Source organism: Brevundimonas sp. (assembly GCF_035935935.1).
GTDB lineage: Bacteria > Pseudomonadota > Alphaproteobacteria > Caulobacterales > Caulobacteraceae > Brevundimonas.
Map to the genome: position 1 here is coordinate 223937 of NZ_DASYWO010000005.1, position 54091 is coordinate 278027.

Below are 54091 nucleotides of genomic sequence, written 5' to 3' on the forward strand. Positions count from 1 at the left end.
ACCCGCACGGCGTCATGGCTGGCCGCGGGCGCGCTGGTCGTCGGCCTGATCCCCATCGTCATCGCGGTGGCCGCGGGGATCGCCGCCTTCGATCCCAATCTGTTCGAAGCCTCCTGGAACCCGGGCGGCGAGCCCCTCAAGACCACCGTCCCCGCCTCTCTGGCCGTGATCTTCTGGGCCTATCTGGGTCTTGAGAGCGCCGCGGCCCTGTCCGGCCGGGTGCGCGACCCGGCCCGCGACGTCGGCCGCGCCTCGATCGCCGGCGTGGCGCTGGCCACCCTCGTCTACGTCGCCGCCACCGTGGCGGTGTTCGGCGTCATCCCGCTGGATCAGCTGGCCCAGTCCACCAGCCCGTACGCCGATCTGGCCGCACGGGTGTTCGGCGCGTCGCTGGCCGGCTTCGTCGCGGTCTGCGCCGTGGCCAAGACCTTCGGCACCATCGGCGGCTGGACCCTGATGGGCGGAGAGACCGCGCGCGCGGCCGCCCAGTCCGGCTATCTGCCGAAGGGGTTCGGCGGCGCCGAGAAGGCTCCGCTGGTGGTCCCGCTGACCGGGGCCGCGATCATGAGCATCGTGACCCTGATCTCCAGTCAGGAGGGGCTGGCGAACCAGTTCGGTCTGCTGGTCGGCGTGACCTCGGTGCTGACCCTGACGATCTACGGCGTCTGTTCCGCCGCCCTCGTCCGCATGGCCAAGGGGACGGGGGGCCATGTCCTGGGGGCGTTCGGCCTGATGTTCGCGGGCGCGGCCGTGATCGCGGCGGCGGCCGGCTACGTCGTGCCGACCCTGGTCGTGGTGGGTCTGACGACCCTGGCCTGGTTCACCTTGCTGCGAGGCGGCAAGCCCGCGGTTGACCCGGAGGGCGATGCGGCCTAACCCCCGCGCCGTTTGTCCGCCCGGGAGATAGCCGCCATGACCGACCTCCTGCCCGGCGTGACCGGCGTGCTGGCCCTGGCCGACGGCACCGTTCTTCAAGGGATCGGCGTCGGCGCCGAGGGCGAGGCGCTGGGCGAGGTGGTCTTCAACACCGCCATGACGGGCTATCAGGAGATCCTGACCGACCCGTCCTACATGAGCCAGATCCTGGCCTTCACCTTCCCGCATGTCGGCAACGTCGGCGTCAACGTGGAGGACGTCGAGCAGATGGGCGGCGGTTCCGACACCTCGGCCGTCGGCGCGGTGTTTCGCGATCTGCCGACCGACCCCGCCAACTGGCGCAGCGAGGGCTCGCTGGACTCTTGGATGAAGCGTCGCGGCGTGGTGGGCCTGTCGGGCGTCGACACCCGCGCGCTCACCGCACGAATCCGTGGCGCCGGCGCGCCCCATGCCGTGATCGCCCACAGCCCCACGGGCCAGTTCGACCTGCCCGCGCTGATCCGGCGCGCCGGCGAGTGGTCCGGTCTCGTCGGCCTCGATCTGGCGAAGCCCGCCTCGACCCTGCAGGCCTTCGAATGGAATGAGGGGCTGTGGGACTGGCCGGAAGGTCACCCCCGGGTGCAGGCCGGCGACCGGTCGGTGGTGGTCGTCGACTACGGCGTGAAAAGGAACATCCTGCGGGCCCTGGCCTCGACCGGCGCGAAGATCACCGTGGTGCCCGCCACGACCCCGGCGGAAGCCATCCTGGCGCGCAACCCCGACGGCGTCGTCCTGTCGAACGGTCCGGGCGATCCCGCCGCAACCGGCGAGTATGCGGTGCCCGAAATCCGCAAGCTGGTGGCGTCAGGCAAGCCCGTCTTCGGCATCTGTCTGGGACACCAGATGCTGGCCATCGCCCTCGGCGCGCGGACGGTGAAGATGGACCAGGGCCATCACGGGGCGAACCATCCGGTGAAGGACCTGACGACCGGCAAGGTCGAGATCGTGTCGATGAACCACGGCTTCACCGTCGACCGCGACAGCCTGCCCGATCATGTGCAGGAGACGCACGTCAGCCTGTTCGACGGCACGAACTGCGGCATCGCCCTCAAGGATCGGCCGGTGTTCAGCGTCCAGCACCATCCGGAGGCCTCGCCCGGGCCGACCGACAGCCTGTACCTGTTCCAACGCTTCGCCGACGCGATGAAGGCCTAGGGCAGGGCTGGCAGGCCGCCGTTCCGAAGGTCGCAAGCCTTGCGCACGGCCTGGGGCGCGGCGCCCAGCCAGTAGTCGGCGTCGTCCGGCCGGCCGCAGGCACGGCGCTGCAGCCCGCGAAGGCGGCGCTGGGCGGCATTTTCCAGCAGGCGGGCGTGAAGTGCGCGGGGCTGAAGCTCGCGGATCATGGGAGAGTAGGGGGTGGCCACGGCATCGGGATCTTGGGGCTCGACCGCGGGACGCTGAATGCTGATGAACATGGGCTTGAACCTCGGCCCCGCCGCGGCCTGCTGCCGCTTGGAGAGCCCTTGGGCCGACGTCCGCCGGCCGGAAAGTCCACAGGGGCTGTGGGTTAAATTTCGTTAGCCATGAAATCCGTCCGGAATCAGAATGTTCCGCGGCGCTACCCGCCTTTTTGGTTAATGAATTCCTAACGATGACCGACCGGCGGCAGCTATTCGCCCACCGTGGGCTCACGCCCACGCTTGTTCCGTCGCCAATTCCCCTTGCCCGCCGCCGGGTTCTGTTCGACGGATCAGGGCGTGCGCTTCGACGACCGATACATCGAGGAACTGAAGGCCCGGCTGCGGCCCTCCGACGTCATCGGTCGGACGGTCAAGCTTAAGCGGCAGGGGCGGGAATTCGTGGGTCTGTCGCCCTTCTCGAAGGAGAAGTCTCCCAGCTTTTTCGTGAATGACGACAAGGGCTTCTTTCACGACTTCAGCTCCGGCAAGCATGGAGACGTCATCTCCTTCCTGCAGGAGACCGAGCGGCTGTCCTTCGTCGAGGCGGTGCAGCGCCTCGCGGCGGAGGCGGGCATGGCCCTGCCGGCCGAGGACCCGCAGTCGCGGGAGCGGGAACAGAAGCGACAGGGTCTGTCCGACTGGATGGACCTCGCCCAGAAGTGGTTCGCCGCCAACCTGCGCCGTTCGGCCGGCAAGGCGGCGCGTGAGTATCTGGAACGGCGCGGCCTGCCGGAGGATCAGTGGGACCGCTTCGGGCTCGGCTATGCGCCCAACGACCGCGAGGGGCTGAAGAACGCCCTGGTCCAGCGCGGGGCCCGTCCCGGTGATCTGGTCGAGGCCGGCCTCCTGATCTCGCCCGAGGGCGGTGGCCAGCCCTATGACCGGTTCCGCGACCGGCTGATCTTCCCCATCCTCGACGCCCGCAATCGCGTGGTCAGCTTCGGCGGTCGGGCCATGAACCCGGACGACCGCGCCAAGTATCTGAACGGGCCGGAAAGCCCGCTCTTCCACAAGGGCGCGACCCTGTACGGCCTGCCTGAGGCGCGGCGCATCCTCGGCGCGGAGTCGAAGTCGGAACAGGCGATCGTGGTGGTCGAGGGCTACATGGACGTCATCGCCTGCCAGCGCGCGGGCGTCCCGGCCGTCGCGCCGATGGGCACGGCCCTGACCGAGGACCAGATGGGTCTGCTCTGGCGCGTAAGCCCGGAGCCGATCCTGTGCTTCGACGGCGACGGGGCCGGCCGGCGCGCCGCTTTCCGCGCCGTCGAGCGGGCCCTGCCCCTGATCAAGTCGGACCGCACCCTTCGATTCGTCACCCTGCCGGACGGCCTCGATCCAGACGACATGCTGCGTGAGCGCGGCGCCCCGGCGCTGCGCGAGGCGCTGGGGCACGTCGTGCCGTTCTCGCGGATGCTGTTCGACCGGGAGCGCGAGGCCGTGGGACCGCTGGACGGGCCGGAGAAGGAAGCGCAGCTGATCGCGCGCCTGCGCAAGGCCGCGGCCACCGTCGCAGACCCCGATCTGGCCCGCACCTACAAGGACCATCTGCTGGGCGCAGTTTACCAGTTGACCAGACCGTCGGAGGCGGAGCGGAAGCAGGCCGGCCGCGTGATCTATCGGGACCGGCGTGCGAAAAGGGCGGTGGTTCTGGAGGGGGCGACGCCGGCAAACCAAGCTTCCACCGCTGAGCTCCGGCGCGCGCCTCGCCAGTATGTGGCGGCCATAGTTGCGGGTCTGATCGACCACCCCGAGGTGCTCCAAGAGAAAGCCGAGCTGCTGGCCAGTCAGGGGTTGGGCGATCCGAACCTGGACCGGCTGATCGCCGATCTGGTGCGTCTGACCTGGGACCTCGCCGATTTCGGCGACGGCCTGCTGCGGGCGCGGCTGACCGCCTTGGGCCACGAGGAGGTTCTGAAGGCGGTCGATCGGACCGCGCGGGTTTCTCACGCACCCTTCCTCGACGGCGCCCGACCCTTGGATCAGGCGCGAGCGGATCTGATCCGCGCCATCGACGCCCTGCTGAACGAGCTGGCGCTGAGCCGCGCCATGGACGAGCTGAAGTCCGAGCCGGAGTTCGACGCCCAGCCTTTCGCCCGCCTCAAGGCTGAGCGCGACGCCCAAGCCCGGCTGCTGGCCAGCGGCGCCCTGTGGGACACGTCGGAGACGCTGCACTGATCCGTCCCGTCTTGACACGGACGGGTTCGCTCGCCATCTGCGCCCCTGATCGAAACGCCCGCGCGCGCGAGGTCGAGAAGGCGGGGCTTCGAGCCGCCCGCGCTTCCGGGCCGAAACGTCGCCCCCCGCCCCGGGTTCGATCGCACGGTCGTCAGGATCGGCAGCCGCCGCGCCTTCGCCGGGCCTTGCCCGCCGCACGACCGGACATGATCGGAATTCGATGCGGCCCGGGATCGACGATCCTTTTCGCCGCGCGTTGCACATTTGCCGCAGGCCTCGCCTCGCCCGCCGGAGACTGGACTGAATGACCGCACAGACCGACACGCCCGAGACCGAGACCTCTTCGGACGGTCCGCTGCTCGACCTGACGGACGCCGGCGTCAAGAAGTTCATCAAGCAAGCCAAGACGCGCGGCTATGTGACGATGGAGGAGCTGAACAAGGTCCTGCCGTCCGAGGAGGTGACCCCCGACCAGATCGAGGACACCCTGGCGATGCTGTCCGAAATGGGCGTCAACGTCGTGGAGGCCGAGGAGGACGCCGAGCAGAAGGACGGCGAAGGCGGCGAGATCGCCGAACGCGCCGACACCTCGGTCGCCGAAACGCCCGCCAAGGCCGCATATGACCGCACCGACGACCCCGTGCGCATGTACCTGCGCGAGATGGGCTCGGTCGAACTGCTGAGCCGCGAGGGCGAGATCGCCATCGCCAAGCGCATCGAGGCGGGCCGCGACGCCATGATCTCGGGCCTGTGCGAAAGCGCCCTGACCTTCGAGGCCATCATGGTGTGGCGCGACGAACTGGCGGCGAACCGGATTCTGCTGCGCGAGGTCATCGATCTGGACGCGACCTACGCCGTCCTGAACCCCGCCGCCGCGCCCGGGGCCGCCGAGACGGCCACCGACGATGCGGACGCCGAGCCCGCGGAAGAGAAGCCCGAGGGCTCGGACGACGAGGACGACGACGACTTCGACGACGGCGGCGGCCTGTCGATCTCGGCCCTCGAGGCGGAGCTGCGCGACGGGGTCATGGAGGTTCTGGACGCCGTCGCCGGCGAGTTCGGCGGCTTCCGCAAGCTTCAGGACAAGCTGGTCGAGGCCCGGCTGAAGGGCGAGACCCTGTCGAGCAAGGACCAGAAGGCCTACGACGCGTTGACCGCGTCGATTTCCGGGCGTCTGAAGACGCTGAAGCTCAACAACGCCCGCATCGAGGCGCTGGTCGAACAGCTGTATGCCATCAACAAGCGGCTCATGGGCCTCGAAGGCCGACTGCTGCGTCTGGCCGACAGCTACGGCATCTCGCGTCCCGAGTTCCTGAAGTCGTATTTCGGCTCGGAACTGGATCCCGCCTGGACCACCTCGGTCAAGGACATGGGCGTGCGCTGGACCAAGTTCAGCGACAACGAGGCGACCCAGATCGCCCAGATCCGCGGCGACGTGGCCGCGGTCGCCACCGAGGCCGGGCTTCCGATCGACGATTATCGCCGCATCGTCCAGAAGGTGCAGAAGGGCGAGCGCGAGGCGCGTCAGGCGAAGAAGGAAATGGTCGAGGCCAACCTGCGCCTCGTGATCTCTATCGCCAAGAAATACACCAACCGCGGCCTGCAGTTCCTGGACCTGATCCAGGAGGGCAACATCGGCCTGATGAAGGCGGTCGACAAGTTCGAGTACCGCCGCGGCTACAAGTTCTCGACCTACGCCACCTGGTGGATCCGTCAGGCGATCACCCGCTCGATCGCCGACCAGGCGCGGACCATCCGCATCCCGGTGCACATGATCGAGACGATCAACAAGATCGTCCGCACCAGCCGCCAGATGCTGCACGAGATCGGCCGCGAGCCGACCCCGGAGGAACTGGCCGAAAAGCTGGCCATGCCGCTGGAGAAGGTGCGCAAGGTCCTGAAGATCGCCAAGGAGCCGATCTCGCTGGAGACCCCGATCGGCGACGAGGAAGACAGCCACCTCGGTGACTTCATCGAGGACAAGAACGCCGTCCTGCCGATCGACGCGGCCATCCAGTCGAACCTGCGCGAGACCACCACCCGCGTGCTGGCGTCCCTGACGCCGCGCGAGGAGCGCGTCCTGCGCATGCGCTTCGGCATCGGCATGAACACGGACCACACCCTGGAAGAGGTCGGCCAGCAGTTCTCGGTCACCCGCGAACGCATCCGCCAGATCGAGGCCAAGGCCCTGCGCAAGCTGAAGCACCCTTCGCGGTCGCGAAAGCTGCGCTCGTTCCTCGACTCCTGAGCGGCCGGTTTACGCCGTCCGCCGATCCGATCATGGTGAACGCCGGTCTTTCGGGGGTGGCGGCATGGTCGGCATCGGGCATCTGAAGCGGCGGTTCGGTCACTACGCGGGCCTGTGGGTCGGCGCGTTCCTGCTGTCGGGCGCGGCGATCCTAGGGCTGATGGCCATGGGCGCCGACCTGATGGACGCCGCGGACATGGCGCTGCCGGTCCTGCTGGCGCTGACCGGCCTCGTGCTGGGCGCAGGGGTGGTGATGAGCTTCTTTTCCGGCGAGACGCCGATGACCAAGATCGTCGTGCTGATCCTGGCCCTGCTCCTGCTCCTGCCGCTGTTGTGGGCGCCCGTCGCGGCGGCGGTGGCCATCGCCTTCTTCGCCGACCGCCCGATCGAATATTCCCAGACCTACGTGGCCTTCCGGCTGGGCGTGTCCGACGTGCTGTGGGCCGCGTCGCAGGCGGTCGGATACGGCGGCTTCCTTGACGCCCTGTGGAGCGCGTTCCAGTGGGCCGCCAGCATCGTCGGCTTCATCTCCGCGTGGGTGAACGCTTGGCCGGTCATCAAGCGCATGCTGGGGCAGGAGCCGAGCACGGCCTGATCCTCCTCAGTGCTCGGCGATCACGTCGAAGCCGGCGTAGATCATGCGCTTGCCGTCCCAAGGGGGCGTGGCGTCATGCATGCGCGCGTCGTTCATCAACGCGTCCCAGCCCGCGTCGCGCACCGCCTTGTCCGGCCAGGTGATCCAGCCGACGGCGACCGTCTCGCCGTCCTGCAACGCCACGGCCTTGTTGAAGTCGGTCAGCGTGCCGTCCGGCACGTCGGCGCCCCAACACTCGGTCACGGCGATCGCGCCGTGTTCCTTGAACAGCGGCGACTGCTTCGCCGAATGCGCCAGATAGGCTTCCTTGTCCCCGGTCTTCACAGGGATCACGGTGATGTCGACGAAGGGCATGAAGATCTCCGGATGAAAATGCGGCCGGGGGATTCGCCCGGCCGCAGGTCATGTCGTGGCTGAGGCGCTCAGGCGCCTTCTTCGAAGATGGGCGCGAACCCGCCCCACATCATGCGCTTGCCGTCGAAGGGCATGTCCATCTCTTTCCAGGCCGGGTCGGTGTCCATCGTGGCGTAGCAGGCGTCGGCCGTGCTTTTGTCCGGCCACTTGATCCACGAGAGCACGACGACCTCGTCGTCCTGCTTCTTCACCGCCATGGGGAAGCTGGTGGTCTCGCCGTCGGGGACGTCGTCGCCCCAGGTCTCGACCTGCTGCAATGCGCCGTACTTCTGGAACACCGGCCAGGACTTGGCGGCGGACGCGATGTAGCGATCCTTGTCGGCGGACTTCACCGGGGTCAGGAAGCCGGAATAGTAGGTCATCTTCGTTTCCTCTCTTTGTTGGCCCCGACGCTCCGCCTGAAGGCTTCGCACGTCAGGGCTGGGTGGTACGCGAACCGGATCAGGCGTCGGCGGCCTCGAAGACCGCGCGCTGGGCGTTGAACGCCCGGCGGAAGGCGGGGCGGGCCTCGCCGCGCGCCAGATAGGCGGCGACGTTGGGCCACGGGTCCAACAGCCCCGTATCCTTGAGGCGCATCAGAACCGTCACCATCAGCAGGTCGCCGGCGCTGAACTCGCCGTCCAGCCAGTCGGCGTCGCCCAGATGAGCCGACAGCTGGCCCAGCCGGGCCGTGATCCGCTCGTCGAGTGTGGCCAGACGCTCCTCGAACCACGGTCGGTCCTTCTCCAGCACGCCGACCAGACTGCGATCGAACACCGGGGGCTCGACGGTGTTCAGCGCCGCGAACATCCACATGATCGCCCGACTGCGCGCGCCCGCGTCCTTCGGCAGGAGGCCGTCGTGGCGCTCCGCCAGATGCAGGACGATCGCCCCGCTCTCGAACAGGGTCAGGTCGCCGTCCTCGTATGTCGGGATCTGGCCGAACGGATTGCGCGCCAGATGCTCCGGCCGCTTCAGTTCGGCAAAGGACTGGAGCCGCACCTCGTAGGGCACGTCCAGCTCTTCCAGCGCCCAGCGCACGCGCATGTCGCGCGCCAGGCCCCGGCCCCGGTCGGGAGAGCGCTCGAAAGCGGTGAGGGTCGGCATCGGCGCGCTCCGGTCGAGGCTCAGCCGGCGGCGTCGGCCGCGGCCTGAATGGTGGCGATGTCGATCTTCTTCATCTTCATCATGGCGTCGAATCCGGCCTCGGCGCGTGCGGGGTTCGGATCCCGATGAAGGTCCATCAGCGCCTTCGGCGTGATCTGCCAGTTCACGCCCCATTTGTCCTTGCACCAGCCGCACTGGCTCTCCTCGCCCCCATTTCCGACGATGGCGTTCCACAGACGGTCGGTCTCGGCCTGATCATCGGTATAGATCTGGAACGAGACGGCCTCAGTCTGGGGGAACATGGGCCCGCCATTCAGTCCGACGAACGTCTGGCCGGCCAGGGTGAACTCCACCACCAGCACCTCTCCCGCCTTGGTCGACGGATTGTCGTTGGGCGATCGGGCGACGGTGTCGACGTGGCTGTCGGGCAACCCCAGCGATACGTAGAAGTTCGCGGCGTCCTCGGCCTGGTTCAGGTCGTACCAGATGCAGGGCGTGATCTTGTCGGGCATCGGAAGTCTCCTTGGTGGCCTGTGCGCGGCCGGGGCTCGCGGCGTCGTGGTCAGGCCGTGGGTCGGGAAGAGCGTCGCAGCACGCCGCCCGCGACGGCCATCGCCGCCACGTACAGCCAGAACAACAGATGATCGGCCGACGGGGTTGCCGCCCGGCCTTCCGCGATCGCCAGGCCGCTCAGGGCCAAGGCGAGAATCGCGGGGCCCCACAGTCTCAGACGACGCGTGACGGTCAGCAGCGCGCCGGCCACAAGGGCGCCGCCGAACAAGGGCTCCGCGGCTTCCAGCGAGGCGGCGCCGGGGACCAGGGAGTGGGTCACCGCCAACCGAGAAATCCCGTCGGCCGCGGCGAAGACGCCGGCCACGGCGGCCAGCGCACGGCCGGTCCACGCCAGCGGAGAAGGCAGGACGGTCCGGCGGGCGGGTCTGACGTCGATGGCGGTCACGGCGTCCTTCCCGTCCGGGGCTGCGATGTTGCCACTCCTGCGCCCTTGGATTACATTAGTCAACCATGAAGTTAGAAAAAATAACCAGCAAGTCCGCAAAGGTGTCTCGCTGGTACGACGACGCCTGCGGGACTGCCCACGCGCTGGAGCTGGTGGGCGAGCGCTGGTCGCTGCTCATCGTGCGCGAGCTGTTGCTGGGACCGCGCCGGTTCGGCGATCTGAAGGCGTCGCTGAAAGGCATCAGCGCCAACGTCCTGACCCAGCGGCTGGAGGGGCTGGAGGCCGCTGGCGTCGCCGCCCGCCGCAAGCTGCCGCCGCCCGCCTCGGTGCAGGTCTACGAGCTGACGCCCTGGGGCATGGAGGCCGAGGACGCGATCAAGAGTTTGGGCCGCTGGGCCGCGCGCTCGCCGGACCATGACCCGACCCTGCCGCTAAGCGCAGTGTCTTTCGTGCTGTCGATGCGCACCATGTTCGCCGACGATCGTGCGGAGGGGGCCGACCTGTCGATCCGCTTCGTCACCGGCGAGGAGGCGTTCCGCGCCCGGGTCAAGGACGGCCGACTGATCGTCGAGCGCGGAGAGGCCGAGGCGCCGGACGCGACGGTCACGGCGTCGCCCGAGGAGCTGGCGGGTTTCCTCTACGTCGGCGCGCCCTTGCCGCCGGGCGCCGTGACGGGCGACGCCGACGCGCTGGATCGATACGCCGCCCTGTTCGGCCTGCCTGACAAGGCCTGCGTCGCGTGACCGATTGCCAAGGTTCCGCGCCGAGGGCAGGGTTCGCCCCATGAGCCCGCAGCCCGCATCCGGCGACCGTTTCGCCTCGTTCGAAGAGTTCTATCCCTTCTACATCCACGAACACTCCGACCGGACCTGCCGGCGCATTCATGTGGTGGGGTCGGGACTTGTGCTGCTGGCGCTGGCGACGGCGATCGTCACGCGGAACGCCTGGTGGCTGCTGGCCATGCCAGTGATCGGCTACGGCTTCGCCTGGATCGGCCACTTCTTCTTCGAGAAGAACCGTCCGGCCACGTTCAAATACCCGCTGTGGAGCCTGATGGGCGACTGGCGGATGTTCTTCGAGACCATCAGCGGCAGGCGCCGCTTTTAGGCGCCGCCTGTGATCAGCCCCAGGCCGGCGGGCAGCCGTCGAAGCGACCGGCTTCCACGACCGTCAGCGTCGACATGTTCAGCGGCATCGCCGGGCGCATCGAGCCGCGGCCGTTGCCGGTGTAGAGGTCGATCTTGTTGCCCTTGATCGCGCCGCCGGTGTCCGAGGCGTACCAGTACCCGTCGTGGATCGTGCCGTCGGCCATCTCCATGCCGACCGTTTCCTTGATGAACAGCCGTGTGCGGCGCGGAACCACGCGGGGATCGATGGCGACCGTGCGCATGGCGATCGGCCGGCAGCCCAGACTGTCGTTGCCCGTCGCGCCGCCGCCGCCCGCATGATAAAGCCGCGCCGACAGTCGCCAGTCGGCGTCCTCGGCCATGAGGTCGGCCTGCTCTGCGCTGAGAGCCCCCGTCGCCGCCGTCGAAACCGCCGCCGCCGCCGCTTCCGCCGCGATCAACTGGTCGTAGGGGACCGGATCGGCGGGGGCGTTCGAGGGGAAGGTCATGGCCCAGACGAGGGCCAGCACGGCGGCTGCGGTGGACATCCGGCGACTCGCGGAAACACCGGACCCGACCGCCGGCGGGGGGCTTTTCCGGGCGAATTGGGGCGGAAACCGGGCAGCGGCGCCGTGCGGCCGGCCGGTGGGCCGGCAGGTCCTCCCTTCGTTCACCGTGAAAGTCGCGACTTTTCGCAGCCTTGGGAGGGTTCACGCCTCGGGGTGCGACCGGTCGTCGCTTGGGGATAAGTCGGCCGTCCTCTCCCCCTTTCTCGCATGCCCGCCTATGAGGACGCGAAGTCTTTCGGAGACCCCGCATGAAACGCCTGCTCCTCGCCGCCGCCGCCGTCGTGGCGCTCGCCGCCCCCGCGGCCGACGTGTCCGCCTGGGGCGCGACCGGCCATCGGCTCGTCGGCATGGCCGCCATGCGGGCGTTGCCGGACGAGCTGCCGGCCTTCCTGCGCGACCCGGCCGCCGCCGCCGAGGTGGGGGAGCTGTCGCGCGAGCCGGACCGCAGCAAGGGCGCAGGCCAGCCGCACGATCGCGAGCGGGACACCGCCCACTTCGTGGACATGACCGAGAGCGGTCGCGTCATGACCGAGCAGGGCCTTTCGATCGACGACCTGCCGCGGCTGAAGTCCGAGTATGACGCCGCGCTTCTGGCGGCGGGCATCAAGGTGGACGACGCCGGCTACCTGCCCTTCGCGCTGATGGACGCGCATCAGCAGCTGGTGCTGGATCTGGCCTACTGGCGCATCCTCAACGCCGCCGAGGCGCGGGAGACGGATCTGGCGAAGCGCGCCTGGTACCGCGAGGACCGGATCCGCCGCGAGGGACTGATCCTGCGGACGATCGGCGAGCTGAGCCATTACGTCGGCGACGGCTCGCAGCCGCATCACGTGACCATCCATTACAACGGCTGGTCCTCCAGCGTGCCGAACCCCGAGGGCTTCACGACCTCGCGGCGTACGCACGGGATGTTCGAAGGCGACTTCGTGCGGGATCACGTGCGCTTCCAGGAGGTCGAGGCGGCCATGCCCGCGCCGCGGCTGGACGGGTTCGAGCTGCGGCCGCGGATCGCCGGCTATCTGCGGACCACGCTGGGCGAGGTGACGCCGTTCTACCGGCTGGAGAAGGCCGGCGGGTTCGCCGAGGGCGACGCGCGCGGCGTGAGCTTCGCCACCGCCCGGCTGGCCGCCGGCGCGGCCGAGCTGCGGGACCTGATCACCATCGCCTGGCGCCTGTCGGCCACCTCCGAGATCGGCTGGCCGAAGGTCAAGGTCGCGGACGTCGAGGCCGGCACGGCCGATCCGTGGACGTCCATGGTCGGCGGGGACTGATCCTGACCCCGCCCTGCGTCATCCTCGACCGGCCGCAGCTGGCCGACAACATCGGCGCCGTGGCCCGAGTCATGGCCAACTTCGGCCTGTCGGACCTGCGGCTGGTCAGCCCCCGGGACGGGTGGCCGCAGGACCGGGCCTGGGCCACGGCGTCCGGGGCCGACTGGGTGCTGGACGGCGCCCGCACCTATGAGGACGTCGCGGCCGCGGTGGCGGACCTGCAGACGGTCTATGCGACCACGGCGCGGCCGCGGGAGACGCGCCAGCCCGTCCTGACGCCCCGGCAGGCGGCGCAGGCGCTGAACGCGGCCGCCGGCGAGGGCCAGTCCGTCGGCCTGCTGTTCGGCGGCGAGCGGGCGGGGCTGGAGACCACCGACGTGGTGCGCTGCGCCGGCATCGTCACCATCCCGATCGACCCCCGGCATCACAGCCTGAACCTGGCCCAGGCCGTGGCCATCACCGCCTATGAGTGGCGGACTATGGTGCTGGACGCCCCGCCGCCGCGCTTCCGCGAGGCCGACCCGCCGGCCAGCGCCGAGCTGGTCGAGGGCTTCATCGGCCATCTCGAGGCCGAGCTGGACGGCGGCGGCTTCTTCCACCCGGCGGCCAAGAAGCCGTCGATGATGCGCAACCTGCGCGCCCTGTTCGCCCGCGCCCAGCTGAGCGAGCAGGAGGTCGCCACCCTGCGCGGCGCCGTCCACGCCCTGGCGCAGGGACGCGGACGGGTGCTGGCGAAGATGGCCGAGCAGAAGGCGCGCGATCAGGCCCGGCCGGAGCCGACGTAGCGCTCGTACTCCTCGACGTAGCGTTCGGTCAGGTGCGCCTGCCGCTCGCCCTTCTCCTTGAGGGTGCGGAACCAGCCGCTCTCCTCCTCATACATGTGGGTCAGCACGGCCCCCTCGATGTGCTCCAGCTTGTCCTTCCACTCGGGGGTGGAGGGGGCGATGTTCTCCAGCTCGGCCATCTGCATCTTGGCCGTGGTCTGCTCGACGTAGGCGTGGCCCGCATGGGCTTTCTCGCCGGCCTGGGCCAGGGCGGGATAGAGCACCACCTCCTCGGCCAGGGAGTGGCCGGTCAGGACCAGGGCCAGCGCCTTCATGGCCTCGGTGCGCGCGCCCGCGCTCTCGGCGCGGCGGCAGGCGGCGAAGGCCTCGCGGATCTCGTCGTGGTGATCCAGCACCAGCGACAGCCAGTCGCCCCCGGACGCCAGCGAACGCGCCTCGGCCGTCGCCTGGGCGCGCCTGTCGGCATTGGGTTGCGGGGTGATGGCGGCGAGCGCCTTGTCGACGATGGACATGGGAAGTCTCCGGTTGGGGCTGCGAATCCAACCGGGCGGAGCGGACGGAGGTTCCGGTGAGAACGACTCTCACGCCGGCGGCGCGGCCTCGCCGGGCGGATACATGGCCTCGCGCAGACCGGGCGGCGGCACGGCGCCCTCGGCGATGAAGCGGCGGCTGATGCGCGCGGTCAGGTCGGGGTCGGCCACCCACGGGCCGTCCGGCGCCGCCTGACAGACGCGGCGCCACATCTCGCGCACGCAGGCCTTCAGCCAGACGTGGCGACGCCACTTCGTCCACCACAGGTGATGGGCGCGGGCCAGCTCGGCGCGGTCTTCGGTCGCCTCGCGCGGGGCGCGGGCGGAGCGGGGTCGGGGCATGACGGGCTCCGGAAAAAAAGGACGCGTTCAGGCGCCCCCGCGCCGGACGGCGCGGAGGTTGGGGAGGTGGGCGGAGCGCCGGGCGCGAGGCCCGGAGCAGGGTTGGGTGTACCGTTTCGGCTTCGCGTGACGCTCCGCGCGCGGGGTTTTCCGGAAGCCTGCGTCGGGTGGCCGTTTTCGGGCCTTACCGCAGTCGCCACCGGCGGGCAGGGGGCGCCGGCGGCGCCCTCCTGGAACGGTCCGGGTATCCCCCCCGACCCTTGCCCGGGATCATCTCTTGGTGACCCCGATCGGCTTCGGCCGCATCGTGAACCCTGTCCGCCCGCCCACGGCGCCCCGTCGCCCTCGGCCAACCGGCCTCAAGCAGCGAGCGACCGCGTCGCGAGCGGTAGGCCACAAAGATGCCGAACCCCGCTCCCCACGCTCCCGCCGCCGCCTCGGAACGCCGGCCGAGCGCACCTCCCCGAGCGACGGGACGGGCAGACGGTGGGGGACGTGGGGACCGACGTCGGAAGAAAGGCGCGAGAAAATTCGAAGCCGTTGAAGTGGAGGGGGAAACGGGGAGGCGTCGTCGCAATGGACGGGAAGACGTCGCCGCATTGTTCGCGTGCGCCATGCACCCTGCGTCCGGAGCTGACGTAGCGGCGGGCGACGTCGCCTCCCGGAGGTGGCGGCATGATCAGTCGACTGGCCCTGGCCGAAGCTCAGAATTGGCGCTGCGCCTACTGCGCGGTGACGTTGGACGTCGATCCGATGCGGCCTTCAGGCGCGACGCGGGAACACGTCGTGCCCCGTGCGCGCGAAGGCATGGACCGCGCCGACAACCTCGTCGCCGCGTGCCGCGCCTGCAATGAAACGCGCGCCTGCGCGCCGAATGCGGCGGCGTTCCACGATCTCAGGCAGGCTCTGCTGCGCCGAAACGTTTGGCCTGCGGGCACATGGCCGGATCGGACGGCGCGGGCGAAGCTGCATCAAGAAGACATGGCGTTGTCGGTCCAGCAGTGGAAAGAGCGCCGTCGCGCCCACGCCGAACGCCGGGACGGCCCCTTGGCGGAGGTTCCGCTGGTTGCGGCGACCCTGAAGGAGGTGGAAGCGCAGGACGCCTTCGCGCCCTCCGTGCCCATCGGCCATCCCCCCTCGACGTCCCGCGCGAGACGTCGTCAGCGCCAAATGGCAGAGGCGGCGGCTCGCAAGGCAGCTGCCGCCCAGAAGCGCCGGCTGGACCTCTACCGCGCCCAGGCGATGGGTTGGACCAAGTTCATCTCGGTGACGCGCGGGCCGCGTTGGAAGCGCCTGACCCAGGAGCGGCGTCGGGGGGGCTAGCGATCATGTCCGCCGGTACGTCCCGCGCCGCGCGGTGAACTCCAGCCAGCCCCGGTCGCGGAGCACCTGAAGCTGCTGCCTGATCTTGGGGCGTACGTAGCGGTTGTTGGGATAGAGGGCCGACAGCGCAGCCTCGTGGGCATAGACGTCGTCAAGGGTGAATTCCGACCGCCCCACCGCTTCAACCGCCTTCATCACGGCCAGCAGCCAGCCGCGCGCGATCAGGCTAGCGTCCTTCAGGAACAGGGTGGAACGCCAGCGGTCCAGCACCTCACCTTTCGGCACGTGGGCGCCGCGCGCGATCAGGGGGATGCGGCCCGACGACGGCACCTGGCCGATCAGGATGTTGCACCCCTGCCAGCCCGCGCGCCGCGCGGTCGGCGACAGCGGCTTGCGCGCCTGGATGACGTCGGCGGTGAAGAAGTGGCGGGGCACCACGATCAGGTCGGTCACGGCCCGCGCGCCGGGGTCATAGCTCATGGCGAACAGGCTGGGATTGTTGCGCTCCGACAGCCGCCGCATCATCGCGCCGTAGGCGCCGTCGGGGATCGACCGACCCAGCCCGCCGGCCTTGGCCTTGAGCTCGAACTCCTCGGCGCAGGCGTCGCAGACGAAGTCGCCGACGGGCGCGTTGTTCGGCAGCTGCCGCAGCCGCTCCGCGCCGCAGGCCGGACAGAACAGATGCGCGGCGGCCCAGCCCTCGGACAGGGCGCGGACGTTCTGGGTCGGCCCGCGATAGACGGCCTGCTCGTCGGCGAAGCCGAGCGAGCTCCAGTGATTGTCGTCTGGTCCCATCCAGCCACCGTAGCGGAGGCTGGCTCAGCAAGAAGCCCCGCAACGCAAGAAGGCGGCCCCGGGGGAGGCCGCCTTCAAGAAGCGCAGCAGCAGGAAGTTAGGCGTAGCGGATCAGCGTCCAAGTGACAGCCTGCTGGTTATACGGGGGCATGATGTTGCCCTTCGCGATGGGGGCCGTGGTGGTCGGCGTACCGACGACCTGCCAAACACCGCTCTCGGGGCACCGCTCGCTGGTGCGCGCCTTCGTTCCAAGGGGGGCCTTCATGTCAGTGTCTCCTGGTGGGATGAGCCCCACGTCCAAGATTGCTCTCTGGCGTCGCCGACGCGGACATGATTTATTTTTCCAAAGCGTGTCCGCGCTTCCTTTGCCCGAGAGCATCAAGGCCGAATGTGCGGAGCTTCCTCGAATGAGCTTGAGCGTTGTACCCGACCCAGAGAGAGAGCCCTGTCCGCCTGTGCGGCCGGATATTCGAGCCGCGATATCCGGGTTATCGGACGCTGACCATGCTCGTCTGATCAGCTACGCGAGCGCGTTCGCTCTCGCCAGCCGCCTGGAGCCTCAAGAGATCTATAGCGCCGCGATCGTTGCGGCCCTCGACGAGACCCGGGTTTGGCCCCCAGATGTCGAGCTTGTCGCATTCCTTAAAATGTCGATGCGAAGCATCGCTTCGAACGAGGCCAAGAAATCCCGCCGAGCTCCGCTTTTCCCGGTGGGGGGTGATTGTGAGGGCCACGGCGATTTGATCGAGACCTCGGCGAGCATCAGCGACGAGGGTCCAAGGTTCGCCGAGGCCAGCGTCGTCAATACGGTAGATGCTAAGAGACTCTTAGATAAAGTGTTCGCCCTGTTCGAGGACGATATCGACGCTCAGATCGTCCTTATGGCTCGTCTCGAAGATAAGGACGCCGCTGACATCAAGAGCGAAATGCAACTTAACGACACCCGCTACGCCAGCATAACCAAGCGGATTAAGCGTCGGCTTGTTGCTCTCGCCAATCCAACGGGAATTATATGATGGCTGATCACTTGGACTCGGCGACATTAGCGCGACTGTCTGAGATGATGGTATCCGCGCTTGATGAGTGCGCAGACTCAGATCTCGAACGGATTTTTCAAGAGCACGGTATAGACGTTGGCGTTTTGGCTCAAACCAGCCGCCAATGGGCGCATGCCGCGATAGTCAATCATGGGAAGGCGCGGTTCGCGAGCGCTCAGCGAGACGTGACCCACCGTGCTCTTAAATCTAGACCGAGTGTCTCCATGGACTACAATGCTATGCTTTTGATCGTGCAAGCACACATTGCAAATGATCCGCACTCATCGCTAACCTTGGCCGCTCGCAACCAGAATGGTGCTCTTTCGGAGGAAGAGCTGAAAAGCCTAGTTGAAGATATAGCTTCACTCACATCTTAACGTGTCCGTCCAGTTTAATGATGCTGAAAAGCTTCTGCTGTCGCTTGGGGTCGATGATCCGAGACAGATAGATCTGCCCGTTATTGCCCAGTCGCTTGGGTTAGAAATTCGGTATGCGAAGCTAGCGAGTTGCGATGCTCGTCTAGTGGGCTTGGGTGAGCGAGGAATCATCACTGTCCGTTCCGATGCAAATCGGCATCGCCAACGATTTTCCATTGCCCATGAGATTGGACATTGGATCTACCACAGACACAAGGCCCTCATGTGCAAAGCCGCGTGGATCGACGAGTCCACCTCGTTCGCTAACAAGATTAGGGAGAAAAAGGCTAACGAATTTGCAAGCTCACTTCTGATGCCACGCTACCTATTTGAGCCTATTATTTCGCAACTTAAGAGCGCGACGTTTGCCAATATCAGAGACATTGCGGCAAAATTCGACGTCAGCGTTACCGTTTCTGCCCGAAAAGTCGTGGAGTCGGGGCGATTTCCCGTCATACTCATATCATACCGGCGAACAGGGCGAGGATGGTTTTGTCGATCTTCAATGCTGCCCAGCCGTTTATATCCGAATGCTGAAATACATGCAGAGTCTGGGGTCTTGTCGGTCATGTTTCGTGAAGTAGACGGACTCCCTCCGATGCGACGCCCTGCGACCCATTTTTTCGACTGCCGCGAAGCGAGTGGAGCTTTTGTTCGAGAAGAAATCTTCCGGAGCCACGACGACGGGGTGCTGTCGCTTCTAACTATCGACGACAGAATCCTATCGAACCTTACCTGATCGCCCCCTACCTTCCCTTCCTGAACGCCGCCGCCTTTTCCGCCGCCGCTTCCTGCCGCCACTTCTTCGGGGCGGCCTTGTCGACCGTCTCGCCCTCGGCCGTGAGGATGTCGTTGGCGAACTCCAGGTCCATCAGCTTCATGCGCTTGATCTCGTCGCGCAGGCGGGCGGCTTCCTCGAACTCCAGGTTGGAGGCGGCCTCGCGCATGCGGGACTCCAGATCCTTGAGCGCGGCCTGGAAGTTGGAGCCGACGAAGGGCCGGGCGTCCTCCTTCACGCCGTCGGGGCGGGTCAGCTGGTCCAGCGCGCGGCTCTCATAGGGGCTGGCCAGGATCTCCTTGATGTCGCGCTTGACGCTTTCGGGCGTGATGCCGTGTTCGGCGTTGTAGGCCTGCTGCTTCTCGCGCCGGCGGTTGGTCTCGGCGATGGCGCGCTCCATCGAGCCGGTCATGCGGTCGGCATACAGGATGACGCGGCCGTCGACGTTGCGAGCGGCGCGCCCGATGGTCTGGATCAGCGAGGTTTCGGAGCGCAGGAAGCCCTCCTTGTCCGCGTCCAGGATGGCGACCAGGCCGCACTCGGGGATGTCCAGCCCCTCGCGCAGCAGGTTGATGCCGATCAGGCAGTCGAAGGCGCCGAGGCGCAGGTCGCGCAGGATCTCGATCCGCTCCAGCGTGTCGACGTCGGAGTGCATGTAGCGGACGCGCACCCCCTGTTCGTGCATGTATTCCGTCAGGTCCTCGGCCATGCGCTTGGTCAGGGTGGTGACCAGGCTGCGGTAGCCGGCGCGGGTGGTCGCCTTCACCTCGTCGATGACGTCGTCGACCTGGTTGCGGGTCTCGCCGGAGACGGGGCGGATCTCGACCGGGGGGTCGATCAGGCCGGTGGGGCGGATCACCTGTTCGGTGAAGACGCCGCCGGTCTGCTCCATCTCCCACGGGCCGGGGGTGGCCGAGACGTGGATGGTCTGGGGCCGCATGGCGTTCCACTCGTCGAACTTCAGCGGGCGGTTGTCGATGCAGCTGGGCAGGCGGAAGCCGTATTCGGCCAGGGTCGACTTGCGGGCGTAGTCGCCGCGGTACATGCCGCCGATCTGGCCCACGGTGACGTGGCTCTCGTCGACGAACAGCAGGGCGTCGTCGGGGATGTATTCGAAGAAGGTGGGCGGCGGCTCGCCCGGGGCGCGGCCGGTCAGCCAGCGGGAATAGTTCTCGATGCCGGCGCAGGAGCCGGTGGCCTCCATCATCTCCAGATCGAAGCGCACGCGCTGTTCGAGGCGTTGCGCCTCCAGCAGCTTGCCGTTCTCGACCATCCAGTCGAGCGTCTCCTTCAGCTCGGCCTTGATGCCGGTGATGGCCTGGTTCAGCGACGGGCGCGGGGTGACGTAGTGGCTGGCGGCGTAGACGGTGATCTCTTCGAGGTCGTTGGTCTTCCTGCCCGTCAGGGGGTCGAACTCCTGGATCGACTCCAGCTCGTCGCCGAACAGTTGGACGCGCCAGGCGCGGTCCTCCAGGTGGACGGGGAAGATCTCGATGACGTCGCCGCGCTTGCGGAACATGCCGCGCTCGAAGGCGGCGTCGTTGCGCTTGTACTGCAGCGCGATCAGGTCGGCGCGCAGCTTGGCCTCGTCGATGCGGTCGCCGACCTTCAGGTCGAAGGTCATGGCGGTGTAGGTCTCGACCGAGCCGATGCCGTAGATGCAGCTGACCGAGGCGACCACGATGACGTCGTCGCGCTCCAGGATCGCCCGCGTGGCCGAGTGGCGCATGCGGTCGATCTGCTCGTTTATCGAGCTGTCCTTCTCGATGTAGGTGTCGGTGCGCGGGACGTAGGCCTCGGGCTGGTAGTAGTCGTAGTAGCTGACGAAATACTCGACCGCGTTGTCGGGGAAGAAGCTCTTGAACTCGGAATAGAGCTGGGCGGCGAGGGTCTTGTTGTGGGCCAGGATCAGGGCCGGGCGCTGGGTCGCCTCGATGACCTTGGCCATGGTGAAGGTCTTGCCCGAGCCGGTGACGCCCAGCAGCACCTGGTCCCGCTCGCCGGCCTGCGCCTGCTCGACCAGTTCGGCGATGGCGGCGGGCTGGTCGCCCGAGGGCTCGAACGGCGAGACCATGCGGAAGGGGCGGTGCCGCTTGGCCCCCGCCCGGTCGGGCCGGTGCGGGGTCCAGCCGTCGGGCGCGCCGGGGGCCTCGGACGGCGTCAGGCGCGGGCCGGTGACGGGCGCGAACATGGGCATCTTGGCATCGCGCAGGAAGGCGGCCGGCGCCTCCTGCAGCCCGGCCCCGGGCGTGTGCACGGGCTTGGCGGATTTCGTCTTGCCGGGCGCGGGGGTGCTGGAACGGTTCATGAACGCAAGATAGGTCCGGCGAGGGAAAGGCGCCAGACGAACGCGCGGGGCGGGGAGGGGATGCTGACGGCAGGTGGCGGGAGGGCCCGCCCCATCCCCGCCGCGAATCCCGCTACCCTCCGGGCTCATGCGCCGCACCGTCCCCGCCCTCGCCCTGCTGCTCCTGACGGCCTCCTGCTTCGGCGGTCCCAATCCGCCGCCGGAGGGGTGGGGGACGCGGCCGTATGCGGCGCCGGTGGTGACCTCCGACACCGGGGTGCGGGCGGAGAGCTTCGCCACATCCGGGATCGTCGACGCGCGGCTGGACGGCGGGACGCGGGGGCGCGTGGACGACGCCGGGGAGCATCTGGGGCTTTGCCAGGCGGAGCTGGAGGCGGCCGGCGTGCGGTTCTCCAGCGTGCCGGACGTGGTCAACAGCGAGACGTGCGGGCTGACGGGAGCGGGGACGCTGGACGTGGATCGCGGAACGGTGGCGCGGCTGCGGCCGGCGGCGCCGGTGATGACGTGCTGGACGGCGCTGGCGCTGTCGGTGTGGCGGCGTCAGTCAGTCGAGCCGGCCGCCCGCGAAATCTTCGGCCAGGACGTGGTCGAGATCGTGCACATGGGCACCTATGCCTGCCGGTCGGTGTCGAACCGTCCGGGCGCGCGGCCCAGCGCCCATTCGCAGGCGGCGGCGGTGGACTTCGCCGGCGTGGTGCTGCGCGACGGCACCCGCATCATGGTCAAGGACGACTGGTACGCGGAGAGCGACAAGTCGCGCTTCCTGAGGCGCGTGCGCGACGAGGGCTGCCGGGTGTTCGGGACCGTGCTGAGCCCCGACTATGACGCGCCCCACCACGACCACCTGCATCTGGAACCGGGCGGGCGGAGCTTCTGCCGCTAGGTCAGCGGCGCAGGCGGACCCGGGTCTCCAGATCGACGATGCGACGCTCGAGATAGGCCTGGTCGTCGGCGGAGACGCGCAGCTGGGCATAGGCGGCCTCGAGACGCAGCAGGTCCTCGTGCTCGACGCGCAGCTGGGTCTGGGCGGTGGCGGAGAGGCCGCTGGCCGGCAGGGCGCGGGCGACGGCGTCGAGCCGCTGGCGCGGCGTCATTGGCGTGGCCCCGCCGCCGTAGCCGACGTCGCCCACCCGGACGTCCAGCGCGTCGAGCCGCGTCTCCAGATCGTCCCGCTCGCGCGTGGAGAGGCGGCCGTCGGCCAGATATTCGGCCTCGACCCGGATGAGGGCGGCGTAGTCGCTCTTGAGGCGCGTGCCGTCTGTGCGGCTGAGACGGCGGGCGCGGACCTGGGCGTCCACGCGGGCGTCGAATTCGGCACGGCCCTGGGCGATGGACAGGCCGGGGCCGCCGTCGTCGTAGCCGCCGCTTTCCAGTGCCTGCGTGAGGGCGTTGTAGCGGGCGGTGAGGTCGGCCCGCTCCTGCGCCGTAAAGCGGCGGTCCGCGGCATAGCGGGTCTCGACCTCCACGAGGGCGGCGTAGTCCTGACGCAGGCGATCGCCAGCCCAGCTGGACAGGCGGCCGGCCCGGACGTCGGCCTGGACGCGTGCGTCGAACTGGCTGCGCTGGTCGAAGAGGGGGCGCCGGCCGATGGACCACTGCTGGTCGAGACTGCCCGAGGCGCCGAAGCGGTCGCCGAAGATCGCCCCGAAGATCGCGCCGATGACCTCCTCGTCACGCGAGGTGGTCTGGGCCGAGGCCGACTGGGCCCCGAAGGTCAGGGCGAGACCGGAGACGGCGGCCAGGGTGAGGGAGCGGGCGGCTTTCATGTAACGGCGTCCTTTCGTCGGGATGGGGTAACGACCGGAGGCGGGACGGGTTGCCGATCGCGCCGCCGGCGCCGCCCGCGGGAGGGTCCGGAAACCGCGAGACGCGCGGCGGGTGGTGCGGCAGGATGGCGGCGTGACCGTGACCTTGACCCTGTGCGTCCTGCCCAGCCCGATCGGGCCGCTGGCCGTCGCGTGCGACGGCGAGGGGCGGGTTCGCGGCGCCGGCTTCGACGGCGACCGGCCCGACGGCCTGAGGCGGACGATGCGGCGGGAGTGGCCGGAGGCGGAGATGGCCGCCGGCGCGGCGCCGGACGAGGTGCGACGGGCGGTGGCGGACTATTTCGACGGCGACCGGGCGGCGCTCGCGCGCGTGCCGTGGACGCTGGACGGCGCCGCCGGGGCGTTCGGGTTTCCGGGGCGGGTCTGGCGGCTGCTGGCCGAGGTGCCGGCGGGCGCGACGATCAGCTATGGCGAGACCGCGAGGCGGGCCGGAGAGCCGGGCGCGGCGCAGGCGGCGGGGGTCGCGCTGAACCGCAATCCGATCCCGCTGATCCTGCCGTGCCACCGCGTCGTGGGGGCCGACGGGTCGATGACCGGCTTCGGCGGCGGGCTGGAGCGCAAGACGTGGCTGCTGGCGCACGAGGGCGCGCTGCTGCTGTAGCGCCGCGGGATGCCGATCGTCGGACACCGTCATCGTCGCCGGGTGCGGATCCAGACGGAGGCAGGCGTCCCCATGGAGGTCAGACGCCCTGCACGACCGGTGAACTCAGGGCTTTCGCAAGCGCGAAATGGCTCCTAGCTTGCCGGGATGTCCTCCGCCGCCCCTCCGTCGTCGTCACGCAGCTTCTTCTCTTCCCTGAGTCTGTGGGTGTTGCTGGCGCTGGTCGGGGGGCTGGCCGCGGGCGCCGCCGCCAGCGAGTGGGGACTGCCCGGCGGCGCGGGCACGGCCGACATGATCTCGGCGCTGGGCGCCCTGTGGCTGAACGCGCTGAAGATGACCATCGTGCCGCTGGTGTTCAGCCTGCTGGTGACGGGCATCGCCTCGATCGCCGACGCGGCCCGCACGGGACGTCTGGCCGCCAAGGCGATCCTGTGGTTCGCCATCCTGATCAGCCTGGCCGTAGTCTACGCCTTCGTGGCCAACTACGGCCTGCTGGCGGTCTGGCCGGTGGACCCGGAGGGCGCCGCGGCCGTACGCGCCGGGGCGCCCGCGCCGCCCGAAGGGCTGGGACCGGGCGCGCCGTTCAGCGAGTTCTTCAAGACCCTGGCGCCGGCCAATCCGATCCGGGCCGCGGCTGAGGACGCCATTTTGGGACTGGTGGTGTTCGCCGTCTTCTTCGGCTTCGCCGCCACGCGCCTGCCCGATCGGCTGAGGCTGCCGATGGTGGCCTTCTTCGAGGCCGTGGGCGAGACGATGATCGTGATCGTTCGCTGGGTGCTGACGGTCGCGCCGGTGGGCGTGTTCGCCCTGGCCATGGGCGTGGGGCTGACCGCCGGCGTGGGCGCCGCCGGCGTGCTGCTGCAGTATGTGTCGGTGCTGTCGCTTGTGCAGATCGGGCTGATCCTGCTGTGCTATCCGCTGGTCATGGCGTTCGGCCGGATGGGGCTGGCGCGGTTCGCGCGCGGCGCGGCGCCGGCGCAGGTCGTGGCCTTCTCCACCCAGTCCTCGCTGGCCAGCCTGCCGGTCATGGTGGAGCGGGCCGTGGACGCGCTGGGCGTGTCGCGCTCGACCGCGGGTCTGGTCCTGCCGCTGGCCGTGGCGGTGTTCCGCATCACAAGTCCGGTGGCCAACATCGGCGTGGTCATCTGGTGCGCCCATGTGTTCGGCATCGAGATTCCGCCGGCCGCCATGGTCGCCGGGGGGCTGACGGCCATCCTGGTGTCGATCGGTGCCGTGGGCCTGCCGGGACAGGTCAGCTTCTTCGTGTCGATCGCGCCGATCTGCGCCGCCATGGGCGTGCCGCTGGAGCTGCTGCCGATCCTGCTGGCGGTGGAGGTGATCCCCGACATCTTCCGCACCATCGGCAACGTCACCGCTGATCTGGCGGTGACGCGGATCGTGCAGGGCGACGACGCGGCGGCGGAGGCCGATCCGGGGATCTGAAGCCGGCCCGCTTGACTCGCATGTCACCTATAGGTGATATGTAACCCGTGGGTTACACGGGAGATCGGTGATGACCGAGAGCGAGCTGCGAGATCTGGACCGGATGCGGGCGCGGCTGTTCAAGCCGGCGCTGATCGCGATGTTCGTCGGGATCATGGTGGGGCTGGCCACGTGGCTGGCCGGTCGGAACGGCGTCGAGATCCCTTACGAGGACGCGGTCATGACCGGGGCGGGGGTGTTGACCGGGGCGTCGCTGATGGTCGCCATCTTCACCTTCGCCGGCTTCAAGGCGTGGACGAAGCTGCACGACGGCGCCGCCGGCCGGGCGGACCGGGAGCAGGCGACGCGCGCGTGGACGCTTCTGCTGATGACCTTCGCGGCCCTGATCCTGAGCGTGGTCTCGGCGCTGGCGGCCGAGCGCATGGTGCACGGGAGGGCGGACGGCATGGACTGGCTGGCGGCGATCAACGCGGTTCTTTACGCCGTGCTGCTGCCGGTCATGGTGATGAACTGGGACGCCCAGGCGCGGAAGCTGAAGAAATGGCTGGAGGACGAACTGGTCCGCACGCTGCAGGCGCGGGCGCTGACGGCGGCCTTCTTCGTCCTGATGGCGGGGGCGTCGGGCACCTACGTCGTCGGCCTGTGGCGCCCGGACTGGGCGATCGTCGCCATGCCGCTGGTGCTGTGGAGCGCGGCGGCCACCGCCTCGCTGCGCTTCGTCATGCTGGGCCGCGCCTACGATGGCTGACGCCCGGCTGGGGTCGCGCCTGAAGGACGTCCGCACCGCCGCCGGCCTGACCCAGGCCGAGCTGGCGGAGCGGGCGGGCGTGTCGCGAAAGACCGTCAACACGGTCGAGAACGGGGTGTTCGTGCCGTCGACGACGCTGGCGCTGACGCTGGCGCGGACGCTGGGGACGACGGTGGAGGAGCTGTTCTTCCTGCAGGACTGAGCTAGCTTTCGCTCGTGTCCACTGCACCTCGACCTGTCGATGCCGCGTCTGAAGATCACGGCCAGCTTGTGGGCGTCGACGGCGGCTTCCTCGCGGAGGCCGTGCCGATCGGCATCGGCGGCGGCCTGATCATCGCCCTTGCTGTCATTGGCGCGAAGGTCGCGACCGGCCAAATTCAGAAGCGGTGCCGCAAGCGGCGCTAGGAGCGGCGTTGACTCCGCTCTTCACTTTGCGCCATACACTGTGTGTCACACACTATGTGACGGGCAGGGTAAAGCGTGATGCCGGTGGACGGCGGTCTGTTCGAGGCGATGAGGCTGGAGCTGCGGCGCGGGTCGCTGGTGCTGGCCGTGCTCGCCTGCCTGCGGACCGAACGGTACGGCTACACCCTGCGGCAGGCGCTGGCGGCGGACGGGCTGGAGATGGAGGAATCGACCCTCTATCCCCTGCTGCGCCGGCTGGAGAGCCAGGGCCTGCTGCTGAGCGAATGGCGCGAGGAGGAGAAGCGGAACAAGCGCTTCTATCGCCTGTCGCCGGCCGGATCCGAAATGCTGGAGGCGCTGACCGCCGAGTGGCGGCGCATCGGCGCGTCCCTTGATCGCATGCTTTGAGGGAGGGGACGATGGCCCTGATCGGCCAGTATCTGGACGCCGTGGCGGCGCAGCTGCCGACGGAGAAGCGCGAGGACATCGTCGCCGAGCTGCGCGAGCTGATCCTGAGCCGTTTCGAGGCCAGGGAAGACGAGCTGGGGCGGCCGCTGACCGAGGCCGAGCAGGAGGCGATCCTGCAGGAGATCGGCCACCCGCTGGTGGTGGCGCAGCGTTATGCCGGCGGGCCCGACAGTCTGGTGGGGCCGGAGCTGTATCCCTACTGGCTGTTCGCGGTGAAGGCGGGGCTGTTCATCGTCGCGGCGGTCCAGATCGTGGGCGCGCTGGCGGCGCTGGCGGGGGGACCGCAGACGTTCGGGCAGGCGATCGGGCAGGCCTTCTCCGGCTTCTTCGACGGAGCTCTGGTGCTGATCGGAGTCATCACGGCGGTGGCGTGGTCGATGGAGCGATGGGGCGGCAAGCCGCGGTGGATGACGGAATGGCGCGTGAAGGACCTGCACGCCTTCACCCTGGCCGATCCGGCGCGATGGGGTCTGGGTGGATCCGGGAAGACGGGCGCCGAGGCGCCGGCCGGCCGGGTGAAGCCGCTGGCGGTGAAGGTCTCGGCCGGCAAGTGGCCGGGGTCGGACGCCCTGTTCAGTCTGATCTTCACCGGGCTGTTCGTCGCCTGGTGGGTCGGAGCGTGGCAGTGGCCCTGGGGCGGCGCGTTCGAGCTGGGCGACCAACTGGTCACCGTGTCCGGCGCGCCGGTGTGGACGGCGCTGTTCGCCCCCATCCTGGCCTATGCCCTGGCGCAGATGGCCGTCGACCTGCTGGGCGTGATCCGGCCGGACATGGTGCGGTTGCGGGCGCTGCTGTCGATCGGCCTGGGCGTGGCCGGGCTGGCTCTGGTCTGGACGATCTTCCAGTGGGGGCACTGGTTCGACCTGACGTCGGCGGACGGAGCGGTCGCGCAGGTGCGCGGCGGGCTCGACCTGCTGCGCTGGGAGACGCTGGACGGCGTCGATCAGCTGGGCCGGTCCCTGTCCGAGCAGGCGCAGGTGCTGGGCACGGTGCTGAGCTTCGTGCTGGCGGGGATCGGGCTGACGATGGTGTTCGCCATCCTCGGCGATCTGGCGAAGGTCGCGCGCGGCCGCTGAGGTCCGTGTCCGAAAACCGCGAGACATGAGACGGGGCGGGGCGCATGCTCCGCCCATGTTCACGAGCGGACCCGAACTGGATCAGGAGGCGTGCTGGCGCGCGGTGCGGACGCGCGACGCGCGGTTCGACGGGCGTTTCTTCACCTGCGTGAAGACGACCGGAATCTATTGCCGGCCGGTGTGTCCGGCGCGGACGCCGCTGCGGGAGAACGTCAGCTTCGTGCCCACGGCGGCGGCGGCGGAGGAGCGGGGCTTCCGCGCCTGCCTGCGATGCCGGCCCGAGACGGCGCCCGAGATGGGCGCGTGGAAGGGGACGTCGAACACGGTGTCGCGGGCGCTGGCGCTGATCGAGGCGGGGGCGCTGGACGAGGCCGACGTCGACGCCCTGGCCGGACGGCTGGGCGTCGGCGAGCGGCAGCTGCGGCGGCTGTTCCGCAAGCATCTGGGCGCGGCGCCGGTCAGCGTGGCGCAGACGCGCCGCGTGCTGCTGGCCAAGGCGCTCATCCAGGAGGGCGACCTGCCGATGGCGCAGGTGGCGCTGGCGGCCGGCTTCGGCAGCGTGAGGCGCTTCAACGAGACGTTTCAGGCCCTGTACGGGCGGCCGCCCTCGGCCCTTCGCCGGCGGGGCGAACGCCCGTGGGACGGCGGGGTGCGGCTGAGCCTGCCGTATCGGGAGCCGCACGACTGGGACGCGCTTCTGACGGCGCTGGCCGCGCGCGGCGAGCGGGTCGAGGACGGCGTGTGGACGCGGGCGCTGACAAAGGACGTGGACGGCGCGGACGGCGTCGTCACGGTCGAGCGGGCCGGTCCCGGGCGGGCGGCCGTGCGGGCCGAGGTCGACGATCTGAAGGCGCTGCCGGGCGTGCTGGCGCGCGTGCGGCGCACGTTCGACCTGGGCGGCGATCCGGAGGCGGTGGCGCGCGATCTGTCGGCCGACCCGGCGCTGAAGCCGCTGGTCGCGGCGCGGCCGGGACTGAGGCCGCCCGGCGACTGGATCGACGCGGGCGACGACGCGCCCGGCGACCGGCTGGACGTGCCGGGACTTGAGACGAGGGCGGAGGGCTGGCGGCCGTGGCGCGCCTATGCCCTCACCCACCTGCGCGCGGCGGGGATCGACCCGCGCGACCTGATCGAGGAGACGCGGGATGCCGCATGAGCTGACGCTGGACCGGATCGAGACCCCGGTCGGGGAGATGCTGGTCGTCACGGACGCCGAAGGTGCGGTGCGGGCGCTGGATTTCGCCGGCTACGAGCCGCGCATGCTGCGGCTGCTGGCGCGGCACTGGGGCGACGTCGCGCTGACGCCCGGGCGAGCGCCGGCGCGGGTGCGCGACGCGATCGCGGCCTATTTCTCAGGCGAGCTGACGGCGCTGGACGCGCTGGAGGTGAGGACCGGCGGCACGGCCTTCCAGAGGGACGTGTGGGCGGCGCTGCGACGCATCCCGGCGGGCGAGACGGTCAGCTACGGCGCGCTGGCGGCGCGGATCGGGCGGCCGAAGGCCGTGCGCGCAGTGGGCCTGGCCAACGGCAGGAACCCTGTGGGCGTGATCGTGCCCTGTCACCGGGTGATCGGCGCGAGCGGCGCCCTGACCGGCTATGCGGGCGGGGTGGAGCGAAAGCGCGCGCTCCTGCAACACGAAGGCGTCACGCCGCGCGCTTGATGCGGTTGTCGTCGTCCAGAAGGACGACGGTCGGAGCGTAGTTGCGCGCCTCTTCCTTGGGCAACTGGCCGTAGGTCACGACGATGACCTTGTCGTTCTTCTGCACCAGCCGGGCGGCGGCGCCGTTGACGCCGATGACCTTCGAGCCGCGCGGCGCGGGGATGGCGTAGGTGGTGAAGCGCGCGCCGTTGGTGATGTTCAGCACGTCCACCTGCTCGTGCGGGAGGATGTCGGCGGCGTCCAGCAGGTCGCTGTCGATGGCGATCGAGCCTTCGTAGTCGAGATCGGCCTGCGTCACGGTGGCGCGATGCAGCTTGGACTTCATCAGGGTGACCAGCATGGGGAGTGCGGTCCTTCCGGCATGGCGCGGGGAAAACGCCCCCGCAGAGCGCCGCTGATATAGGGGTTTCGTCGCCCTGCATCAATCGCGGCGCCGCGCTGCACAATCGTCGGAACCCCGCCCGTGTTCGCTCCTTACGGGAGGTTCATTTGACGGTGACGGTTCCGACCCTATGGTCGAGGCTTCGCGCCGCCTCGGCTGACCGGATCCGGACGACGACCTCTCCCATGAAACAATTCTTCCTGACCGTGCTCGGCGTCTTCACCGGGCTGGTGCTCTTCCTCGTCGTCGTGCCGATGGCGCTGATCATGATGGCCGTCGCCTCGGCCGGATCGAAGCCGTCGATCCCGCGCAACACGGTGGTCGAGCTGGACCTGCGTCAGGGGGTCAGCGACAGCCCGTCCAACAACCCGCTGAGCTTCGGCGGCGCGTCGCTGTCGGTGATCGAGATCGTCGACGGCCTGGCCCAGGCGGGCGACGACGAGGCGGTCAAGGCCGTGCTGGTGCGGCTGCCCGAGACAGGACTCAGCCCGGCCGCTGCCGACGAGGTGCGTCAGGCCGTGCGCCGCCTGCGGGCCAAGGGCAAGATCGTGATCGCCCATTCGCAGGGCTTCATGCCCGCCGGGGCATCGGTGTCGGCCTACATGGTCGGCGCCTCTGCGTCTGAACTGTGGATGCAGGAGAGCGCCAGCTTCCAGATGGCCGGTCTGGCCACCGAGGAGGTCTTCTTCGGCCGCGCCTTCGAGAAGTACGGCGTCGATGCCGAGTTCGAGCAGCGCTACGAATACAAGAACGCCGTCAATGCCTATACCCAGTCCGACTTCACCGCCGCGCACCGCGAGGCGACGCTGGCGTGGATGGGGTCGATCTACGACACGTCGATCGCCGCGGCGGCGACCGACCGCAAGATGACCCCGGCGGCGCTGAAGGCCGTCGTCGAAGCCGGTCCGTGGACGGCCGAGGAAGCCCGGGCGCGCGGCCTGATCACCCATCTGGGTGAGGTCGAACAGGCCGAGGCGGAAGCCAAGCGTCGCGCCGGCCGCGGGGCCGAGATCATCGAGTTCGGCGACTACGTCGGGGCCAAGGGGCCGCGCGAGGGCACCGGTTCGGACGCCATCGCCATCGTCTATGCCGAGGGCGCGATCATGACCGGCACGGGCGGCGGCGGAGATCCGTTCGGCGGCGGTTCCAACATCATGTCGGACGACACCGCCGAGGCCATCTACGACGCGATCGAGGACAAGGCGGTCAAGGCCATCGTGCTGCGCGTGTCGTCGCCGGGCGGATCGCCCGAGGCGTCCGAGCAGATCGCGGCGGCGGTGCGCGCGGCGCAGAAGGCGGGCAAGCCGGTGGTGGTGTCGATGGGCGCCTATGCGGCGTCCGGCGGATACTGGATTTCGGCCGAGGCGGACTGGATCGTGGCGCAGCCGGCGACCCTGACGGGGTCGATCGGCGTGTTCGGCGGCAAGTTCGTGCTGGCCGACGCCCTGGGCCGGTTCGGCGTGGACGTGCGCGGCCTGTCGGTCGGCGGGGAGTTCGCCGACGCCTACGCCGTGTCCGAGCCGTGGACGCCCGAACAGCGGGCGAAGATCTCGCGGCAGATGGACCGGATCTACGAGGACTTCATCACGCGCGTGGCGCGCGGGCGGAACCTGCCGCCGGCGCGGGTGCGCGAGATCGCCAAGGGCCGCGTCTGGACCGGATCGCAGGCGCTCGGCCTCGGCCTGGTCGACCAGTTGGGCGGACTGGAGGAGGCCATCGCCAAGGCCCGCCAACTGGCCAGGATCCCGGCGGACGCCCGCATCCGCCTGAAGCGGTTCCCGACGCCCCTGTCGCCTTGGGAGGCGCTGTCGGAGGCGTTCGGCGTTTCGGGCGAGGCGGCGCGGGCCCTGGTCTTCCTGGGCGGCGTGGCGCAGGACCCGCAGGCCCAGGCGGTGGCGCGTCGCGTCGAGGCCGACCGCATGCGGCGCGAGGGCGCCGTGGTGCTGGCAGACCGGCCGCTGGGCTGAGGCGAAACGTCCCGGACACCGAGGCGTGAACGGCGCGTTCCTTGACCGTTCAGGTCGCGGAGACGACATTGCGAAGGTTGAAGGACGCCCGATGACCCAGTTCGATCGCCTCGCCGCCCTCGGTCCCGACGCCCGCAAGGGCATGGGCGTGATGGGCCCGTTCGCCGCCGTGTTCGGCATGATCGCCGCCGCAGTGGCCATGACGGTCGGCGCCGTGCTGGCCGTGTTCGCGGCCGCCGCCGTGGCGGTCATGGCGGTGGTCGGCGGGCTGGTGCTGGCGCTGGCCGCCTTCGCGCTGAAGGCGCGTCGCGCGTTCGGACGGCCCGCCCGGCGCGCCACGGATCCGGACGTCCTGGAGGCGAAGAAGGTCGACGGCACCTGGGTCGCCTACGGCTGGGACCGGCGCTGACCGCGTCATGACGCTCGAGATCATCGAGGCGCCGTCCCCGAATTTCGACGCCCGCCGCGCGCCGCCGGACATGCTGGTGCTGCACTACACCGGGATGAGGTCGGCCGAGGAGGCCGTGGAGCGGCTTCGCGACCCCGAGGCGAGAGTGTCGTCGCACTATGTCGTGGGCGAGGACGGATCGGTGCTGCGTCTGGTCGACGAGGCCCGTCGCGCGTGGCACGCGGGCAAGGGCGTCTGGCAGGGCGAGACCGACTGCAACGCCGCGTCGATCGGCATCGAGATCGTCAATCCGGGGCACGAGTTCGGCTATCGCGACTTCCCCGAGGCGCAGGTTCAGGCGGTGATCGCCCTGGTGGGGGACATCCGCTCGCGCTGGTCGATCCCGGACGCGCGCATCATCGGCCATTCCGACCTGGCGCCGGACCGCAAGCAGGACCCGGGCGAGCGATTCCCGTGGAAACGGCTGGCGGAGGCGCATCACGGGCTGTGGTTCGAACCGGCGATGGAGCGGGTGGCGGCCCTGGGCGCGCCGCTGAGCCCCGGCGACGAGGGCATCGGGGTTACGGTCCTCAGCGCCGGCCTGCACCGGCTGGGCTACGGCGTCACCGCGCGCACGACCTATGACGACGACCTGCGCCTGACGGTCGAGGCGTTCCAGCGCCACTGGAGGCCGGCGGCGGTCGACGGCGTGGCCGACGGCGAGACGCGCGCGCGGCTGGTGGGGCTGCTGCAGCTCGCCAGTGCGGAGAGCGTGACCGGCGTGCTGAACTGAGCCTGGTTTGACGTCGGGCGTCACAAGGCGCATCCATCCCCTCGCCAGACGGTCGGGCGGTCGCTGTGCTTCGCCAAGGCTTCGCAGGGCTGGCCCTGCGTAGCGGAACGCGAAGCAGGGAGGAAAGTCCGGGCTCCACGGTGAAACGGCGGCGGGTAACTCCCGCCCGGGGCGACCCGAGGGACAGCGCCACAGAAAGCAAACCTCCCTTCTCCGCTAAAGCTACGAAGGGCTTGCCCTCCGAAGCCTCGGCGAAGGAGGGGAAGGGTGAAAGGGTGGGGTAAGAGCCCACCGCGTCCCCGGCAACGGGGACGGCATGGCAAGCCCCGCCGGGAGCAAGACCGAATAGGGACGTCGCGCGGGCTTCGGCCCGCAGGGTTCACCGCCCGAGGCGTCCGGGTTGGTCGCGAGAGCCGGTCCGCGAGGGTCGGCCCAGAGGAATGACCGTCACCCGCTCGCGGGGACAGAACCCGGCTTACAGACCGTCTGGCGCCTTCATCCTTGCCCTACCGCTCGCGCCGCGGGCGCTCGCTGCTTGAGGGCGGGCTTCACTCTTGCCCTACCGCTCGCGCCGCGGGCGCTCGCTGCTTGAAGGCCGGCTTTATTCTTGCCCTACCGCTCGCGACGCGGTCGCTCGCTGCTTGAGGGCGGGCGTTAACCCTTGCGGCGTCGGGGTGGCGCAGGATGTCCACAGGCTGGGGATTACTTGGCGATGTTCTGCGAATGTTCACACAAACGCAGTCATTCCGCGGCCGCTCAAGGTTAAAAAGCGTCAACCAATCCCATTGTGACCCATCTGATCCCATGATATCCCAATCCTGTGATTTGGGCAGGGCGGACGCGCGCGGCGCGTTCGGGGACTTTCAGGCGGCCCTGAGAGGCCGGAAACGGGGCGGGGCGTGTTTCTCTCGACGTTCGAGAAACAACTGGACGGCAAGCGCCGCCTGCTGATCCCGCAGGAGTTCCGCACCGCCGACAACGGCGCCGAGCACCGCGTCTTCTGCTTTCCCTCCATCGAGGCCGACTGTCTGGAGGCCGGCGGCGATCACCTGTTCGCCGTCTACGTCGAGATGATCCAGTCGCTGCCGTTCGGCTCGGCCCAGAGGTCGGCGCTGGAGTGGCAGGTGCTGGGCGAGCAGAACCGGCTGGCTTTCGACGGCGGCGGGCGGATCACCCTGCCGGAGGCGCTGGTCGCCGAGGCGGGTCTGGGCGACAGCGTCATGATCGTCGGCCTGGGCGACCGCTTCCAGATCTGGAGCCGGGAGGCCTGGGCCGCGCGTCGCGCCGAGCAGCGCAAGGTGGCGCGCGAGGGTCTGGCCGAACTGGGCGCCCTGCGCCTGGCGGCGCAGCTGAAGACGCAGGGCGGCCAATGAGCGGCGCGCCTCATGTCCCGGTTCTGATCGATCAGGTGATCGCGGCGCTGTCGCCGAAGGCCGGCGAGGTGGTGGTCGACGCCACCTTCGGCGCCGGCGGCTATACGCGCGCCATTCTGGCGACCGGGGCCGAAGTGATCGGGCTTGACCGCGACCCGACGGTGCGCCCGCACGCCGAGGCCGTGGCGAAGGATTTCCCCGGGAAATTCGCGCTGGTGGAGACGGCGTTCGGGGACCTGGCGGACGCCGTCGACCGGCCGATCGACGGCGCGGTGTTCGACGTCGGCGTGTCGTCCATGCAGATCGACGAGGCGGATCGCGGCTTCTCCTTCCTGCGCGACGGGCCGCTGGACATGCGGATGTCGGGCGCCGGGCCGACGGCCGCGGACCTCGTCAACGGCTGGGACCACGGGCCGCTGGCGCACATCCTGAAGCAGTACGGCGAGGAGCGGCAGTCGGGCCGCGTGGCCACGGCCATCCTGCGCCGCCGCACGGAGCGGCCGTTCACGCGGACGCTGGACTTGGCCGAGGTGGTGGAAAAGGCGCTGGGAGGGCGGCGCGGGGCGCCGATCCATCCCGCGACGCGCACCTTTCAGGCGCTGCGCATCGCGGTGAACGACGAGCTGGGCGAGCTGGAACGGGGTCTGGTCGCCGCGGAGGCGAGGTTGAAGCCGGGCGGGCGCCTGGTGGTGGTCACCTTCCACTCGCTGGAGGACCGGATCGTGAAGGCCTTTCTGGCCGAGCGCAGCGGCAATGCGCCGGGCGGCTCGCGCCACCTGCCGCAGGCGGCGACGACGCGGGCGCCCAGCTTCACGCTGCTGTTCAAGGGCGCCCGCGAGGGCACGGAGGCGGAGATCGCCGCCAACCCGCGCGCCCGGTCGGCCAAGCTGCGCGCCGCGGTGCGGACGGACGCCCCGGCGTGGGGGATGGCCGCATGAGGACGCCCGCCGCCATCCGCCGGCTGTTCGACTGGAAGATCCGCGGCGTCCGCTGGATCGAGATCATCGGCGTGATCTGCGTCGGGGCCATGCTGTGCTCGGTCTACCTGGTGAAGGCGGGCGCGCAGCGCGAGGCGACGCGCATGGCCGAGCTGGAGGCCGAGATCGCGCAGGATCGTCAGCGGGTGCGCCTGCTGCGCGCGGAGGCGGCGCGGCTGGAAAGCCCGGCGCGCCTGGACGCCCTGTCGAAGGGGCTGGGTCTGGCCCCGATCGACGCCGACCAGCGCGTCGGCGAGGCCGAGCTGGACGAGGTCGAACCCGCGCCGGCCCCGGTCGTCTCCACGCCCGTCGTCGAGGCCGATCCGGTCGAGGAAGCGCCGCAGTGACGGCCCAGCCGCATCACCGCCCGGGTTCCGGTCCGGCCCCGCGCCTGCCGCGTCCGCCGTCGTGGCGCCGGCTGACGGCGGTGCTGTGGTGGATCGAGCATGCCTTCGAGCGGTCGCGGGCGCAGGCCCGGCCGGAGGAGGACACCCGGGTCCGCATCTTCCTGATCCTGGCGGTGTTCGCCGTGGTCTTCGCCTGCCTGGGCGTGCGCGCGGCGTGGTCGGCGCTGGCCGCGCCCGTTCTGGACGGGGCCGGGGCCGGGGTGCAGCGCCAGCTGACCCGCGGCGATCTGGTCGACCGCAACGGCCGGCTGCTGGCCACGAACGTCGTCTTCTGGGGTCTGTACGTCGATCCCGCGGAAGTCTGGGACAAGGATCAGGCGTTCGCCCAGATCCGCCGCGCCCTGCCGGAGGTCGACGCGCGTCGGCTGCGCCGGGCGCTGGACGGGGACCGCCGCGTGCTGGTCAGGGGCGCGATGACGCCGCAGCAAAAGGCGAGGGTGCACGCCCTGGGTCTGGGCGGGATCGGCTTCGAGCAGGAGGACGGCCGCGTCTATCCGCTGGGGGGCTCCGCGCGGCATGTGATCGGCGTGTCGGACGCCTGGGGCAAGGGGCTGACGGGCGCCGAGCTGGCGCTGGACGCGGACCTGACCCGGGCCGGCGTGGACGGCTCGGCCGTGCCCCTGTCGATCGACCTGCGCATCCAGGGCATCGTCGAGAGCGAACTGGCCGCGGCGATGGAGGAGACCGGCGCGAAGAACGGCGTCGCCCTGGTCACCAACGTGCACACCGGCGAGATCCTGGCCATGGCCAGCTGGCCGACGACGCAGGCGAAGAACCTGGCGACCTCGGGCCACTACGAGATGGGCTCGGTGTTCAAGAGCTTCACCGTGGCGGCCGGCATCGACCGCGGCCTGGCCGACATGGAGACCACCTTCGACGCCTCGCAGGCGCTGGTGATCGGCAACCGACGCATCACCGACTTCCATGCGCAGAACCGCGTGATGACGCTGGAGGACGTCTACATCCACTCGTCCAACATCGGCACCTCGCAGCTGGCGATGCAGCTGGGGCCGGAGGGGATGAAGGGTTATTTCCAGCGGCTGGGGTTGCTGAACGCCGCGCCGCTGGAGCTGAAGGAATCCGCCGCGCCGGTCCTGCCGCGGGAATGGTCGAACTCCACGCTGGCGTCGCTGTCGTTCGGCTACGGCATCATGGTCACGCCGGTGCAGGCGGTCGCCGCCATGGGCGCCCTGACCAACGGCGGCTTCTACGTGCCGCTGTCGATCCGCAAGGGCGGGGCCGGCGCCGAGCCGGTGCGGGTGGTGCAGGCCTCGACCAGCGTCATGCTGCTGGACCTGATGCGCCGCAACGTGGTGCGCGGGTCGGGCACGCGCGCCGACGCCCCGGGGCTGCGGGTCGGCGGCAAGACCGGCTCGGCCAACAAGTGGACCGGCACGCGGTACGACTCGACGCTGGGGGTCGGCAGCTTCGCGGCCGTGTTCCCGACAGACGGGCCGCTGGACGGCCCGCGGTACGCCATCTTCGTGCTGGTCGACGAGCCGTCGAACGGCCCTCGCACCGGGGGTTTCGTGGCCGCGCCCGCCGTGGGCCGCATCGCCGACCGCATCGCGCCGCTGGTGGGCGTGGAACGCCGCGCCGACCGCTGGCGCACCGCCGACGGCGAGAAGATCCCGACGCTCGAGGACATGGAGCGCGATCTGGGATGAGCGCCCTGCGGCTGTCCGACATCCTGCGCCGCGACGTGCCCGCCGACCCGGTGATCACCGGGGTGACGGCCGACAGCCGGCGCGTGGACGCGGGCACGCTGTTCGTCGCCCTGCCGGGCGCGACGACCGACGGTCGCGCCTTCATCCCGCAGGCGCTGGCGCAGGGCGCCGCGGCCGTGCTGGCGCCGGCGGACACGCCGCGGGACGCCGCGCCGGTGCTGGTCACCTCGGTGGACGTGCGGCGGGCCTATGCGCTGGCGGCCCGCGGCTTCTACGGCGCGCAGCCGAAGACCTGCGTGGCGGTGACGGGGACCAACGGCAAGACCTCGGTCGCCGCCTTCTGCCGCCAGATCTGGGCGCGCATGGGCCACGCCTCGGCCAGCATGGGCACCCTGGGCACGGTGATGCAGACCGGCGTCGCGCTGGACAGTCTGACGCCGCCCGGCCTGACCAGCCCCGACGCCGGCGACGCCGCCCGGCTGACGGCCGAACTGGCGGCCCGCGGCGTGACCCACCTGGCGCTGGAGGCGTCCAGCCACGGCATCGACCAGCGCCGGCTGGACGGGGTCAGGCTGAGCGCGGCCGGGTTCACCAACCTGACGCAGGATCACCTCGACTATCACGGCGACATGGACGGCTATCGCGCCGCCAAGCTGAGACTGTTCGAGACGCTGCTGCCGCGCGGCCGGACGGCGGTGCTGAACGCCGACAGCGACGCCTATTCGCGCTTCGCCGCGGCGGGGCTGATGTCCGGACTGGGCATCTACGGCGTGGGCGAGCGCGGACGGGACCTGACGCTGACGCGGCGGCTGGCCGTGCCGGAGGGTCAGCGGCTGACGATCGACGCGGGCGGCGCGACGCACGAGGTGCTGCTGCCCCTGGCCGGAGCCTTCCAGGCGTCGAACGCCCTGGTGGCGGCGGGCCTGTGCGTGGCGTCGGGGTCGGCGGTGGAGGACGTGCTGGCGGCGCTGGAGCACCTGCAGGGAGCCGAGGGGCGGCTGCAACGCGTGCGCGGGCCGCAGGCCGGACCTGAGGTCTACGTCGACTACGCCCACACCCCGGACGGGCTGGAAACGGTGCTGACGGCCCTGCGGCCGCACGCGCGTGGACGGCTGATCGTCGTCTTCGGCGCGGGCGGCGACCGGGACAGGGGCAAGCGCCCGCTGATGGGGGAGGTCGCGGCGCGTCTGGCGGACGTGGCCGTGGTCACCGACGACAACCCCCGCTCGGAAGACCCGGCCGCCATCCGCGCCGAGGTGCTGAAGGGCGCCGTCGGGGCCGAGCAGATCGGCGACCGACGCAAGGCCATCTTCCACGCCGTGCAGATGGGCCGCGCGGGAGATGTGGTGGTCGTCGCGGGAAAGGGGCATGAGAGGGGGCAGATCGTGGGCGCCACGACTCATCCCTTCGACGACGTCGCCGTCGCAGCCGAGGCCCTGAACGTGCATGCCTGAGACCGTCCGACCGCTGTGGACCGCCACGGACGTCGCCCTGGCCGTCGGGGGGCGCATCGAGGGCGGGGCGTTCGAGGCGAACGGCGTGACGTTCAACAGCCGCGAGGTCGAGCCGGGCGATCTGTTCGTGGCCCTGCGCGGGGCGCGGGACGGGCATGAGTTCGTCGGCGCCGCATTCGAGGCCGGCGCGGCGGGCGCGCTGGTCGAACGCGCGGTGGACGGCGGGCCCTGCATCGTCGTGGACGACGCGTTGAAGGCGCTGGAAAGATTGGGCGCGGCCGCACGGGACCGGGCGCCCGCGGTCCGCCGCGGCGCGGTGACCGGCAGCGTCGGCAAGACCAGCGTCACCCAGGCCATCAAGGCCGGTCTGGATCTGGCCGGCCCGGCGCACGGATCGGTCAAGAGCTTCAACAACCACATCGGCGTGCCGCTGACGCTGGCCCGCATGCCGGCGACGGTGGAACGGGCGATCTTCGAGATCGGCATGAACGCGCCGGGCGAGATCGGGCCGCTGGCGCGGATGGTCCAGCCGCACGCCGCCTGCGTGACGACGGTCGGGCCGGTCCACATCGAGGCCTTCGACGACGGCGAGGCCGGGGTGGCGCGCGAGAAGGCGGCCATCTTCGAGGGGCTGGGCCCTGGCGGCACGGCCGTGATCAACGCCGACAACGCCTGGCTGGAGACGCTGCGCGGCGCGGCCCTGCGCCGCGGCGCGCGGGTGCTGACGTTCGGCACGGCGGCGGACTGCGCCGCCCGGCTGATCGACTTCATTCCCGACGCGGACGGCGCGCGGGTCGAGGCCTCGGTGCTGGGACGCGATCACGTCTTCCGCCTGCGCCAGTCGGGATTCCACTGGGGCCTGAACAGTCTGGCGGTGCTGCTGATGCTGGACGCGCTGGACGTGCCGGTCGACGTGGGGCTGGAGGCGCTGGCGAACTTTTCGCCGCTGGCCGGGCGGGGTCAGGTCCGGACCGTGCGCCTGCCGCGCGGGGCCTTCACCCTGATCGACGAGAGCTACAACGCCAATCCGCTGTCGATGAAGGCGGGCTTCGCCAGTCTGGGCGCGCGGGCGATCGAGCCCGGCGGCCGGCGCATCGTGATGCTGACGGACATGCTGGAACTGGGCGGCCAGTCACGGGCGCTGCACGCCGGTCTGGCGGAGGCGATCGAGGCGGCGGGCCTCGACGTGGTTCATACCGCCGGCCCGGAAATGCGGGCGCTGCATGAGGCCGTGGCCCCGGAACGACGCGGCGAATGGCGCGCGACCGCGGCCGATCTGGCCGACGTGGTCGGCGACCTGGTCCGTCCGCGCGACGTGGTCATGGTCAAGGGATCGAACGGATCGAAGGCGTCGCACGTGGCGCGCGCGCTGGCCGATCTGGATCGGGGCGACGAAGAGGGGACCGCCTGATGTTCTACCTGCTGTACCTCTACTACGCCGACGTGGCGCAGGATTATCCCCTGCTGAACCTGGTCCAGTACCAGACCGTGCGGGTGGCGCTGGCCATGGCCACGGCGATGATCGTGGCGGTCGCCATGGGCAGCCGCTTCATCGCCTGGATGCGTCAGAAGCAGGGGAAGGGCCAGCCCATCCGCGACGACGGCCCGGTCAGCCACCTGTCGAAGGTCGGCACGCCGACCATGGGCGGGCTGATGATCCTGGCGGGCATCGCCGCGGCCGTCTTCCTGTGGGGCGATCTGACCAACCCCTACATCTGGATCGTGTCCCTCGTGACGGCGGCCTTCGCCGTGCTGGGCTTCATCGACGACTACGCCAAGGTCACCAAGCAGACGTCGGCCGGACTGACGTCGAAGCAGAAGCTGTTCTGGCAAACCGTCGTCGCGGTGATCGCCGGCGTGCTGACGGTGCTGTGGATGTGGCGGTCGCCCACGTCGCCGGGGCTGGAGACGTCGATCGCCTTTCCCTTCTTCAAGGACGTGCTGCTGAACGTCGGCTGGTTCTACGTGGCCTTCGCCGCCTTCACGATCGTGGGTTTCTCCAACGCCGTGAACCTGACGGACGGGCTGGACGGGCTGGCCATCGTGCCGGTGATGATGGCGTCGGCCGCGTTCGGGGTGATCGCCTACCTGGCCGGCAACTTCATCTTCTCGGACTATCTGGGCATTCACCATGTGCCGGGGTCGGGCGAGCTGGCGGTGTTTCTGGCGGCCATCATCGGCGGGGGCACGGGCTTCCTCTGGTATAACGCCCCGCCGGCCAAGATCTTCATGGGCGACACCGGATCGCTGGCGCTGGGCGGATCGCTGGGCGCCGTGGCGGTGATGACCAAGCACGAGCTCGTGCTGGGCATCGTCGGCGGCCTGTTCGTGCTGGAAGCGGCGTCGGTGATGATCCAGGTCGGCTACTTCAAGGCCACGAAGAAGCGCATCTTCCTGATGGCGCCGATCCACCATCATTTCGAAAAGCTGGGCTGGCCGGAATCCACGGTGGTGATCCGGTTCTGGATCGTCTCGGCCATGCTGGCGCTGGCGGGACTGGCGACGCTGAAGCTGCGCTGAGATGATCGCGGTCCCGGGGTTCGAGGGGCGGCGCGTCGCGGTCTTCGGACTGGGGCGGTCGGGGCTGACGGCGGCGCGGGCGCTGAAGGCCGGCGGGGCCGAGCCCGTGCTGTGGGACGACGGCATCTCCAGCCGCATGCAGGCCGAGGCGGAAGGCTTCCCGGTCGAGGACCTGACGGCCGCAGACTGGAGCCGGTTCGCCGCCCTGGTGCTGTCGCCCGGCGTGCCGCTGACGCATCCGAAACCGCACTGGACGGTCGACAGGGCGACGGCCGCGGGCGTCGAGATCGTCGGTGACGTGGAGCTGTTCGCCCGGGCGCTGACGGCGTTGGCGGAAGGCGAGCGGCCCAAGGTGGTCGCCATCACCGGCACCAACGGCAAATCCACCACGACGGCGCTGACGGCGTGGGTGCTGAAGCAGGCCGGGCTGACCGTGCACATGGGCGGCAACATCGGCATCGGCGTGCTGGCCCTGCCGGCGCCGACGCCGGATGCGGTCTACGTGATCGAAGTCTCCAGCTATCAGCTGGACCTGACGACCAGCTTCGCGCCCGACGTGGCCGTGCTGACGAACATCACGCCGGATCATCTCGACCGACACGGCGGGATGGAGGGGTACGTCGCGGCGAAGGCGCGAATATTCGCCAATCTGCGAGACGGACAGACGGCGCTGGTGGGCGTGGATGAGGATTGGGGGCGCGGAGTGCTGGCGCGCTTGCCGCAGGGGGCGGCGGTGCGCTCGTTCCCTTCCTCACTCCCGGGCGAAGGTGGCTCGCGGAGCGAGACGGATGGGGGGGGCAGCGGGGAAGGAATGCTGTTGGCGGCCCCGGGGCAGGTCATCGCGGCCGGTCAGATCATCGACCTGATCCCCGCCCGCTCCCTCGCCGGTCGGCACAACGCTCAGAACGCGGCCTTCGCCTATGGGGCGGCGCGGGCGCTGGGGGTGGGGCATGACGCGGCCGTCGCCGGCCTTCTCTCCTTCCCCGGCCTCGCGCACCGGATGGAGCCTGTCGGCCGCCTTGGAAACGTCAGCTTCGTCAACGATTCCAAGGCCACCAACGCCGACGCGGCGCGGCAGGCGCTGGCCAGCTACGAGCGGACGTTCTGGATAGCCGGCGGACGCGCCAAGGCCGGCGGCATCGACGACCTGGACGATCTGTTCCCGCGCGTGCAGGAAGCCTTTCTGATCGGCGAGGCGGCGGGACCGTTCGCCGCGGCGCTGGGCGAGACCCCGCACCGGATCAGCGGCGACATGACGACGGCGGTGGGCCATGCCTATCACGCCGCCGCCGCGACGGGCCGCGAAGAGGTCGTGCTGCTCAGCCCCGCGGCGGCCAGTTTCGACCAGTTTCCGGACTTCGAGGCGCGGGGAGAGGCGTTCCGCGCCGCGGTGCTTAACCTCGGGGCCACACCTTTCGGACATGGTTGACGGAAGATGACCAGCCAGGCCTACACACCCGCCTTTTCCCGATCCGACCAGAGCGCCGTCGCCAAATGGTTCTGGACGGTGGACCGCGGCCTGCTGGGCGCGGCGTTGGCGCTGATGGCCATCGGCGTGTCGCTGTCGTTCGCTTCCAGCCCGGCGGCGATCCTGGCGGAGGACGGGATCACCGACCCCTTCCACTATTCGATCCGGATGATCGTCTTCGTCTCGCTGGGACTGGGCGCCATGCTGACGACGTCGCTGCTGAGCCCGCGCGGGGTGCGGCGCATCGCGGTGCTGGCGCTGCTGGGCGCGATCGGCGTGATGATCCTGCTGCCCTTCATCGGACACGAGGCCAAAGGCGCGGCGCGGTGGATCAACATCGGACCGTTCGGTCTGCAGCCCAGCGAATTCGCCAAGCCCGCCATCATCGTCTTTTCAGCCTGGATGTTCGCCGAGGCGCAGAAGGGGCAGGGCGTGCCGGGCGTGACGATCGCCTTCGTGGCCTATGCGATGACGGTGGGGCTGCTGCTGATGCAGCCGGACATCGGCCAGACGCTTCTGATCACCACCACCTTCATGGCCGTCTTCTTCATGGCGGGCGTGCCGTTCAAATGGATGGCGGCCCTGGGCGGTCTGGTTCTGGCGGGCGTGTTCGGCCTGTACTTCGCTTTCGATCACGTGCGGGCGCGGGTGGCGAAGTTCGTGTCGCCGGGGGTCGAGGACACGCACCAGATCGACCGGGCTTCGGAGGCCATCCGCGCCGGCGGTCTGGTCGGCCGGGGCGTCGGCGAGGGCGTGATGAAGCGCCATGTGCCCGACCTGCACACCGATTTCATCTACTCCGTCGGGGCGGAGGAGTTCGGCCTGATGCTGTCGCTGCTGATCATCGGCCTGTACGCCTTCATCATCGTGAGGGGGCTGAGCCGGGCGCTGCGGCTGCGCGATCCGTTCGAGCAGACGGCGGCGGCGGGCCTGTTCATGCTGATCGGCCTGCAGGCCTGCATCAACGTGGCGGTGAACCTGAACCTGATCCCGACCAAGGGGATGACCCTGCCGTTCATCAGCTATGGCGGCTCGTCGATGCTGGCGATGGGGCTGACCATGGGCTTCGCGCTGGCGCTGACCCGCAAGCGGCCGGGGGCGTATGAGCCCGGGCCGATGCAGTGGCCGTGGGTGGGCATGATGCGGCGGCTGCGGGCATGAGCCGGACCTGCGTCGTCGCCGCCGGGGGCACGGGCGGCCACATGTTTCCGGCCGAGGCCCTGGCCCGCGAGATGGCGGGCCGGGGCTGGCGCGTGATCCTGGCGACGGATCATCGCGGCGAGAAGTTCGCGCATGGCTTTCCGGCCGACGACCGGATGTTTCTGGACGCCGCGACGGGGCGCGGGCCGCTGGGTCTGATCAAGGCGGGGCTGGCGACGCTAAAGGGCGCGGGACAGGCGCGCGCGGCGTTCCGCAAGGCGGACGTGCGGGTCGTCGTCGGCTTCGGAGGCTATCCGTCGGCGCCGGCGCTGATCGCCGCCCTGACGGCGCGGCTGCCGACCGTGATCCACGAACAGAACGCCGTGCTGGGCCGCACCAACCGCTTGCTGGCCGGGCGCGTGGACGAGGTGGCCTCGGGCTTCCCCGTCGGCGGCCGCGACGGCGTGCACGTCGTGGGCAGTCCCGTGCGGCCGGAGATCCGTCCGCTGTTCGACCGCGCCTGGACGCCGCCGACGGACGGAGGGCCCATCCGCGTGCTGGTGACGGGCGGCAGCCAGGGCGCGCGCCTGCTGTCGGAGGCCGTGCCGGAGGCGCTGGCGGCCCTGCCGGAGACGCTGCGCCGCCGGCTGGAAGTGTTCCAGCAGTCGCGGGCGGAAACGCTGGAGGCCGCGCGGCAGGTCTATCTGGACGCGGGAATCCGGGCCGAGATCGCGCCCTTCTTCCGCGACATGGCCGGCCTGCTGGCGACCACGCATTTGCTGGTGGGACGGGCGGGCGCCTCCACCTGCGCCGAGATCGCGGTGGCGGCGACGCCGTCGGTGTTGATCCCGCTGGCCATCGCCACCGACGATCATCAGACGCAGAACGCCCGCTCCCTGGTGGAAGCGGGCGCCGCGATCAGCGTTCGTGAAGCCGAGGCGACGCCGGAGCGTCTGGCCTCGATCCTGCGGGACGTTCTGGCCGATCCGGCGCGCCTGACCGCCATGTCGGCGGGCGCGCGCGCGGTGGCCATCCCCGATGCGGCCGGTCGCCTCGCCGATCTGGTCGAGACGACCGTCGCGAAGCGAGGCTGAGCCTTAGGCCAGCACGGCGTCGATGCAGACTTCCAGCCCCGGACCCCAGGTCCAGATGATCTGGTTCTTGGCGTCGGCGCCCGAGGCGGCGTCGACGCGCGACAGGATTTCGTCGGCCTGGGCGGCGGCGCGTTCGATGATCTGGTCCTGGTTGAGGCCCGAGTTCATGCCCTCGGCGCGGGTGATCATTTCGACCATGCCCATCTGGAAGGCCTCGACCTCGTCCTGGGCCGTCAGCTGCTTCGACTGGGCGAAGAACATGGCGGCGCAGGTGACGGTGTTGTCGAAGGACAGCGGGTCCTGGGCGGCGGGGGCGGCCGGGGCCGACAGGGCGGCGGCGGCGGCGAGGGCGGCGAGGATCATGGTCTTTTTCTTTCGATGATGCGGGACGGAAGGTCCTTTGGAGCCATGATGGCGCCGCTTGGCCCGCCTGCCCAGCAGCGTTGCTGGAAAGAGACGCGACCTGTTGCGCAGACGCCGCGTTTCGATGAACGGCGGTATGACGTCCTTCGGGCGACGGCGACACTGACCAGTTCTGACGCCGAGGATCCGTTAACCGCGTCGGGGAACCGGACCTTCAGCGCCGTCCGGGCAGGATGGCGGCATGTTCGAAGAGACCCTGGGCCTTCCGGCCGCCATGGCGACCCCCGATCGACGGCGCGCGGCGCGCCGCCCCCACCGGCACGCGCGGCGGGCTGACGAGCGGGTGACCGTGCTGGGCGAAAGCATGGACCTCGTGCGCCCGGAAGAGGTCATGCTGTGGATGCGGCGCTGGATCGGGGACGGCCGCAAGGCGGTCGTGGCGAACCATAACCTGCACAGCCTCGCGCTGATGCGGTCGACGCCGGAACTGCGCCGCTTCTATCAGCGCGCGGATCTGATCGAGGTGGATTCGCGGCCCCTGCTGGCGTTCGCGCGCCTTCTGCGACTGGCCGCGCGGCCGATGCATCGGTGCACCTATCTGGACTGGCGCGACCATTTCTGGAGCCTGGCGGATCGGGAGAACTGGCGGGTCTTCTACCTGGGCGGCGCGCCCGGCGTGGCGGAGGAAGCGGCCCGGCGTATCGGACGCGCGCGTCCCGGAGCCGTCATCGGCGCGCGCCACGGGCATTTCGACGCCGCGGCCGGATCGGCGGACAATGCGGACATTCTCGGCGAGATCGCGCGCTTCAGGCCGAACGTGCTGATGGTCGGCATGGGCATGCCGCGGCAGGAACTGTGGATCGCCGATCACCTCGACGCCCTGCCGGACTGCGTCGTGCTGAACGTCGGAGCCGCCTTCGACTATGAGGCCGGCGTGCAGAAGGCCGCGCCGCGCTGGATGGGACGACTGGGGCTGGAGTGGCTGTTCCGGCTGGTCGCCGATCCGGCGCGGCTGTTCCATCGGTACGTGGTCGAGCCGTGGGCGCTGGCGGGACCCGCGCTGGCGGACGTGCGGCGCGCGCTGGCGCGCTAGGCCACCAGCGTCTCGGCCTGTTTCAGGTCGACGCCGACCAACTGGGACACGCCGCGCTCCGGCATGGTGACGCCGTAGAGGCGATCCATCCGGCTCATGGTCACCGGGTTGTGGGTGATGACGATGAAGCGCGTGTCGGTGCGCTTGCGCATCTCGTCCAGCATGCGACAGAAGCGGTCGACGTTGGCGTCGTCCAGCGGGGCGTCGACCTCGTCCAGCACGCAGACGGGCGCCGGGTTGGCCAGGAAGACGGCGAAGATCAGGGCGGCGGCCGTCAGGGCCTGCTCGCCGCCGGACATCAGCGACATGACGGCCAGACGCTTGCCGGGCGGGCAGGCGAAGATCTCCAGACCGGCTTCCAGCGGATCGTCGCTCTCGACCAGCTTCAGCTCGGCCTGACCGCCGTCGAACAGGGCCTCGAACAGCGTCTTGAAGTTCGCATTGATGACGTCGAACGCGGCCAGCAGGCGCTCCCGGCCTTCGGCGTTCAGTTCGTCGATGCCGTCGCGCAGTTTGGCGATGGCCGAGGTGAGGTCGGCGCGTTCGCCGCGCATGGTCTGCAGCCGGTCCTCGCTCTCGCGCGCCTCTTCCTCGGCCAGCAGGTTGACCGCACCCAGCGCCTCGCGCTCTCGCTCCAGGCCATACAACAGGCTTTCGGCGCCGGCGGCGTCCGGGGGACGGGCGATGGCGTCGTCGGTGAGTTTCTGGCCCAGGTCGTCCGGCGACATCCGGGCGGTCTCGCGCACCTTGCGGTCGGCCTCGGCCAGACGGGCGGCGGCGGCCTCGGCGTGGGCGGCCATGCCTGCGCGAACCTCGCGGGCCTTGCCCGCCTCGGACTCGGCGGCGCGGGCTTCCCGATCCGCCTCCTGCGCCGCGCCCTCGGCGACCGCCATGGCGTCGGCGGCGGCCTTGCGGCGGGTCTCGGCCGAAGTGAGGGCGTCCAGAAGGCCGGAGCGCTTCAGCGCCAGCGCGTCCGGCTGGGCGCGGGCGGTCTCGAGCAGCGACAGGACGCGCGTCGCGTCGCCCTGCAGGGTGGCGACGCGCGCCGCGCCGTTGCGGGCGCGGGCGTCCCAGCCCTGACGCGCCTGCCGCTGCGCGGTCAGTCGCTGCTCACGCGAGGCGTGGTCGCGGGCCTCGGCGTCGCGGGCGGCGCGGGCCGCGGCGGCGGCCTGACGCGCCGCCTCGGCCGCGGCGCGGGCGTCGGCCAGCTCCGCACGCAGGGCGTCGAGCGTTCCGGAAGCGCCGTCGCCGGCACGGGCTGCGTCGAGCGCCTTTTCGGCCTCGACGAGTTCGGCTTCGAGGCGAGAGGCGGTCTCCGCCAGCGCCTGGGCCCGCGCCTCGCGGCGAGCCTGTTCCCGGTCGAGGCCTTCGGCTCGGTCGCGGGCGGCCGTCAGCGCCTTGTCGGCGGCGAAGGGCGCCTGACGAACGGTCTTCAGCTCCTCCTCGGCGGCGCGGAAGGCGTCGACGGCGGCCTTGAGGGCGGTCTGCTGCGCCTCCAGCGTCGGCTTGCCGGAGTCGATCTCCGCCTCCAGCTCCGACAGGCGCGTGCGCTGGGCCAGCCGGATCGCGGCCGGCCGGGGCGCCGAGGCACGCGCCACGAAGCCGTCCCAACGGAACAGGTCGCCCTCGCGGGTGACCAGACGGGCGCCGACCGGCAGGGACGTCGCCAGGGCCGCCGCCTTCGCCGCGTCGGCCACGCCGCACAGCGCCAGGCGCGCGGCGAGTTGGGGCGGAGCGCTCACGTGGTCGGCGAGGGGGGCGACGCCCGCGGGCCAGACGGGCGCGACCGGGTCGGCGCCCGCCCAGTGGACGGCGGCCTTCGGGTCCAGCGCGGCGTCGAGGTCGTCGCCCAAGGCGGCGGCGAGCGCGGCCTCGTAGCCCTTTGCGGCCGAAACCTGATCCAGCGCCGGGGCGTGATCGCGACGGGCGGAGGTGAGGAGCTGGGCCAGACCGCGGGCTTCGGTCTGAAGACGCCCCAAGCGGTCCTCGGCGGCGCGCGCGACCGTGCGGGCCTCCTGCTCGGCGCGGGCCAGATCGCCGCGGCGGGTTTCGGCCGCCTCGACCGCCGCGCGGGCGGCGGACAGGTCGGCCTGCGCCGTTTCGACGGCGGCGCGGGCCTCGGCCAGCTCCGGGGTTTCCAGCGGGCCCAGGGCCAGTCGCTCGCGCTCGGTCTGCTCTAGCTGGGCGCGCACGCGGCCGACCCGGGATTCGGCGTCGCGCAGGCGGGCGGTCTCCGCGGCGACCCGGGCCTCGGTCGCGGCCACGGCGCCGGCGCGGCGCTCGACCTCGGCGTCCGCCTCGGCGCGGTCGCTCTCGGCCTGCGACAGGGCGGTTTCGAGCTCGGGGCCCCGTTGCGGAGCGGCGGCGATCTCGGCCTGCAAGGCCTCCAGCGCCTCGTCCAGCCGCGCCAGTTCGGCCCGCGCGTCGCGGGCCAGAGCCTCTTCGCGCTCAACGTCGGCGGCGATGCGGACGCCTTCCGCCTCCAGGCGTTCGACCTCGGCGCGGGCCTGCTGCTCGGCCATGTCGAGGCGGTCGCGCTCCAGCGTGGCGCGATGCAGCAGGGCGGCGGCTACGGCGTCCTCTTCGCGGGCCGGCTTCATGGCCTCCTGCGCCCTGAGCGCCGCCGTCTGCGCCCGCGCGGCGGCGGAGGCGGTCTCGGCCACGGCGCGGTCGGCCTGAGCCAGTTCGTCGCGCGCCTGCGCGTCGGCGACGCGAGCGTCGTTCCAGCGCACCCAGACCAAGGCCGACTGCAGGGCGCGGATTTCGGCGGAGATCTTCTTGTACTTCTCGGCCTGTCGCGCCTCGCGCTTGAGTCGGGAGAGGTTTCCCTCGATCTCCTTGCCGATGTCCTCCAGCCGTTCGAGGTTGGTTTCGGCCGCGCGCAGGCGCAGTTCGGCCTCATGACGGCGGGTGTGAAGGCCGGCCACGCCGCCGGCCTCTTCGAGGATGCGGCGGCGGTTCTGGGGGCGGGCGGCGATCAGCTCGCTTATCTGGCCCTGGCGGACCAGCGCGGGCGAGTTGGCGCCGGTGGACGCGTCGGCGAACAGCAGCTGGACGTCGCGGGCCCGCACCTCCTTGCCGTTGATGCGGTAGGTGGAGCCGGAGCCACGGTCGATGCGGCGCGACACCTCCAGCACCGCCGCGTCGGTGAAGGGCTGCGGCGCGCGGCGCTGGGCGTTGTCGATCGTCAGCTGGACCTCGGCCCAGTTCCGGGCCGGGCGCTCCGCCGCGCCGGCGAAGATGACGTCCTCCATGCCCTGGCCGCGCATGGCCTTGGCCGAGTTGGCGCCCATCACCCAGCGCATGGATTCCAGCACGTTGGACTTGCCGCAGCCGTTGGGCCCCACGATGCCGGTCAGCCCGGGCTCGATGAAGACCTCCGTCGGGTCGACGAAGGACTTGAAGCCGACGAGCCGGAGGCGCTGGAACTGCATGGGTCCGGGGTCAGCGCCCCGCCAGCAGGGGGTCGATGACGGCGGCCAGTCCGGCCAGGGTGGGGTCCGCCACACGGGCGCCGTCGACGAAGAAGGTCGGCGTGCCGGCGACGCCGGCGGCCTGCGCCGCCTCGATGTCGGCGTTCAGGGCGGCTTCGGTCGCCGGGTCCTCTACGCAGTCGATGATCTGCTGGGGCGGACGTCCGCCGATCTCCACGGCGTTCACGAACCACCCCTGCGGCCAGCGCATGAGGCGGGCTGCGCCCTGCTGGGCGAACAGCTGTTCGATCACGGGGAACGCGCGATCCGGCGCGACGCAGCGGCTCAGTTTGGCGGCGAGCACGGCCGGGTCGGCCGGCGGCGTGGGCAGGTCGCGATAGACCAGCCGCACCTTGCCCGTGTCGATCCAGCGCGCCTTGAAGGCCGGCAGGACGTCGTGAGACCACTGGGCGCAGTGGGGGCAGGTGAAGCTGGCGTACTCGATCACCGTCACCGGAGCGTCGGCGCGGCCGAGCACGCGTTCCCCGGCGGCGACCGGCGGCACGGCGGCGACCTGGGCCGCCGCGGGGGCGGCGACGGCCAGCAGGACCGCGCCGATCAGGGCGGCGAGGCGCATGGTCACTTGGCCAGTTCGGCGTCGATGGCGGCCGACAGGCCCTCCAGCGAACGGTCGGCCACCACGGCGCCGTTGACCATGAAGGTCGGGGTGCCCGTGACGCCGGCGGCCTGCCCGGCACGGATGCGCTCTTCCATGGCGGCGATGGCCTTCTCGTCGGTCACGCAGGCCAGGTACTCCTCCTGCGAGAAGCCCAGGCCGGTGCGGATGCGCTGCAGCATCTCGGGGAAGCCGGGCGCGCCGGGGTTCAGGCCCGGGTGGCTGGTCAGCATGTCCTCGACGACGCGGAAGTAGTCTTCGCTGTTGCCCGACTTCGCGGCGGCGCAGCGGCCCAGCAGGAAGCCGGCCACGGCCACGTCCTGCGGCGGGGTCGGGAACTCGCGGAAGACGTAGCGGACCTGGTTGGTGTCGACGTACTTCTTCCTGAATTCCGGCCAGACGTCGCGCTCCCAGGCGGCGCAGCCGATGCAGGTGACCGAGGCGTACTCGACCACGGTCACCTTGGCGCCTTCGGCGGCGCCCTTGGCCATGTCGCCCTCGGCCGCGCCCGCGCCGCCGCCGGAGTTGCAGGCCGACAGGGCCATGGCGGCCAGGGCCGCGCCGGTGATGGCCGCGCGGCGGCTCATGGCGGCGAAGCGGAAGGGGGTGCGCGAGGTCATGGCCGTGTTCCCGTGATGCGGACGAGGATCGTCGCGCGATTCCCGACGAAGCGCGCGATCCGATGATTTCGAGAACAGGTGCGGCGAAGTTTTGTCAACGCCGAACGACGGTCGCGACCGGGATCAGCGCTTCACGGCGCGGCCCAGCCGGGCCAGCGCCTCGGCCAGGGGACCGGGCGCGGAGGCTGTCGCGGCCTTCAGTTCCGCTTCTTCGGCGGCGCTGAGCGGCGGCGGGGACGTCGGCCGCGCAGGGCGGGCGGTCGGTTCGGGCAGGGGCTTCACCGGGCCTTGGGCGATGCGCAGCTTCTCGACCGCGCCGGCGCCGAGGAAAAGGTTGACCTTGTCGAGGATCTCTTCGGCCTGATGCTGCACCAGAAGGGCCGCGGCGCCCGCGACGCGGAGTTCCAGCGTGCCGCCCCTGCCGTCGCGGCCTCGGGTCAGCTTTTGCGGGCGGCAGACGCGGGCCAGACGCTCGCCGACGATCTCGCGCCAGCGCGGCTCCAGCGCCCCGGCGCCGCGGCCGAAGCGCTGGTCCATGTCCTTGATGAAGTCCTGCAGGGCCCGGCCGGCCCGGGGCGCGGGCCGGGGCGCCGCTCGCGTCCGGCGCCGCGCGAGAATCTCGCGCGCTTCGGCTTCGGTCGGCAGGGGACGGCGCATGCGCTTCCATAGCGGCGAACGGCCCCCTTGTCGCGCGCTCGCCAGGGTCTAGGGGTGGAGCGATGGATCCCGCCCCGCTGCGCCGCGCCCTGCTGGACTGGTACGACGCCCATGCGCGGACCCTGCCGTGGCGCCGGGCGCCGGGATCCGGCGCGGCGATCGATCCTTATCGCGTCTGGCTGTCGGAGGTGATGCTGCAGCAGACCACCACGGTGCACGCCGCCCCCTATTTCGAGGCCTTCACCCGGCGCTGGCCGACGGTCGCCGATCTGGCCGCGGCGGACGACGCGGACGTGATGAGCGCATGGGCCGGGCTGGGCTACTACGCCCGCGCGCGGAACCTGCTGGCCTGCGCGCGGGCCGTGACGGGCGGACATGGCGGCGTGTTTCCGGACACCGAGGACGGGCTGCGCGCCCTGCCGGGCCTGGGTCCCTACACGGCGGCGGCGGTGGCGGCGATCGCCTTCGGTCGGGCGGCCAACGTCGTGGACGGCAACGTCGAGCGGGTCGTGGCGCGGCTGTTCGCCGTGGAGACGCCGCTGCCGGCCGCGAGGCCCGGACTTCGCCGGCTGGCGGGAACCCTGGTCGCGGACGACCGACCCGGCGACTGGGCGCAGGCGCTGATGGACCTCGGCGCCACGGTGTGCCGGCCCCGGACGCCCGACTGCCGGCGGTGCCCGATCTCGGCCTGGTGCGCCGGCTTCGCCTCGGGCGCCCCGGAGCGGTTCCCGGTCAAGACGGTCAAGGCGGCCAGGCCCGAGCGGGCGGGCGTGGTCTGGGTGGCGCTGGACGGGCGGGGGCGCGTGGGCCTGACCCGGCGGCCCGACACGGGTCTGCTGGGCGGCATGCCTGGCCTGCCGACGGCCGGCTGGGGCGCCGGCGAGGACGCGCCGCCCGGGCCGGGCCCATGGCAGGCGGCCGGCGCCGTCACGCATGTGTTCACCCACTTCGGGCTGACGCTGGAGGTGCGGGTCGGGCCGGGCGCAGGAGACCTGGACTGGACCGACGTCGACGCGGCCCGGAACGCGCTGCCGACCGTGTTCCGCAAGGCGCTGGAGCGCGGGCTGGCCTAGCGCGAACTGCGAAGCCGCACGGGTCCGACACGGTTCTGGCTGGTGACCACGGTGTGCCCCTCGACGTGGCGGAACGCGAGGTCCAGCCGGGCGTCGCCGACCTGCAGGTTCCACAGGTTGAGCCGCTCGATGCCGGGCGGCAGGACCGGATCGTCGACGTCGACGCGGCCGTCGAAGGCGTCGATGGACACGCCCAGCGCCGCCTGCAGCATCAGGAACACCGAACCGGCCGCCCAGGCCTGCGGCATGCAGGCGACGGGGTAGGCGATGGGCGGTTCGCCGGTCTGGCGCTCGAAGCCGCAGAACAGTTCGGGGAGGCGCAGCTGGAAATGGGCCGCCGCGGCGTAGATCTCGCCCAGCAGCAGGGCGACGGCGCGTCGTTCGCCGTATCGGGCCATGCCGGCGGCGCAGAGCGAGGTGTCGTGCGGCCAGACCGAGCCGTTGTGGTAGCTCATCGGATTGTAGCGCGCCTGCCCCGTGGCGAGGGTGCGCAGTCCCCAGCCGGAGCGGAAGCGGGCGCTCATCAGGTGTTTCGACACCGCGTGGGCGCGCTCGGTCGACGGCAGGCCGCAGAACAGCAGATGCCCGGGATTGGAGCCGATCGCGCGGCAGGGTGCGCCCTGACCGTCCAGGGCGACGGCGTAGTAGCCCAGATCGTCCTGCCAGAAGCGCTCCTCGACCCGGGCGCGCATGGTCTCGGCGCGATCGGCCCACTTCGCGGCGTCGGGCGTGCCCAGCACGTTCGAAAGGTCGGCCAGGGCCTGGAAGGCCGCGAAGGCGTAGCCCTGCACTTCGACCAGCGCGACCGGACCCTCGGGGAAGCGGCCGTCGGCGTGGAAGATGGAGTCGTAGCTGTCCTTCCATCCCTGATTGGACAGGCCGGTCTCGGCGGCGCGGGCGTAGCGGACGAAGCCGTCGCCCGTCATGTCGGCGGGGCCCGTGATCCAGCCCGCGGCGGCCAGGAGGTTCGGCCAGATGTTCCGGATCAGGTCGAGGTCGCCGGTGCGGCGCGCATAGGCGCCGGCCAGGGCGACGAACAGGCAGGTGGTGTCGACGCCGCCGTAGTAGAGGCCGAACGGCACCTCTCCCAGCGCGCTCATCTCGCCGCGCCGGGTCTCGTGCATGATCTTGCCGGGCTCGGCGTCCTGGAAGGCCGACCGCTCGGTGGCCTGACGCGCGGCGAGATAGGTCAGGACCCCACGTGCGAGGCTGGGGTCCAGCCACAGCATCTGCCACGCCGTGATGATGCCGTCGCGGCCGAAAGGCGTCGAGAACCACGGCGTGCCG

At 70.6% G+C, this 54091-nt stretch carries 56 protein-coding genes and 1 other RNA gene (2 of these 57 cut by a window edge); 38 read left to right on the top strand and 19 right to left on the bottom strand.

The window, feature by feature from the left end:
• Both VGR32_RS05860 and carA read left to right on the top strand, forming a co-directional pair.
• Positions 1-876, top strand: the 3' portion of a protein-coding gene (locus tag VGR32_RS05860) for an amino acid permease (RefSeq protein ID WP_327449027.1). It extends 420 nt beyond the left edge of the window; the window shows 876 of its 1296 coding nt (coding positions 421-1296); its start codon lies beyond the left edge, outside the window; the stop codon is at positions 874-876.
• A gap of 36 nt (positions 877-912) precedes the next feature.
• Positions 913-2070, top strand: coding sequence for a glutamine-hydrolyzing carbamoyl-phosphate synthase small subunit (gene carA / locus VGR32_RS05865; RefSeq protein ID WP_327449029.1), 1158 nt, complete (start codon positions 913-915; stop codon positions 2068-2070).
• On the opposite strand, the gene VGR32_RS05870 is transcribed toward carA, so the two are convergent.
• Positions 2067-2330, bottom strand: coding sequence for a hypothetical protein (locus VGR32_RS05870; protein WP_327449031.1), 264 nt, complete (start codon positions 2328-2330; stop codon positions 2067-2069). The two genes, carA and VGR32_RS05870, sit on opposite strands and share 4 nt — an antisense overlap.
• Before the next feature lie 282 nt (positions 2331-2612).
• Between VGR32_RS05870 and dnaG the strand changes: the two genes are divergently transcribed.
• The 3 genes from dnaG (at position 2613) to VGR32_RS05885 (ending at position 7333) form a co-directional block, all read left to right on the top strand.
• Positions 2613-4490, top strand: a complete 1878-nt coding sequence (gene dnaG, locus VGR32_RS05875) for a DNA primase (RefSeq protein ID WP_327449033.1) — start codon at positions 2613-2615, stop codon at positions 4488-4490.
• 304 nt (positions 4491-4794) lie between these two features.
• A complete protein-coding gene (gene rpoD / locus VGR32_RS05880; protein ID WP_327449035.1) occupies positions 4795-6738 on the top strand; it encodes an RNA polymerase sigma factor RpoD in 1944 nt (647 codons plus the stop codon).
• Positions 6739-6802: 64 nt separating this feature from the next.
• The gene (locus VGR32_RS05885; protein WP_327449037.1) at positions 6803-7333 is read left to right on the top strand and encodes a hypothetical protein; all 531 of its coding nucleotides are present in this window, start codon (positions 6803-6805) and stop codon (positions 7331-7333) included.
• A gap of 6 nt (positions 7334-7339) precedes the next feature.
• Here the strand turns inward: VGR32_RS05885 and VGR32_RS05890 are convergent, their stop codons facing one another.
• From VGR32_RS05890 to VGR32_RS05910, 5 genes are all read right to left on the bottom strand, one after another.
• Complete coding sequence (locus VGR32_RS05890; RefSeq protein WP_327449039.1) at positions 7340-7687, bottom strand: DUF1428 domain-containing protein; 348 nt, start codon at positions 7685-7687, stop codon at positions 7340-7342.
• 68 nt (positions 7688-7755) lie between these two features.
• Positions 7756-8109: a DUF1428 domain-containing protein gene (locus VGR32_RS05895; RefSeq protein WP_327449041.1), complete on the bottom strand. Its 354-nt coding sequence runs from the start codon at positions 8107-8109 to the stop codon at positions 7756-7758.
• A gap of 79 nt (positions 8110-8188) precedes the next feature.
• On the bottom strand, positions 8189-8833 hold the full coding sequence (locus VGR32_RS05900) for a glutathione S-transferase family protein (RefSeq protein ID WP_327449043.1): 645 nt from the start codon (positions 8831-8833) through the stop codon (positions 8189-8191).
• Positions 8834-8853: 20 nt separating this feature from the next.
• Positions 8854-9345, bottom strand: a complete 492-nt coding sequence (locus VGR32_RS05905; protein WP_327449045.1) for a VOC family protein — start codon at positions 9343-9345, stop codon at positions 8854-8856.
• Positions 9346-9395: 50 nt separating this feature from the next.
• Positions 9396-9791: a hypothetical protein gene (locus tag VGR32_RS05910; protein ID WP_327449047.1), complete on the bottom strand. Its 396-nt coding sequence runs from the start codon at positions 9789-9791 to the stop codon at positions 9396-9398.
• A gap of 65 nt (positions 9792-9856) precedes the next feature.
• On the opposite strand from VGR32_RS05910, the gene VGR32_RS05915 reads away from it, so the two are divergent.
• Positions 9857-10534 carry a winged helix-turn-helix transcriptional regulator gene (locus VGR32_RS05915; protein ID WP_327449049.1) on the top strand — a complete coding sequence of 226 codons (678 nt, stop codon included), beginning with the start codon at positions 9857-9859 and terminating at the stop codon, positions 10532-10534.
• Positions 10535-10574: 40 nt separating this feature from the next.
• Positions 10575-10898, top strand: coding sequence for a DUF962 domain-containing protein (locus tag VGR32_RS05920; protein ID WP_327449051.1), 324 nt, complete (start codon positions 10575-10577; stop codon positions 10896-10898).
• 13 nt (positions 10899-10911) lie between these two features.
• Here the strand turns inward: VGR32_RS05920 and VGR32_RS05925 are convergent, their stop codons facing one another.
• Positions 10912-11445, bottom strand: a complete 534-nt coding sequence (locus VGR32_RS05925) for a 3D domain-containing protein (protein WP_327449053.1) — start codon at positions 11443-11445, stop codon at positions 10912-10914.
• A 269-nt stretch (positions 11446-11714) separates the two neighbouring features.
• On the opposite strand from VGR32_RS05925, the gene VGR32_RS05930 reads away from it, so the two are divergent.
• Together VGR32_RS05930 and VGR32_RS05935 are read left to right on the top strand one after the other, a co-directional pair.
• Entirely contained in the window at positions 11715-12737 is a 1023-nt protein-coding gene (locus VGR32_RS05930) for a S1/P1 Nuclease (RefSeq protein ID WP_327449055.1), read from the top strand.
• Positions 12710-13522 (top strand): RNA methyltransferase, encoded by an 813-nt coding sequence (locus VGR32_RS05935; RefSeq protein ID WP_327449057.1) that lies wholly within the window; start codon positions 12710-12712, stop codon positions 13520-13522. Before VGR32_RS05930 ends, VGR32_RS05935 begins: the two co-directional genes overlap by 28 nt.
• Here the strand turns inward: VGR32_RS05935 and VGR32_RS05940 are convergent.
• Positions 13498-14034 carry a hemerythrin domain-containing protein gene (locus VGR32_RS05940; RefSeq protein ID WP_327449059.1) on the bottom strand — a complete coding sequence of 179 codons (537 nt, stop codon included), beginning with the start codon at positions 14032-14034 and terminating at the stop codon, positions 13498-13500. The two genes, VGR32_RS05935 and VGR32_RS05940, sit on opposite strands and share 25 nt — an antisense overlap.
• A gap of 69 nt (positions 14035-14103) precedes the next feature.
• On the bottom strand, positions 14104-14394 hold the full coding sequence (locus tag VGR32_RS05945; protein ID WP_327449061.1) for a hypothetical protein: 291 nt from the start codon (positions 14392-14394) through the stop codon (positions 14104-14106).
• Between the two features lie 675 nt (positions 14395-15069).
• Here VGR32_RS05945 and VGR32_RS05950 point away from each other — a divergent pair.
• Positions 15070-15717 carry an HNH endonuclease signature motif containing protein gene (locus VGR32_RS05950; RefSeq protein WP_327449063.1) on the top strand — a complete coding sequence of 216 codons (648 nt, stop codon included), beginning with the start codon at positions 15070-15072 and terminating at the stop codon, positions 15715-15717.
• Between the two features lie 3 nt (positions 15718-15720).
• On the opposite strand, the gene VGR32_RS05955 is transcribed toward VGR32_RS05950, so the two are convergent.
• Positions 15721-16512: a DpnI domain-containing protein gene (locus tag VGR32_RS05955; RefSeq protein ID WP_327449065.1), complete on the bottom strand. Its 792-nt coding sequence runs from the start codon at positions 16510-16512 to the stop codon at positions 15721-15723.
• Positions 16513-16661: 149 nt separating this feature from the next.
• Between VGR32_RS05955 and VGR32_RS05960 the strand changes: the two genes are divergently transcribed.
• Positions 16662-17528, top strand: coding sequence for a hypothetical protein (locus VGR32_RS05960; RefSeq protein WP_327449067.1), 867 nt, complete (start codon positions 16662-16664; stop codon positions 17526-17528).
• A 399-nt stretch (positions 17529-17927) separates the two neighbouring features.
• On the top strand, positions 17928-18704 hold the full coding sequence (locus tag VGR32_RS05965) for an ImmA/IrrE family metallo-endopeptidase (protein WP_327449069.1): 777 nt from the start codon (positions 17928-17930) through the stop codon (positions 18702-18704).
• Positions 18705-18711: 7 nt separating this feature from the next.
• On the opposite strand, the gene uvrB is transcribed toward VGR32_RS05965, so the two are convergent.
• Positions 18712-21051 (bottom strand): excinuclease ABC subunit UvrB, encoded by a 2340-nt coding sequence (gene uvrB / locus VGR32_RS05970; RefSeq protein ID WP_327449071.1) that lies wholly within the window; start codon positions 21049-21051, stop codon positions 18712-18714.
• Between the two features lie 127 nt (positions 21052-21178).
• Here uvrB and VGR32_RS05975 point away from each other — a divergent pair, with 127 nt between their 5' ends.
• Positions 21179-21934 carry an extensin family protein gene (locus tag VGR32_RS05975; RefSeq protein WP_327449073.1) on the top strand — a complete coding sequence of 252 codons (756 nt, stop codon included), beginning with the start codon at positions 21179-21181 and terminating at the stop codon, positions 21932-21934.
• 1 nt (position 21935) lies between these two features.
• On the opposite strand, the gene VGR32_RS05980 is transcribed toward VGR32_RS05975, so the two are convergent.
• Positions 21936-22817 (bottom strand): hypothetical protein, encoded by an 882-nt coding sequence (locus VGR32_RS05980; RefSeq protein ID WP_327449075.1) that lies wholly within the window; start codon positions 22815-22817, stop codon positions 21936-21938.
• Positions 22818-22950: 133 nt separating this feature from the next.
• Here VGR32_RS05980 and VGR32_RS05985 point away from each other — a divergent pair, with 133 nt between their 5' ends.
• The 9 genes from VGR32_RS05985 (at position 22951) to VGR32_RS06025 (ending at position 29279) form a co-directional block, all read left to right on the top strand.
• Positions 22951-23478: a methylated-DNA--[protein]-cysteine S-methyltransferase gene (locus VGR32_RS05985; protein ID WP_327449077.1), complete on the top strand. Its 528-nt coding sequence runs from the start codon at positions 22951-22953 to the stop codon at positions 23476-23478.
• A gap of 147 nt (positions 23479-23625) precedes the next feature.
• Positions 23626-24921 (top strand): dicarboxylate/amino acid:cation symporter, encoded by a 1296-nt coding sequence (locus tag VGR32_RS05990; protein WP_327449079.1) that lies wholly within the window; start codon positions 23626-23628, stop codon positions 24919-24921.
• Between the two features lie 70 nt (positions 24922-24991).
• Positions 24992-25669: a hypothetical protein gene (locus tag VGR32_RS05995; protein WP_327449081.1), complete on the top strand. Its 678-nt coding sequence runs from the start codon at positions 24992-24994 to the stop codon at positions 25667-25669.
• Positions 25662-25871 carry a helix-turn-helix transcriptional regulator gene (locus tag VGR32_RS06000; protein ID WP_327449083.1) on the top strand — a complete coding sequence of 70 codons (210 nt, stop codon included), beginning with the start codon at positions 25662-25664 and terminating at the stop codon, positions 25869-25871. Before VGR32_RS05995 ends, VGR32_RS06000 begins: the two co-directional genes overlap by 8 nt.
• Before the next feature lie 14 nt (positions 25872-25885).
• Positions 25886-26074: a hypothetical protein gene (locus VGR32_RS06005; RefSeq protein ID WP_327449085.1), complete on the top strand. Its 189-nt coding sequence runs from the start codon at positions 25886-25888 to the stop codon at positions 26072-26074.
• A gap of 78 nt (positions 26075-26152) precedes the next feature.
• Positions 26153-26482 (top strand): PadR family transcriptional regulator, encoded by a 330-nt coding sequence (locus VGR32_RS06010; protein ID WP_125256456.1) that lies wholly within the window; start codon positions 26153-26155, stop codon positions 26480-26482.
• A gap of 11 nt (positions 26483-26493) precedes the next feature.
• On the top strand, positions 26494-27618 hold the full coding sequence (locus VGR32_RS06015; protein WP_327449087.1) for an HAAS signaling domain-containing protein: 1125 nt from the start codon (positions 26494-26496) through the stop codon (positions 27616-27618).
• Positions 27619-27673: 55 nt separating this feature from the next.
• On the top strand, positions 27674-28774 hold the full coding sequence (locus VGR32_RS06020) for a bifunctional transcriptional activator/DNA repair enzyme AdaA (protein ID WP_327449089.1): 1101 nt from the start codon (positions 27674-27676) through the stop codon (positions 28772-28774).
• On the top strand, positions 28764-29279 hold the full coding sequence (locus VGR32_RS06025) for a methylated-DNA--[protein]-cysteine S-methyltransferase (RefSeq protein WP_327449091.1): 516 nt from the start codon (positions 28764-28766) through the stop codon (positions 29277-29279). The genes VGR32_RS06020 and VGR32_RS06025 overlap by 11 nt, the downstream gene beginning before the upstream one ends.
• Here the strand turns inward: VGR32_RS06025 and panD are convergent.
• Positions 29263-29619: an aspartate 1-decarboxylase gene (panD, locus tag VGR32_RS06030; RefSeq protein WP_327449093.1), complete on the bottom strand. Its 357-nt coding sequence runs from the start codon at positions 29617-29619 to the stop codon at positions 29263-29265. The genes VGR32_RS06025 and panD overlap by 17 nt on opposite strands.
• A gap of 227 nt (positions 29620-29846) precedes the next feature.
• Here panD and sppA point away from each other — a divergent pair, with 227 nt between their 5' ends.
• The 14 genes from sppA (at position 29847) to murG (ending at position 44909) form a co-directional block, all read left to right on the top strand.
• Positions 29847-31628: a signal peptide peptidase SppA gene (gene sppA, locus VGR32_RS06035; protein ID WP_327449095.1), complete on the top strand. Its 1782-nt coding sequence runs from the start codon at positions 29847-29849 to the stop codon at positions 31626-31628.
• A gap of 91 nt (positions 31629-31719) precedes the next feature.
• Positions 31720-32037 carry a hypothetical protein gene (locus tag VGR32_RS06040; protein WP_327449097.1) on the top strand — a complete coding sequence of 106 codons (318 nt, stop codon included), beginning with the start codon at positions 31720-31722 and terminating at the stop codon, positions 32035-32037.
• Between the two features lie 7 nt (positions 32038-32044).
• Positions 32045-32809: an N-acetylmuramoyl-L-alanine amidase gene (locus VGR32_RS06045; protein WP_327449099.1), complete on the top strand. Its 765-nt coding sequence runs from the start codon at positions 32045-32047 to the stop codon at positions 32807-32809.
• 44 nt (positions 32810-32853) lie between these two features.
• Positions 32854-33303, top strand: an RNA gene (rnpB, locus tag VGR32_RS06050) — RNase P RNA component class A.
• A 405-nt stretch (positions 33304-33708) separates the two neighbouring features.
• Complete coding sequence (locus VGR32_RS06055; protein ID WP_327449101.1) at positions 33709-34182, top strand: division/cell wall cluster transcriptional repressor MraZ; 474 nt, start codon at positions 33709-33711, stop codon at positions 34180-34182.
• Positions 34179-35120 carry a 16S rRNA (cytosine(1402)-N(4))-methyltransferase RsmH gene (gene rsmH, locus VGR32_RS06060; protein WP_327449103.1) on the top strand — a complete coding sequence of 314 codons (942 nt, stop codon included), beginning with the start codon at positions 34179-34181 and terminating at the stop codon, positions 35118-35120. Before VGR32_RS06055 ends, rsmH begins: the two co-directional genes overlap by 4 nt.
• Positions 35117-35506: a cell division protein FtsL gene (ftsL, locus tag VGR32_RS06065; protein WP_327449105.1), complete on the top strand. Its 390-nt coding sequence runs from the start codon at positions 35117-35119 to the stop codon at positions 35504-35506. Before rsmH ends, ftsL begins: the two co-directional genes overlap by 4 nt.
• A complete protein-coding gene (locus VGR32_RS06070; RefSeq protein ID WP_327449107.1) occupies positions 35503-37233 on the top strand; it encodes a penicillin-binding protein 2 in 1731 nt (576 codons plus the stop codon). The genes ftsL and VGR32_RS06070 overlap by 4 nt, the downstream gene beginning before the upstream one ends.
• Positions 37230-38687, top strand: coding sequence for a UDP-N-acetylmuramoyl-L-alanyl-D-glutamate--2,6-diaminopimelate ligase (locus VGR32_RS06075; RefSeq protein ID WP_327449109.1), 1458 nt, complete (start codon positions 37230-37232; stop codon positions 38685-38687). The genes VGR32_RS06070 and VGR32_RS06075 overlap by 4 nt, the downstream gene beginning before the upstream one ends.
• Entirely contained in the window at positions 38680-40098 is a 1419-nt protein-coding gene (locus VGR32_RS06080; RefSeq protein ID WP_327449111.1) for a UDP-N-acetylmuramoyl-tripeptide--D-alanyl-D-alanine ligase, read from the top strand. Before VGR32_RS06075 ends, VGR32_RS06080 begins: the two co-directional genes overlap by 8 nt.
• The gene (mraY, locus tag VGR32_RS06085) at positions 40098-41207 is read left to right on the top strand and encodes a phospho-N-acetylmuramoyl-pentapeptide-transferase (RefSeq protein WP_327449113.1); all 1110 of its coding nucleotides are present in this window, start codon (positions 40098-40100) and stop codon (positions 41205-41207) included. Before VGR32_RS06080 ends, mraY begins: the two co-directional genes overlap by 1 nt.
• A 1-nt stretch (position 41208) precedes the next feature.
• Positions 41209-42636, top strand: coding sequence for a UDP-N-acetylmuramoyl-L-alanine--D-glutamate ligase (murD, locus tag VGR32_RS06090; protein WP_327449115.1), 1428 nt, complete (start codon positions 41209-41211; stop codon positions 42634-42636).
• A 6-nt stretch (positions 42637-42642) separates the two neighbouring features.
• The gene (locus VGR32_RS06095; protein ID WP_327449117.1) at positions 42643-43836 is read left to right on the top strand and encodes a putative peptidoglycan glycosyltransferase FtsW; all 1194 of its coding nucleotides are present in this window, start codon (positions 42643-42645) and stop codon (positions 43834-43836) included.
• A complete protein-coding gene (gene murG, locus VGR32_RS06100; protein WP_327449119.1) occupies positions 43833-44909 on the top strand; it encodes an undecaprenyldiphospho-muramoylpentapeptide beta-N-acetylglucosaminyltransferase in 1077 nt (358 codons plus the stop codon). Before VGR32_RS06095 ends, murG begins: the two co-directional genes overlap by 4 nt.
• 3 nt (positions 44910-44912) lie before the next feature.
• On the opposite strand, the gene VGR32_RS06105 is transcribed toward murG, so the two are convergent.
• Positions 44913-45272 (bottom strand): hypothetical protein, encoded by a 360-nt coding sequence (locus tag VGR32_RS06105; RefSeq protein ID WP_327449121.1) that lies wholly within the window; start codon positions 45270-45272, stop codon positions 44913-44915.
• A gap of 241 nt (positions 45273-45513) precedes the next feature.
• On the opposite strand from VGR32_RS06105, the gene VGR32_RS06110 reads away from it, so the two are divergent.
• Positions 45514-46365, top strand: a complete 852-nt coding sequence (locus tag VGR32_RS06110) for a WecB/TagA/CpsF family glycosyltransferase (RefSeq protein ID WP_327449123.1) — start codon at positions 45514-45516, stop codon at positions 46363-46365.
• Here the strand turns inward: VGR32_RS06110 and VGR32_RS06115 are convergent.
• From VGR32_RS06115 to VGR32_RS06130, 4 genes are all read right to left on the bottom strand, one after another.
• A complete protein-coding gene (locus VGR32_RS06115) occupies positions 46362-49799 on the bottom strand; it encodes an AAA family ATPase (protein WP_327449125.1) in 3438 nt (1145 codons plus the stop codon). The genes VGR32_RS06110 and VGR32_RS06115 overlap by 4 nt on opposite strands.
• A 10-nt stretch (positions 49800-49809) precedes the next feature.
• Complete coding sequence (locus VGR32_RS06120) at positions 49810-50415, bottom strand: DsbA family protein (protein WP_327449127.1); 606 nt, start codon at positions 50413-50415, stop codon at positions 49810-49812.
• A 2-nt stretch (positions 50416-50417) separates the two neighbouring features.
• On the bottom strand, positions 50418-51074 hold the full coding sequence (locus tag VGR32_RS06125; RefSeq protein ID WP_327449129.1) for a thioredoxin domain-containing protein: 657 nt from the start codon (positions 51072-51074) through the stop codon (positions 50418-50420).
• A 123-nt stretch (positions 51075-51197) separates the two neighbouring features.
• Positions 51198-51731, bottom strand: coding sequence for a DUF721 domain-containing protein (locus tag VGR32_RS06130; protein WP_327449131.1), 534 nt, complete (start codon positions 51729-51731; stop codon positions 51198-51200).
• A 62-nt stretch (positions 51732-51793) separates the two neighbouring features.
• Between VGR32_RS06130 and VGR32_RS06135 the strand changes: the two genes are divergently transcribed.
• Entirely contained in the window at positions 51794-52804 is a 1011-nt protein-coding gene (locus VGR32_RS06135) for an A/G-specific adenine glycosylase (RefSeq protein ID WP_327449133.1), read from the top strand.
• On the opposite strand, the gene VGR32_RS06140 is transcribed toward VGR32_RS06135, so the two are convergent.
• A protein-coding gene (locus VGR32_RS06140; RefSeq protein ID WP_327449135.1) for an amylo-alpha-1,6-glucosidase crosses the window boundary here: on the bottom strand, positions 52801-54091 show its 3' portion. 869 nt of this gene lie beyond the right edge of the window; the window shows 1291 of its 2160 coding nt (coding positions 870-2160); its start codon lies beyond the right edge, outside the window; it ends in the stop codon at positions 52801-52803. The genes VGR32_RS06135 and VGR32_RS06140 overlap by 4 nt on opposite strands.

What these genes read in the sequence shown, in the direction of transcription:
- carA (WP_327449029.1), top strand. Translation starts at nt 913, where the DNA reads ATGACCGACCTCCTGCCCGGCGTGACCGGCGTGCTGGCCCTGGCCGAC.
- VGR32_RS05870 (WP_327449031.1), bottom strand. Translation starts at nt 2,330, where the DNA reads ATGTTCATCAGCATTCAGCGTCCCGCGGTCGAGCCCCAAGATCCCGAT.
- rpoD (WP_327449035.1), top strand. Translation starts at nt 4,795, where the DNA reads ATGACCGCACAGACCGACACGCCCGAGACCGAGACCTCTTCGGACGGT.
- VGR32_RS05885 (WP_327449037.1), top strand. Translation starts at nt 6,803, where the DNA reads ATGGTCGGCATCGGGCATCTGAAGCGGCGGTTCGGTCACTACGCGGGC.
- VGR32_RS05890 (WP_327449039.1), bottom strand. Translation starts at nt 7,687, where the DNA reads ATGCCCTTCGTCGACATCACCGTGATCCCTGTGAAGACCGGGGACAAG.
- VGR32_RS05895 (WP_327449041.1), bottom strand. Translation starts at nt 8,109, where the DNA reads ATGACCTACTATTCCGGCTTCCTGACCCCGGTGAAGTCCGCCGACAAG.
- VGR32_RS05900 (WP_327449043.1), bottom strand. Translation starts at nt 8,833, where the DNA reads ATGCCGACCCTCACCGCTTTCGAGCGCTCTCCCGACCGGGGCCGGGGC.
- VGR32_RS05905 (WP_327449045.1), bottom strand. Translation starts at nt 9,345, where the DNA reads ATGCCCGACAAGATCACGCCCTGCATCTGGTACGACCTGAACCAGGCC.
- VGR32_RS05915 (WP_327449049.1), top strand. Translation starts at nt 9,857, where the DNA reads ATGAAGTTAGAAAAAATAACCAGCAAGTCCGCAAAGGTGTCTCGCTGG.
- VGR32_RS05920 (WP_327449051.1), top strand. Translation starts at nt 10,575, where the DNA reads ATGAGCCCGCAGCCCGCATCCGGCGACCGTTTCGCCTCGTTCGAAGAG.
- VGR32_RS05925 (WP_327449053.1), bottom strand. Translation starts at nt 11,445, where the DNA reads ATGTCCACCGCAGCCGCCGTGCTGGCCCTCGTCTGGGCCATGACCTTC.
- VGR32_RS05930 (WP_327449055.1), top strand. Translation starts at nt 11,715, where the DNA reads ATGAAACGCCTGCTCCTCGCCGCCGCCGCCGTCGTGGCGCTCGCCGCC.
- VGR32_RS05940 (WP_327449059.1), bottom strand. Translation starts at nt 14,034, where the DNA reads ATGTCCATCGTCGACAAGGCGCTCGCCGCCATCACCCCGCAACCCAAT.
- VGR32_RS05945 (WP_327449061.1), bottom strand. Translation starts at nt 14,394, where the DNA reads ATGCCCCGACCCCGCTCCGCCCGCGCCCCGCGCGAGGCGACCGAAGAC.
- VGR32_RS05950 (WP_327449063.1), top strand. Translation starts at nt 15,070, where the DNA reads ATGATCAGTCGACTGGCCCTGGCCGAAGCTCAGAATTGGCGCTGCGCC.
- VGR32_RS05955 (WP_327449065.1), bottom strand. Translation starts at nt 16,512, where the DNA reads ATGGGACCAGACGACAATCACTGGAGCTCGCTCGGCTTCGCCGACGAG.
- VGR32_RS05960 (WP_327449067.1), top strand. Translation starts at nt 16,662, where the DNA reads ATGATGTTGCCCTTCGCGATGGGGGCCGTGGTGGTCGGCGTACCGACG.
- uvrB (WP_327449071.1), bottom strand. Translation starts at nt 21,051, where the DNA reads ATGAACCGTTCCAGCACCCCCGCGCCCGGCAAGACGAAATCCGCCAAG.
- VGR32_RS05975 (WP_327449073.1), top strand. Translation starts at nt 21,179, where the DNA reads ATGCGCCGCACCGTCCCCGCCCTCGCCCTGCTGCTCCTGACGGCCTCC.
- VGR32_RS05980 (WP_327449075.1), bottom strand. Translation starts at nt 22,817, where the DNA reads ATGAAAGCCGCCCGCTCCCTCACCCTGGCCGCCGTCTCCGGTCTCGCC.
- VGR32_RS05990 (WP_327449079.1), top strand. Translation starts at nt 23,626, where the DNA reads ATGTCCTCCGCCGCCCCTCCGTCGTCGTCACGCAGCTTCTTCTCTTCC.
- VGR32_RS05995 (WP_327449081.1), top strand. Translation starts at nt 24,992, where the DNA reads ATGACCGAGAGCGAGCTGCGAGATCTGGACCGGATGCGGGCGCGGCTG.
- VGR32_RS06000 (WP_327449083.1), top strand. Translation starts at nt 25,662, where the DNA reads ATGGCTGACGCCCGGCTGGGGTCGCGCCTGAAGGACGTCCGCACCGCC.
- VGR32_RS06010 (WP_125256456.1), top strand. Translation starts at nt 26,153, where the DNA reads ATGCCGGTGGACGGCGGTCTGTTCGAGGCGATGAGGCTGGAGCTGCGG.
- VGR32_RS06015 (WP_327449087.1), top strand. Translation starts at nt 26,494, where the DNA reads ATGGCCCTGATCGGCCAGTATCTGGACGCCGTGGCGGCGCAGCTGCCG.
- VGR32_RS06020 (WP_327449089.1), top strand. Translation starts at nt 27,674, where the DNA reads ATGTTCACGAGCGGACCCGAACTGGATCAGGAGGCGTGCTGGCGCGCG.
- VGR32_RS06025 (WP_327449091.1), top strand. Translation starts at nt 28,764, where the DNA reads ATGCCGCATGAGCTGACGCTGGACCGGATCGAGACCCCGGTCGGGGAG.
- panD (WP_327449093.1), bottom strand. Translation starts at nt 29,619, where the DNA reads ATGCTGGTCACCCTGATGAAGTCCAAGCTGCATCGCGCCACCGTGACG.
- sppA (WP_327449095.1), top strand. Translation starts at nt 29,847, where the DNA reads ATGAAACAATTCTTCCTGACCGTGCTCGGCGTCTTCACCGGGCTGGTG.
- VGR32_RS06040 (WP_327449097.1), top strand. Translation starts at nt 31,720, where the DNA reads ATGACCCAGTTCGATCGCCTCGCCGCCCTCGGTCCCGACGCCCGCAAG.
- VGR32_RS06045 (WP_327449099.1), top strand. Translation starts at nt 32,045, where the DNA reads ATGACGCTCGAGATCATCGAGGCGCCGTCCCCGAATTTCGACGCCCGC.
- rsmH (WP_327449103.1), top strand. Translation starts at nt 34,179, where the DNA reads ATGAGCGGCGCGCCTCATGTCCCGGTTCTGATCGATCAGGTGATCGCG.
- ftsL (WP_327449105.1), top strand. Translation starts at nt 35,117, where the DNA reads ATGAGGACGCCCGCCGCCATCCGCCGGCTGTTCGACTGGAAGATCCGC.
- VGR32_RS06075 (WP_327449109.1), top strand. Translation starts at nt 37,230, where the DNA reads ATGAGCGCCCTGCGGCTGTCCGACATCCTGCGCCGCGACGTGCCCGCC.
- VGR32_RS06080 (WP_327449111.1), top strand. Translation starts at nt 38,680, where the DNA reads ATGCCTGAGACCGTCCGACCGCTGTGGACCGCCACGGACGTCGCCCTG.
- mraY (WP_327449113.1), top strand. Translation starts at nt 40,098, where the DNA reads ATGTTCTACCTGCTGTACCTCTACTACGCCGACGTGGCGCAGGATTAT.
- murD (WP_327449115.1), top strand. Translation starts at nt 41,209, where the DNA reads ATGATCGCGGTCCCGGGGTTCGAGGGGCGGCGCGTCGCGGTCTTCGGA.
- VGR32_RS06095 (WP_327449117.1), top strand. Translation starts at nt 42,643, where the DNA reads ATGACCAGCCAGGCCTACACACCCGCCTTTTCCCGATCCGACCAGAGC.
- murG (WP_327449119.1), top strand. Translation starts at nt 43,833, where the DNA reads ATGAGCCGGACCTGCGTCGTCGCCGCCGGGGGCACGGGCGGCCACATG.
- VGR32_RS06105 (WP_327449121.1), bottom strand. Translation starts at nt 45,272, where the DNA reads ATGATCCTCGCCGCCCTCGCCGCCGCCGCCGCCCTGTCGGCCCCGGCC.
- VGR32_RS06110 (WP_327449123.1), top strand. Translation starts at nt 45,514, where the DNA reads ATGTTCGAAGAGACCCTGGGCCTTCCGGCCGCCATGGCGACCCCCGAT.
- VGR32_RS06115 (WP_327449125.1), bottom strand. Translation starts at nt 49,799, where the DNA reads ATGCAGTTCCAGCGCCTCCGGCTCGTCGGCTTCAAGTCCTTCGTCGAC.
- VGR32_RS06120 (WP_327449127.1), bottom strand. Translation starts at nt 50,415, where the DNA reads ATGCGCCTCGCCGCCCTGATCGGCGCGGTCCTGCTGGCCGTCGCCGCC.
- VGR32_RS06125 (WP_327449129.1), bottom strand. Translation starts at nt 51,074, where the DNA reads ATGACCTCGCGCACCCCCTTCCGCTTCGCCGCCATGAGCCGCCGCGCG.
- VGR32_RS06130 (WP_327449131.1), bottom strand. Translation starts at nt 51,731, where the DNA reads ATGCGCCGTCCCCTGCCGACCGAAGCCGAAGCGCGCGAGATTCTCGCG.
- VGR32_RS06135 (WP_327449133.1), top strand. Translation starts at nt 51,794, where the DNA reads ATGGATCCCGCCCCGCTGCGCCGCGCCCTGCTGGACTGGTACGACGCC.